55 protein-coding genes (2 of these 55 cut by a window edge) are annotated in these 54,160 nt (G+C 68.9%); 31 read left to right on the top strand and 24 right to left on the bottom strand.

Annotated features, from left to right (window positions below):
• A protein-coding gene (locus HEP74_RS21765; protein ID WP_255427967.1) for a transposase crosses the window boundary here: on the top strand, positions 1-268 show its final stretch. 308 nt of this gene lie to the left of the window's left edge; only the last 268 of its 576 coding nucleotides appear in the window; its start codon lies beyond the left edge, outside the window; the stop codon is at positions 266-268.
• A gap of 353 nt (positions 269-621) precedes the next feature.
• Here the strand turns inward: HEP74_RS21765 and HEP74_RS08865 are convergent, their stop codons facing one another.
• Both HEP74_RS08865 and HEP74_RS08870 read right to left on the bottom strand, forming a co-directional pair.
• Positions 622-1,122: a barstar family protein gene (locus tag HEP74_RS08865; RefSeq protein ID WP_185816109.1), complete on the bottom strand. Its 501-nt coding sequence runs from the start codon at positions 1,120-1,122 to the stop codon at positions 622-624.
• A complete protein-coding gene (locus HEP74_RS08870) occupies positions 1,119-1,592 on the bottom strand; it encodes a guanyl-specific ribonuclease (protein ID WP_185816110.1) in 474 nt (157 codons plus the stop codon). Before HEP74_RS08870 ends, HEP74_RS08865 begins: the two co-directional genes overlap by 4 nt.
• A 335-nt stretch (positions 1,593-1,927) precedes the next feature.
• On the opposite strand from HEP74_RS08870, the gene HEP74_RS08875 reads away from it, so the two are divergent.
• Complete coding sequence (locus tag HEP74_RS08875; RefSeq protein ID WP_179565274.1) at positions 1,928-2,539, top strand: superoxide dismutase; 612 nt, start codon at positions 1,928-1,930, stop codon at positions 2,537-2,539.
• Positions 2,540-2,599: 60 nt separating this feature from the next.
• Here HEP74_RS08875 and HEP74_RS08880 read toward each other — a convergent pair whose 3' ends face one another.
• The gene (locus HEP74_RS08880) at positions 2,600-3,091 is read right to left on the bottom strand and encodes a helix-turn-helix domain-containing protein (protein ID WP_185816111.1); all 492 of its coding nucleotides are present in this window, start codon (positions 3,089-3,091) and stop codon (positions 2,600-2,602) included.
• Between the two features lie 143 nt (positions 3,092-3,234).
• Positions 3,235-3,633, bottom strand: a complete 399-nt coding sequence (locus HEP74_RS08885) for a hypothetical protein (protein ID WP_185816112.1) — start codon at positions 3,631-3,633, stop codon at positions 3,235-3,237.
• 176 nt (positions 3,634-3,809) lie between these two features.
• Here HEP74_RS08885 and HEP74_RS08890 point away from each other — a divergent pair, with 176 nt between their 5' ends.
• Both HEP74_RS08890 and HEP74_RS08895 read left to right on the top strand, forming a co-directional pair.
• The gene (locus HEP74_RS08890) at positions 3,810-6,815 is read left to right on the top strand and encodes a sensor histidine kinase (RefSeq protein WP_185816113.1); all 3,006 of its coding nucleotides are present in this window, start codon (positions 3,810-3,812) and stop codon (positions 6,813-6,815) included.
• A 46-nt stretch (positions 6,816-6,861) separates the two neighbouring features.
• Positions 6,862-7,479 carry a response regulator gene (locus HEP74_RS08895; RefSeq protein ID WP_185816114.1) on the top strand — a complete coding sequence of 206 codons (618 nt, stop codon included), beginning with the start codon at positions 6,862-6,864 and terminating at the stop codon, positions 7,477-7,479.
• A 27-nt stretch (positions 7,480-7,506) separates the two neighbouring features.
• On the opposite strand, the gene HEP74_RS08900 is transcribed toward HEP74_RS08895, so the two are convergent.
• From HEP74_RS08900 to HEP74_RS08910, 3 genes are all read right to left on the bottom strand, one after another.
• On the bottom strand, positions 7,507-8,421 hold the full coding sequence (locus tag HEP74_RS08900) for an endonuclease/exonuclease/phosphatase family protein (RefSeq protein WP_185816115.1): 915 nt from the start codon (positions 8,419-8,421) through the stop codon (positions 7,507-7,509).
• Between the two features lie 64 nt (positions 8,422-8,485).
• Positions 8,486-11,467, bottom strand: a complete 2,982-nt coding sequence (locus HEP74_RS08905; RefSeq protein ID WP_185816116.1) for a glycoside hydrolase family 3 C-terminal domain-containing protein — start codon at positions 11,465-11,467, stop codon at positions 8,486-8,488.
• A 77-nt stretch (positions 11,468-11,544) separates the two neighbouring features.
• Positions 11,545-13,317 (bottom strand): M14 family metallopeptidase, encoded by a 1,773-nt coding sequence (locus tag HEP74_RS08910; protein ID WP_185816117.1) that lies wholly within the window; start codon positions 13,315-13,317, stop codon positions 11,545-11,547.
• A 179-nt stretch (positions 13,318-13,496) separates the two neighbouring features.
• On the opposite strand from HEP74_RS08910, the gene HEP74_RS08915 reads away from it, so the two are divergent.
• Positions 13,497-15,053, top strand: a complete 1,557-nt coding sequence (locus tag HEP74_RS08915; RefSeq protein ID WP_185816118.1) for a POT-type proton-dependent oligopeptide transporter — start codon at positions 13,497-13,499, stop codon at positions 15,051-15,053.
• A gap of 9 nt (positions 15,054-15,062) precedes the next feature.
• On the top strand, positions 15,063-15,698 hold the full coding sequence (locus HEP74_RS08920; protein ID WP_185816119.1) for a rhomboid family intramembrane serine protease: 636 nt from the start codon (positions 15,063-15,065) through the stop codon (positions 15,696-15,698).
• A gap of 163 nt (positions 15,699-15,861) precedes the next feature.
• Here HEP74_RS08920 and HEP74_RS08925 read toward each other — a convergent pair whose 3' ends face one another.
• Positions 15,862-16,062, bottom strand: coding sequence for a hypothetical protein (locus tag HEP74_RS08925; RefSeq protein ID WP_185816120.1), 201 nt, complete (start codon positions 16,060-16,062; stop codon positions 15,862-15,864).
• A gap of 300 nt (positions 16,063-16,362) precedes the next feature.
• Here HEP74_RS08925 and HEP74_RS08930 point away from each other — a divergent pair, with 300 nt between their 5' ends.
• The 4 genes from HEP74_RS08930 (at position 16,363) to HEP74_RS08945 (ending at position 19,278) form a co-directional block, all read left to right on the top strand.
• On the top strand, positions 16,363-16,650 hold the full coding sequence (locus tag HEP74_RS08930) for a GNAT family N-acetyltransferase (protein WP_185816121.1): 288 nt from the start codon (positions 16,363-16,365) through the stop codon (positions 16,648-16,650).
• A 61-nt stretch (positions 16,651-16,711) separates the two neighbouring features.
• Entirely contained in the window at positions 16,712-17,572 is an 861-nt protein-coding gene (locus HEP74_RS08935; RefSeq protein ID WP_185816122.1) for a PdaC/RsiV family protein, read from the top strand.
• Positions 17,573-17,583: 11 nt separating this feature from the next.
• Positions 17,584-18,702, top strand: coding sequence for a cyclopropane fatty acyl phospholipid synthase (gene cfa, locus HEP74_RS08940; RefSeq protein WP_185816123.1), 1,119 nt, complete (start codon positions 17,584-17,586; stop codon positions 18,700-18,702).
• Between the two features lie 78 nt (positions 18,703-18,780).
• Positions 18,781-19,278, top strand: a complete 498-nt coding sequence (locus HEP74_RS08945) for a MarR family winged helix-turn-helix transcriptional regulator (RefSeq protein ID WP_185816124.1) — start codon at positions 18,781-18,783, stop codon at positions 19,276-19,278.
• 105 nt (positions 19,279-19,383) lie between these two features.
• Here HEP74_RS08945 and HEP74_RS08950 read toward each other — a convergent pair whose 3' ends face one another.
• On the bottom strand, positions 19,384-21,585 hold the full coding sequence (locus tag HEP74_RS08950; RefSeq protein WP_185816125.1) for a M3 family metallopeptidase: 2,202 nt from the start codon (positions 21,583-21,585) through the stop codon (positions 19,384-19,386).
• Positions 21,586-21,793: 208 nt separating this feature from the next.
• Between HEP74_RS08950 and HEP74_RS08955 the strand changes: the two genes are divergently transcribed.
• The gene (locus HEP74_RS08955; RefSeq protein ID WP_185816126.1) at positions 21,794-23,836 is read left to right on the top strand and encodes an amidohydrolase family protein; all 2,043 of its coding nucleotides are present in this window, start codon (positions 21,794-21,796) and stop codon (positions 23,834-23,836) included.
• Positions 23,837-23,840: 4 nt separating this feature from the next.
• Complete coding sequence (locus HEP74_RS08960) at positions 23,841-24,332, top strand: glutathione peroxidase (RefSeq protein ID WP_185816127.1); 492 nt, start codon at positions 23,841-23,843, stop codon at positions 24,330-24,332.
• Between the two features lie 156 nt (positions 24,333-24,488).
• Here HEP74_RS08960 and HEP74_RS08965 read toward each other — a convergent pair whose 3' ends face one another.
• The 3 genes from HEP74_RS08965 to HEP74_RS08975 form a co-directional block, all read right to left on the bottom strand.
• Positions 24,489-25,268 carry a ferredoxin--NADP reductase gene (locus HEP74_RS08965; RefSeq protein WP_185816128.1) on the bottom strand — a complete coding sequence of 260 codons (780 nt, stop codon included), beginning with the start codon at positions 25,266-25,268 and terminating at the stop codon, positions 24,489-24,491.
• 97 nt (positions 25,269-25,365) lie between these two features.
• The gene (locus HEP74_RS08970; protein WP_255423730.1) at positions 25,366-25,761 is read right to left on the bottom strand and encodes a hypothetical protein; all 396 of its coding nucleotides are present in this window, start codon (positions 25,759-25,761) and stop codon (positions 25,366-25,368) included.
• Positions 25,762-25,787: 26 nt separating this feature from the next.
• Positions 25,788-27,671 (bottom strand): ABC transporter ATP-binding protein, encoded by a 1,884-nt coding sequence (locus HEP74_RS08975; RefSeq protein WP_185816129.1) that lies wholly within the window; start codon positions 27,669-27,671, stop codon positions 25,788-25,790.
• 209 nt (positions 27,672-27,880) lie between these two features.
• On the opposite strand from HEP74_RS08975, the gene HEP74_RS08980 reads away from it, so the two are divergent.
• Positions 27,881-28,108 (top strand): hypothetical protein, encoded by a 228-nt coding sequence (locus HEP74_RS08980; RefSeq protein ID WP_185816130.1) that lies wholly within the window; start codon positions 27,881-27,883, stop codon positions 28,106-28,108.
• 72 nt (positions 28,109-28,180) lie between these two features.
• On the opposite strand, the gene HEP74_RS08985 is transcribed toward HEP74_RS08980, so the two are convergent.
• From HEP74_RS08985 to HEP74_RS08995, 3 genes are all read right to left on the bottom strand, one after another.
• Complete coding sequence (locus HEP74_RS08985; protein WP_185816131.1) at positions 28,181-29,086, bottom strand: dimethylarginine dimethylaminohydrolase family protein; 906 nt, start codon at positions 29,084-29,086, stop codon at positions 28,181-28,183.
• Positions 29,087-29,234: 148 nt separating this feature from the next.
• Positions 29,235-29,675, bottom strand: coding sequence for a carboxymuconolactone decarboxylase family protein (locus HEP74_RS08990; protein WP_185816132.1), 441 nt, complete (start codon positions 29,673-29,675; stop codon positions 29,235-29,237).
• Between the two features lie 97 nt (positions 29,676-29,772).
• On the bottom strand, positions 29,773-30,654 hold the full coding sequence (locus HEP74_RS08995; RefSeq protein ID WP_185816133.1) for an RNA polymerase sigma-70 factor: 882 nt from the start codon (positions 30,652-30,654) through the stop codon (positions 29,773-29,775).
• A 101-nt stretch (positions 30,655-30,755) separates the two neighbouring features.
• Here HEP74_RS08995 and HEP74_RS09000 point away from each other — a divergent pair, with 101 nt between their 5' ends.
• Positions 30,756-32,279 (top strand): fumarate hydratase, encoded by a 1,524-nt coding sequence (locus HEP74_RS09000; RefSeq protein ID WP_185816134.1) that lies wholly within the window; start codon positions 30,756-30,758, stop codon positions 32,277-32,279.
• Positions 32,280-32,355: 76 nt separating this feature from the next.
• Positions 32,356-32,991 carry a glutathione S-transferase family protein gene (locus HEP74_RS09005; protein ID WP_185816135.1) on the top strand — a complete coding sequence of 212 codons (636 nt, stop codon included), beginning with the start codon at positions 32,356-32,358 and terminating at the stop codon, positions 32,989-32,991.
• A 73-nt stretch (positions 32,992-33,064) separates the two neighbouring features.
• On the opposite strand, the gene HEP74_RS09010 is transcribed toward HEP74_RS09005, so the two are convergent.
• Together HEP74_RS09010 and HEP74_RS09015 are read right to left on the bottom strand one after the other, a co-directional pair.
• Complete coding sequence (locus HEP74_RS09010; protein WP_185816136.1) at positions 33,065-34,216, bottom strand: phospholipase A; 1,152 nt, start codon at positions 34,214-34,216, stop codon at positions 33,065-33,067.
• 128 nt (positions 34,217-34,344) lie between these two features.
• Positions 34,345-34,830, bottom strand: a complete 486-nt coding sequence (locus tag HEP74_RS09015) for a DUF456 domain-containing protein (protein ID WP_185816137.1) — start codon at positions 34,828-34,830, stop codon at positions 34,345-34,347.
• Positions 34,831-35,064: 234 nt separating this feature from the next.
• Between HEP74_RS09015 and HEP74_RS09020 the strand changes: the two genes are divergently transcribed.
• Positions 35,065-35,280, top strand: a complete 216-nt coding sequence (locus tag HEP74_RS09020; RefSeq protein WP_046979462.1) for a cold-shock protein — start codon at positions 35,065-35,067, stop codon at positions 35,278-35,280.
• A gap of 98 nt (positions 35,281-35,378) precedes the next feature.
• On the opposite strand, the gene HEP74_RS09025 is transcribed toward HEP74_RS09020, so the two are convergent.
• Positions 35,379-35,855: a glycine zipper 2TM domain-containing protein gene (locus HEP74_RS09025; RefSeq protein ID WP_185816138.1), complete on the bottom strand. Its 477-nt coding sequence runs from the start codon at positions 35,853-35,855 to the stop codon at positions 35,379-35,381.
• A gap of 153 nt (positions 35,856-36,008) precedes the next feature.
• Positions 36,009-36,434 carry a hypothetical protein gene (locus tag HEP74_RS09030; RefSeq protein WP_185816139.1) on the bottom strand — a complete coding sequence of 142 codons (426 nt, stop codon included), beginning with the start codon at positions 36,432-36,434 and terminating at the stop codon, positions 36,009-36,011.
• Positions 36,435-36,529: 95 nt separating this feature from the next.
• Between HEP74_RS09030 and HEP74_RS09035 the strand changes: the two genes are divergently transcribed.
• The 3 genes from HEP74_RS09035 to HEP74_RS09045 all read left to right on the top strand — a co-directional run bounded on the left by HEP74_RS09035 (position 36,530) and on the right by HEP74_RS09045 (position 38,273).
• A complete protein-coding gene (locus HEP74_RS09035; protein WP_185816140.1) occupies positions 36,530-37,363 on the top strand; it encodes a tRNA threonylcarbamoyladenosine dehydratase in 834 nt (277 codons plus the stop codon).
• A 137-nt stretch (positions 37,364-37,500) separates the two neighbouring features.
• Positions 37,501-37,788, top strand: a complete 288-nt coding sequence (locus HEP74_RS09040; RefSeq protein WP_185816141.1) for a hypothetical protein — start codon at positions 37,501-37,503, stop codon at positions 37,786-37,788.
• Between the two features lie 329 nt (positions 37,789-38,117).
• The gene (locus tag HEP74_RS09045) at positions 38,118-38,273 is read left to right on the top strand and encodes a hypothetical protein (protein ID WP_255427918.1); all 156 of its coding nucleotides are present in this window, start codon (positions 38,118-38,120) and stop codon (positions 38,271-38,273) included.
• 108 nt (positions 38,274-38,381) lie between these two features.
• On the opposite strand, the gene HEP74_RS09050 is transcribed toward HEP74_RS09045, so the two are convergent.
• From HEP74_RS09050 to HEP74_RS09070, 5 genes are read right to left on the bottom strand one after another with little or no spacing between them, the layout of a single operon-like run.
• Positions 38,382-38,645: a 3-hydroxydecyl-ACP dehydratase gene (locus HEP74_RS09050; protein WP_185816142.1), complete on the bottom strand. Its 264-nt coding sequence runs from the start codon at positions 38,643-38,645 to the stop codon at positions 38,382-38,384.
• A gap of 16 nt (positions 38,646-38,661) precedes the next feature.
• Positions 38,662-39,096, bottom strand: coding sequence for a tetratricopeptide repeat protein (locus tag HEP74_RS09055; RefSeq protein WP_185816143.1), 435 nt, complete (start codon positions 39,094-39,096; stop codon positions 38,662-38,664).
• Positions 39,097-39,099: 3 nt separating this feature from the next.
• Positions 39,100-39,546 (bottom strand): hypothetical protein, encoded by a 447-nt coding sequence (locus HEP74_RS09060; protein WP_185816144.1) that lies wholly within the window; start codon positions 39,544-39,546, stop codon positions 39,100-39,102.
• Between the two features lie 50 nt (positions 39,547-39,596).
• Positions 39,597-40,379, bottom strand: a complete 783-nt coding sequence (locus HEP74_RS09065; RefSeq protein WP_185816145.1) for a TatD family hydrolase — start codon at positions 40,377-40,379, stop codon at positions 39,597-39,599.
• A 6-nt stretch (positions 40,380-40,385) separates the two neighbouring features.
• Positions 40,386-40,625, bottom strand: a complete 240-nt coding sequence (locus HEP74_RS09070) for a DUF6116 family protein (RefSeq protein ID WP_185816146.1) — start codon at positions 40,623-40,625, stop codon at positions 40,386-40,388.
• Between the two features lie 174 nt (positions 40,626-40,799).
• On the opposite strand from HEP74_RS09070, the gene HEP74_RS09075 reads away from it, so the two are divergent.
• The 12 genes from HEP74_RS09075 to HEP74_RS09130 all read left to right on the top strand — a co-directional run.
• Positions 40,800-41,612, top strand: a complete 813-nt coding sequence (locus HEP74_RS09075) for a glycine zipper 2TM domain-containing protein (protein WP_185816147.1) — start codon at positions 40,800-40,802, stop codon at positions 41,610-41,612.
• Between the two features lie 107 nt (positions 41,613-41,719).
• Complete coding sequence (locus HEP74_RS09080) at positions 41,720-42,883, top strand: acyl-CoA dehydrogenase family protein (RefSeq protein WP_185816148.1); 1,164 nt, start codon at positions 41,720-41,722, stop codon at positions 42,881-42,883.
• Between the two features lie 60 nt (positions 42,884-42,943).
• Positions 42,944-43,483, top strand: coding sequence for a GNAT family N-acetyltransferase (locus HEP74_RS09085; protein ID WP_185816149.1), 540 nt, complete (start codon positions 42,944-42,946; stop codon positions 43,481-43,483).
• A gap of 90 nt (positions 43,484-43,573) precedes the next feature.
• A complete protein-coding gene (locus HEP74_RS09090) occupies positions 43,574-44,128 on the top strand; it encodes an NADPH-dependent FMN reductase (protein WP_185816150.1) in 555 nt (184 codons plus the stop codon).
• Positions 44,129-44,345: 217 nt separating this feature from the next.
• Positions 44,346-45,764 carry a replicative DNA helicase gene (locus tag HEP74_RS09095; RefSeq protein ID WP_185816151.1) on the top strand — a complete coding sequence of 473 codons (1,419 nt, stop codon included), beginning with the start codon at positions 44,346-44,348 and terminating at the stop codon, positions 45,762-45,764.
• A 177-nt stretch (positions 45,765-45,941) separates the two neighbouring features.
• A complete protein-coding gene (locus HEP74_RS09100) occupies positions 45,942-47,051 on the top strand; it encodes an FIST N-terminal domain-containing protein (RefSeq protein WP_185816152.1) in 1,110 nt (369 codons plus the stop codon).
• 2 nt (positions 47,052-47,053) lie between these two features.
• Complete coding sequence (locus HEP74_RS09105) at positions 47,054-48,187, top strand: sensor histidine kinase (protein WP_185816153.1); 1,134 nt, start codon at positions 47,054-47,056, stop codon at positions 48,185-48,187.
• Between the two features lie 3 nt (positions 48,188-48,190).
• Positions 48,191-49,297: an HDOD domain-containing protein gene (locus tag HEP74_RS09110; protein WP_185816154.1), complete on the top strand. Its 1,107-nt coding sequence runs from the start codon at positions 48,191-48,193 to the stop codon at positions 49,295-49,297.
• The gene (locus HEP74_RS09115; protein ID WP_185816155.1) at positions 49,294-50,451 is read left to right on the top strand and encodes an HD domain-containing phosphohydrolase; all 1,158 of its coding nucleotides are present in this window, start codon (positions 49,294-49,296) and stop codon (positions 50,449-50,451) included. The genes HEP74_RS09110 and HEP74_RS09115 overlap by 4 nt, the downstream gene beginning before the upstream one ends.
• 101 nt (positions 50,452-50,552) lie before the next feature.
• Positions 50,553-51,977 (top strand): cryptochrome/photolyase family protein, encoded by a 1,425-nt coding sequence (locus tag HEP74_RS09120; RefSeq protein WP_185816156.1) that lies wholly within the window; start codon positions 50,553-50,555, stop codon positions 51,975-51,977.
• 124 nt (positions 51,978-52,101) lie between these two features.
• Entirely contained in the window at positions 52,102-53,556 is a 1,455-nt protein-coding gene (locus tag HEP74_RS09125) for a WS/DGAT/MGAT family O-acyltransferase (protein WP_185816157.1), read from the top strand.
• A gap of 106 nt (positions 53,557-53,662) precedes the next feature.
• Positions 53,663-54,160, top strand: partial view of a YiaD family glycine zipper/OmpA-like lipoprotein gene (locus HEP74_RS09130; protein WP_185816158.1) — the 5' portion only. It continues 201 nt past the right edge of the window; the window shows 498 of its 699 coding nt (coding positions 1-498); the start codon lies at positions 53,663-53,665; the stop codon falls past the right edge of the window.

Genomic DNA, 54,160 nt, shown 5'->3' on the forward strand with positions numbered 1-54,160 from the left:
TCTCACGCAACGCGGTTATCGGGCGGCCATCCAACACCAGGGCCAGGCGCGCAAGCCGCTAAGCGCGGCCGAACAGCGCCGCAACCGGCGGCTTGCCAAGGACCGGGTGTTCGGCGAACACCCGTTCGCGCGGCTGGCGCAGCAGGGCGGTAAATGCCTGCGCACCATCGGGTTGGCACGGGCCACGGTAGTGATCGGGTTGAAGGTCGCCAGTCACAACCTGATGCGGCTGGCGCGGCTGCAGCAGCGGGCCATGGCGCCCGCGTGAGCGGGTGAGGCGGCCAATCCGGCCGCTCTTCCTACATCCAGGACCCCTGCGAAGCACGTCGGCTTCCTCGAACAGACGCAGCGGCAGCGCCTTTGCAGCCCACTTCAGTGAAATGACGGGTTGTTCGAGGTGCCCTGAAGTCGCTCCCACAAGGGATCTCGGCGTGCCGGCTGGGTGCACTGTGGGAGGGACTTCAGTCCCAACGCGATCTGGTTGCGGTGACTTCGCCGCTTCGTTTGTCGCGGCTGAAGCCGCTCCTACAACGGTCTTGCGGCCAGCGTGCCGGGTGCGCTGTGGGCAGGACCCAGTAGCGAAGAGGCGCCAGCCGCGCGACTGCGCGGCCGGCACTTCGCTCAGTGCGAAGCGGCTTCTTCTTCGTCGTCGTCTTCGTCCAGGTCATCGGCCTGGCTGTCGCGCTCATCGGTCTCGGCCTCGTCGCCGGTCAGCAGGCCGACGAAGGCGACGAAGGCGATGCCGTCCTGGGCCCATTCCTTGGCCACGTCGTCGAGCAGTTCCAGCAGCACGTCGAAATCCTTCTTCGCCACCGATTGCAGTTCGGCCGCGTCTTCCAGCAGCAGCGCATAGCCGCCCTTGGCCGGCAGCCACGACAGGTCGCGCAGGCCGTCCATCAATGCATCCCAGTTGCGGCCGAAACCGATCGGGAAGTCCAGCTGCGCGGCCAGCCGCATCAGCAGCATCGGCTTGCTGCTGCAGCCCTGCAGGTCGATCCGGCACAGCCGCAGGCCGGCGTCTCGGCCGAGCGCGGCGATGCTGTCCAGGTCGCTGTTGGCGACGCGATAGACGCCGGATGCGGCCGGCTCGGCCAGGTTGAGCGAAAAATTGAAAGTGTTCATGGCGACGGCCTCCCGGAGGCGATGCTGAAACTGCGGAAACTGGCGTAGTGGTCGTCGCTGTAGTACCAGACGTCCGGCGGGTCGCCGCCGGTGACGATGCGCCGCGTCCCGCGGTGCTCCAGCCCCGGCGTGTCGACGGTGTATTCGCGATAGTAGCCGCGCGGGCGTGACGGCAGCCGGTTTTCGCGGTTGCCGAACACGCTGCCGTCCTGGCGGTGCGGGAACGGACCGCCGCGCTGGATCAGGGCGATGGTGGCGCGCGCTTCGGGCGGCAGGAACGCCGGCAGCGTGGTGTCAGTGCTCGCGGCCGGCGTGGCCGGCGGCTGCGCCGGTGCAGGCGCCGGCAGCGGCGCGGGATTGGTGAGCGCGGGTGCGAACTGCGGATGCGGCGGCTGCTGCACTGCGCGGATGCCCCACAGCCCGGCGGCGAGCAGCACGATCGCGGCGATCAGTAACACGGGCTTGCGCATCGGGGGGAAGCTCCAGCGAGAACGGCGGGCGCCGCGTTCTGGCGCAGCAGCGGCACAGTATGGGCGAGCGCGGCTGTTCGTGCTCTTAACCATGCGCCAGCAATGGGGGGCCTGGCATCGCAGCGGCGTTGCGGACGCCGCTGCAACGCGCGATTCACATTCGACTAACCGGGTGCTGGCGCATGTTAGCCGCCGATCTGCGGCGTCGGCCGGCACTGCCGCTGCGCGTTGGGACGATGTTTCCCCAACGCCAGTCTTGGTATGGTCGCCGGTCGTCCCTACCATTCATCACGCAACGTCCGTCCTTCCGGCGGGCGAAAGTCCAGGAGAACCACATGGCCTATACCCTCCCCAAGCTGCCTTACGCCTACGACGCGCTGGAACCGCATATCGATGCGCAGACGATGGAAATCCATCACACCAAGCATCACCAGACCTACATCAACAACGTCAACGCCGCGCTGGAAGGCACCGAGTACGCCGACCTGCCGGTCGAGGCGCTGGTGTCCAAGCTGAAGTCGCTGCCGGAGAACCTGCAGGGTCCGGTGCGCAACAACGGCGGTGGCCATGCCAACCATTCGCTGTTCTGGACGGTGATGGCGCCCAACGCCGGTGGCACTCCGGTCGGTGAGGTCGCCAAGGCGATCGACAGCCAGCTCGGCGGTTTCGACAAGTTCAAGGAAGCCTTCACCAAGGCCGCGCTGACCCGCTTCGGCAGCGGCTGGGCATGGCTGAGCGTGACCCCGGACAAGAAGATCGTGGTCGAAAGCACCGCCAACCAGGACAGCCCGCTGTTCGAGGGCAACACGCCGATCCTGGGCCTGGACGTGTGGGAACACGCCTACTACCTGAAGTACCAGAACCGCCGCCCGGATTACATCGGCGCGTTCTTCAACGTGGTGGACTGGAACGAAGTCGAGCGCCGCTACCACGCCGCGATCGCCTGATCGCGCCGGCAGCGCCGTCGATCGAAAGGCCGGGTTCGCCCGGCCTTTCCTTTTGTGCGCTCAGGCGGCCGGCAGGCACAGCCTGGCGGTGCCTGGCATGCGATCGGAGTCGTTGTCGGGCACTGCGCCCGGCGTGTCGGCACCGGCGATGTCGCGGTTGTGCCGCGCATACCAGCCCGGAGTCGCGCCGGTGACGCGGCGGAAGCTGTTGACGAAATGGCTCTGGTCGAAGAAGCCGAGTTCGTAGGCCACGGTGCTGACCGAGTGGCGTCCGCTCAACAGCAGTTGCCGGGCGCGTTCGATCCGCCGCTGCAGCAGGTATTGCATCGGGCTGTGGCCGGTGCTCAGGCGGAACATGCGTGCGAAGTGGTAGCGGCTGACGCAGGCGGCGTTGGCGATGTCGGCCAGGCCGATGCGTTCGGCCAGATGGTGGTCGATGTAGTGCTGGGCGCGGGCCAGTGCGCACGGGCGCAGGCCTTTGCCGGCGGCGCTGGCGGCGGGTGGATCGTCGGTGGCGGTGGAACGCGGGGCGGGAGCGTGGGGGCGGGGCATGGCGTGTCTCCTGGGAAGCGCCGGAACCGCATGCGCGCGATCTCCGCTGGCGCCTGCGGCATGCGCGTGGATGCGTTTCCGGGACCTGTCCATGCTGCTGCCGGCGCCGCCGCGCGGCCACCCCATTCCGGCAGAGCGGATGCTCACCCGTTCGGGGGATTCCGCTGCGAGGTCTTCGCCGGTTCGCGCGGCAACATCAGCAGGCGCCGGCCGAAACAGCGCGCGTCGAGCGAATAGGCGCCGGGCCCGAGCAGCGCCAGTGCCAGCGCCGGCAGCGCCGCCAGCAGCGCGCTGCCCGCCGCAGTGGTGCCATGCCACAGCGCCAGCGCCGGCACCGCGCAGGCCAGCGCGGCGGCGAGCGGGGTGAGCGCGCCGGCCGCCGCCAACAGCGCGAGCACCAGTGCCGGCCAACGCCAATGTGGCGGCAATGCCCAGGCGCCGCTGGCGCTGGACGGCCACAGGCTCAGCGCCAGGAACAGACGCAGGGCCAGCAGCCCGAGGCCGGCGCTGCCGCCGGGGAACATGGAGTAAAGTCGTTGCATGGCCCTCAGGCTAAGGCCGGCGCAGCACGCCGGCCTAGCCGTATTCGGGGCAGCGCCACATCCCTCGATCGGGGCGTTGGCGGGGTCGGCGCAGCCGCCGAAAATCCGGTTTTTTCCTTTAGCGAGCGAGAGAAAGCGCAGTGCGAAGTCTGCGAAGACGGCTTTGGGCGGGCGCCGTGCTGGTGCTCGGCCTGGCCTTCGCGGCGACGCTAGCCGCGGGCACACCGACGCCGTTGCGGCCGACGCCGCTGCACAACAGCGCCTGGCGGGTGGAGCAGGGCGCGCCGGCGGACGTGTGGGCGCTGGCGCAGTCGAGCGACGGCTATCTGTGGATGGCCACCGGGTTCGGCCTGTACCGCTTCGACGGCGAGCGCTTCGAGCGCCGCGAGCCGGCGCATGGCGCGCACCTGCTGTCGCAGAATGTGACCGCGCTGAGCGTGCTGCCGGACGGGCGCATGTGGCTGGGCTATTTCGACGGCGGCGCCAGCATGCTGCAAGGCGACCGGGTGCTGAATTACGGCGCGGCCGAGGGCTTCCCGGCCGGGCCGGTGGCGCGGCTGGAACTGGACGGGCAGGGCGCGCTGTGGGCGGCCACCTGGGCCGGGCTGGCCCGCTTCGATGGCCGCCATTGGCAGCGCATCGGCGCCGACTGGGGGTATCCGTCCGCACGCGCCGACTGGCTGCTGCGCGACCGCCGCGGCGTGCTGTGGGTGAGCAGCGGCGACAGCGTGCTGCGGCTGCGCCCGGGCGCGCGCCGCTTCGAGCCGACTGGCATCGCCACCATGCTGTACGCGGTGCTGGCCGAAAGCCCGGACGGCCGCATCTGGCTGTCGGACCGGCGTGGCGGCACCCGCGTCATCGCCGCTGCCGACGGCACCCTGCTGCCGGCGGCGGCGCAGGTCGCCGCGCCGGCGCTGCGCAGCCTGGCGGCACGGCGCATGGGCTTCGCCCGCGACGGCAGCCTGTGGCTGTCCGACTTCCAGGCGCGCGGCGCGGTGCGGGTGGTGCTGGACGATCCGCACGCGCCGCGGCTGGAGCATTTCCGCCGCAGCGACGGGCTGGCCTCCGACTACGCCGCGCCGGTGCTGGAGGACAAGGAAGGCAATGTCTGGATCGGCAGCACGCTCGGTCTCAACCGCTACCGGCAGCGCAACGTGATGGCGCTGCCCGGTCAGCCCGGCGCGCAGGCCGGCGAAGTCGAAGTGCATGCGCAGCCCGACGGCAGCGTGCTGGTCTCCGATCCGCAGGGCATGTTCCGCGCCGACCGCGCCGCGGCCGAGCGGCTGCTGCGCGGCGAACCGCTGGCGCAGGAGTACGCGCGGCTGCACGACAGCGGCTGGGTACTCGGTGCCGACGCCATCGTGCGCCTGCGCCACGGGCGCCGCGAGGCGGTCGCGCTGCCGGCCGGGTTCGCGCCGCGGCAGGCGCGCGCGTTCCTGTCCGATCGCGCCGGCGCTGCCTGGATTGCGGTCGCCGAACATGGCGTGTTCCGCTACCGCGACGGGCAATGGACGCGGCAGACCCGGCTGCCGCTGGCGACCTGCACCGCGATCGCCGAAGACGCGCAGGGCCGCTACTGGTTCGGCTACGCGTCCGGTGAAGTGCGGCAGTTGCAGGGCGAGCGGGTGCGCACGTTCGCGGCCGGCGACGGCGTGCAGGTCGGCCGGGTCAATACCATCCATGCCGGCGCCGGCGCGCTGCTGGTGGCCGGCGAACTGGGTATCGCGCAATGGCAGGGCGCGCGCTTCGCGACGCTGCCGCCGTCGCGCGCGCCGGGCCTGCGCGGCATCACCGGTATCGCGGAGAGCGAGGACGGCGAGCTGTGGCTCAACGGTGCGGTCGGCGTGTCGCGGATCGGCCGGCGCCAACTCGACGCGGCGCTGGGCACTGCCGCGGCGACGCTGCAACCAGCCTACTACGGTGCCGCCGACGGCTTGCCCGGCCTGGCGGTGCAGGCCAGCCGCAGCGGCACCGCGGCGCGCGACGGCGACGGCCTGGTGTGGCTGGCCACCAGCCAGGGCCTAGCCTGGATCGACACCCGGCGCCTGTGGCGCAACCCGTGGCCGCCGCAGGTGTTCGTGCGCGCGCTGTTCGCCAACGAGCGGCCGCTGCCGCTGGACGCGCCGCTGCTGTTGCCCAAGGGCACCACGCGTTTGCAGATCGCCTACACCGCGACCAGCCTGACCTCGCCGGAGCGGATGCGTTTCCGCTTCCGCCTGGACGGCGTGGACGAGGCCTGGCGCGACGCCGGCGCGCGCCGCGAGGCGTTCTACACCAACCTGCGTCCTGGCCAGTACCGCTTCCGGGTGATCGCCGCCAACAACGACGGGGTCTGGAACACGCACGGCGCCACGTTGCGCTTCGGCATCGCGCCGCGTTTCGTGCAGACCCCGGCGTTCTGGCTGCTGTGCGCGCTGGCGCTGCTGCTGGCGTTGTCGGCGCTGTACCTGCTGCGCATGCGCCAGCTGGCCACGCGGCTGCGGCTGCGGCTGGAAGAGCGCTACCAGGAGCGCGAACGCATCGCCCGCGAGCTGCACGACACCTTGCTGCAGGGCTACCAGGGACTGATCCTGCGCACCCATGCGGCGTTGGGCACGCTGCCGGCCGAGGCGCCGTTGCGACGCGAACTGGAGAGCACGCTGGATCGCGCCGAACAGGCGCTGGAGCAGGGCCGCGACCGGGTCGAGGGCCTGCGCGCCAGCGCCGGGAACACGCCCTCGCTGCCCACCGCCTTCGCCGACATGCTTGAGGAACTGGGCGCGGATTCGCAGGTGCAGCGGCGGGTGCTGGTCGAAGGCGCGCCGCTGCCGCTGCAGCCGCTGGTCGCCGACGAGCTGTACCAGCTCGGCCGCGAGGCGCTGCTCAACGCGTTCCGGCATGCGCAGGCGAGCAGCATCGAGGTCGAGATCGCCTACGGCCGCGATGCGCTGCGGCTGCGTTTCCGCGACGACGGCCGCGGCATCGAGCCGCAGGTGCTGGCCGCGGGCGGCCGCGCCGGGCATTGGGGGCTGACCGGCATGCAGGAGCGCGCGCGGCGCATCGAGGCGCGGCTGGATGTGTGGTCGCGGCCAGGCATGGGCACCGAACTCAATCTGCGCCTGCCGGCGCGCCGCGCCTACCGCGAACCGGCGCGAAACCGGCTATGGTGCCGCCTGCGCCGGTGGCTGCCGGGAACCGACTGAGTGAGCGACCCGAAGTGAGCGAGCCGAAGTGAACGAGGTGCCATCCATGCCGATCCGCATCCTCGTCGTCGACGACCATCCGCTGCTGCGCGAGGGCATGGCCGCGGTGCTGGCCGCACAGCCGGACCTGCACCTGGTCGGCGAGGCCGCCGATGGCCTGCAGGCGCTGCAGGCGTATCGCACGCTGCGTCCGGACCTGGTGCTGCTGGACCTGCAGTTGCCCGGCCTCGGCGGCATCGAGGTGATCGTCGCCCTGCGCAAGGAATTTCCGCAGGCGCGGATCGTGGTGGTCACCGCTTCGCGCGGCGACGTGCAGGCGGTGCGCGCGCTGGAAGCCGGCGCCAGCGGCTATCTGCTCAAGAGCGGGCTGCGCCGCGAACTGGTCGATACGGTGCGTGCGGTGCACCAGGGCCGGCGCCAGGTGCAGGCCGAAGTGGCCGCGGGCATCGCCGAACACCTGCTCGGCGACAGCCTGTCCGCGCGCGAGATCCAGGTGCTGCAGAGCGTGGCCGCGGGCAACTCCAACAAGGCCATCGCCGCGCTGCTGTCGATCGCCGAGGAGACGGTCAAGGCGCACATGAAGAACATCCTGTGCAAGCTCGGCGCGCGCGATCGCACCCACGCGGTGGCGATCGCGGTCAAGCGCGGCATCATCGAACTGTAGAAACGCGCGCCGCATCGCGCTGCGCGGTCAGGGCACCGGCAACGGCGGCGCGGCGTCTGCCGGCAGCGGATCCAGCGGCTGCAGCGCCACCAGCAGGCCGCGCGGGTCGGCGCCACGCGCGGCGCCCGGCGTGCGCGGCAGCAGCCGCGCGCTGCGCAGCGGACGGAAGCGGTCGCGTTCGAAGAACACATGGTCGGCCTGCGCGGCCAGCGCGAACAGGTGCGGATCCAGGCCGTTGCGCGGGGTGTCGTTGCCTGCGCCGCGCAGGCGCGCGTCGCTGTCGCCGAAGCGCGCGGCCAGCGGGGCAAGCTCCGGCGCGTCGGCGGCGGCATAGAAACCGCCGGCCAGCAGCGAGGGCACACCCTCGGCGGTGGCGTCGATCCACGCCATCAGGTCGTCGGCCTGTTCGCGGCGGCTGGCGCCGCCATCGCGCTCGGCATGCAGGCGGGTGAAGTACAGGTTCACCGGCTGCCCGTGCAGGTCCACGCGCACCAGGCCGGCCACGCTGTAGTCCTCGAACGGATGCAGCAGCGTCTCCGCTTCCTCCAGCACCGGCAACCGGGTCAGCAGCGCATTGCCACGGCGTTGCGGCCGGCTCGGCGGATCGGCGCTGATGAAATGGCAGTGGTAGCCGAGCTGTGCGGCCAGCCATTGCGCCTGGTTCGGCAACTCGGAGGTTTGCAGCACTTCCTGCAGCGCGATCGCATCGGGTTGCAGCCGTTGCAGCGCATCGACCAGGCGCACGCGGCGCGCGGGCCAGTCGTTGCGGTCCTGCTCCAGATTGAGACTGACCACGCTGAGCGTGGCCGCGGGCACAGGCGGTGCGGGCGGTGGCATCGGCAAGCCGGCGGGCAGCGCTTGCGCGCCCGCATGCGTCACCAGGGCCAGCAGCAGCCAGCCGAGGCGATGCCGTCGTCGTGGGGTCCCGCTCGTGCGCGTCATGCGATGGATGCTAGGACGTGCGGCTTCAGCGCCGCGTGTACACAGACACGCGGCGCTGCATTTCTTAGCGCGGCAGCACGCTTTCCTGTAGACGCAGCGGCACGCTGGCCGCGGCCTGCGTCGCCGAGCGGCCCAGCACCAGTTCGTAGTCGCCGGCGGCGATGCGCCACTGGCGCTGCGCCGGGTCGTAGTCGGCCAGGGTCTTGGGTTCGGCGACGATGCTGACGCGGCGGGTTTCGCCGGGCTTGAGGGTGAGCTTGTCCCAGCCGACCAGGCGGATCGGCGTGTGGTGGCCCTGCGGCAGACGCAGGTACAACTGCGGCACGTCGGCGCCTTCGCGTTCGCCGCTGTTGCGCACGTCGAAGCTGGCGATCACGCTGCTGCCGTCCACCTGCACGCTCAGGTTGGCGTAGTCGAAGCGGGTGTAGGACAGGCCGTGGCCGAATGCGTACAGCGGATCCAGGCCGCGCGCGGCGAACCAGCGGTAGCCGACGTTGGCGCCTTCGATGTCATAGTCGACATTGCTGCCGGCCGGTTGCGCCGGCTTGAAGCCCAGCCCCGGGATCGACGGCCGCGGCAGCTGCGCCACGTCGCGCAACCAGGTCACCGGCAGGCGCCCGGACGGATTGGCGTCGCCCAGCAACAGCCGCGCCAGCGCTTCGCCGCCGCGGATGCCCGGGTACCACGCTTCCAGCACCGCCGGCACCTGCTGCAGCCACGGCATCGCCACCGGGCCGTTGGTTTCCAGCACCACCACCGTGCGCGGATTGGCCTTGGCCATCGCCGCGATCAGCGCGTCCTGCTTGCCGGGCAGTTTGATGTCGGGCAGGTCCACCGATTCGGCCGACCACTGCGTGGCGAACACGATCACCGCTTCGGCGCCGCGCGCAAGCTTGGCCGCGGCGGCCACATCGTCGCCGCTGGCGTAGTCGATCTGCGCCTCCGGCATGGCCTTGCGCAATGCCTGCAGCGGCGAGGACGGATGGAACATCACCGGGCCCGGCCAGGTGGTCGGGGCCAGCCCCGGCACCGCGTTGGCACCGTTGACGGTGAAGCCGACCATCGACGAGCCGCCGCCGCCGATCACGCCCTTGTCGGCATGCCCGCCGATCACCGCGATGCGGCGCAGCGTGCGCGGCAACGGCAGCGTGTCGCGCTCGTTGCGCAGCAGCACCGTGCCTTCCTCGACTACCTTCTGCACCGCGTCGCCGCCGGCAACATCGTCGATCGGCTGGCGCTGCGGCGGATGGTCGAAGCTGCCGGTGGCGATGAACGCGCGCAGGATGCGCCGCACCATGTCGTCCAGGCGCGCCTGCGGCACCGTGCCGCCGGCCACCGCCAGGCGCAGCGGCTGGTCGAAGTACACCGCCTTGTCGAACACTTCGCCAGCCGACTGCTGGTCCAGGCCGGCCAGCGCCGCCTTGGAGCCACTGTGCACGCCGCCCCAGTCGGACATCACGTAGCCGGGGAACTTCCATTCCTGCTTCAGCACCTTGTTGAGCAGGTAGTCGTGCTCGCAGCCGTAGATGCCGTTGATGCGGTTGTACGAACACATCACCGAGCCGGGCTCGCCGATCTTCAGCGCCAGCTCGAACGCCAGCAGGTCCGATTCGTGCATGGCCTGCTCGCCGATGTCGGCGCTGTGGGTGTTGCGCCCGGTCTCCAGGTCGTTCATCGCGAAGTGCTTCATCGTCGACACCACGCGCTGGCTCTGCACGCCGCGGATCGACTCGCCGACCAGCACCCCGGCCAGCAGCGGATCTTCGCCGGCGTACTCGAAGTTGCGGCCGTTGCGCGGATCGCGCTGCAGGTTGACGCTGCCGGCCAGCAGCACGTTGAAGCCCTGCTGCCACGCTTCGCGGCCCATGGTGGCGCCGCCGGCGAAGGCCAGCTCGCGGTTCCAGGTGGCGGCGGTGGCCGGGCCGGACGGCAGTGCGGTAGCGTGGTCGCCGGGACGCACGTTGCCCGGATTGGTCACGCCGACGCCGGCATCGGCCAGCTGTTGCGCGGCGATGCCCAGGCGTTCGATCGCCGGCACGAAGCCGGCCGAGCCGAGCGCGCCGGGCGGCAGCGGACCGCCGTCCTTGCCCAGGCCGAAGTAGCTGTGCAGCATCTGGAACTTCTCGTCCGGGGTCATCGCCTGCACCAGCAACGCGGCGCGGCGGTCCGGCGCCAGCGCGCGATCGGTCCACGGGCGCTGCGCGTCGGCGCTGGCGCTGGGCGCCAGGCGCAAGGTGCTGACCAGGCCGAAGTGATCCGACGCCCACACCCCGTTGGCGTCGGGTTTCTGGAACAGGATTCGGCTGCTCACCGGCTCGAAGCGCTCGCGCTGGAAGAACACGTGGTCGATGCGTTTGGGCGGGTTGAACTTCGGGTTCAAGGTGCTGTCGCCGCGGCGGTCCTTGGCGCCGTGCAGGCTGCCGTAGCTGTCGCCGAAGCTGGCGCGCAGCGCGGCCAGTTCCGGCGCGTCGGCGCTGGCATTGAAGTCGCCGGCGAGCAGCGACGGCGCACCGTCGGCGGTCCTGTCGACCCAGGCCAGCAGGTCCTGCAACTGGCGTTCGCGCAGCGCGCCGCCGGCCTCGGTCCAGTGCAGGTGGGTGACGTAGAGATTGACCGCGCGGCCGTCCACGTCCAGGCGCAGGCGTCCGGCGGTGCGGCTGTCGTCGAGCGGGTTCAGGCGGATCTGCTCGCGCGCCAGGATCGGGCGCCGGGTCAGCAGTGCGTTGCCGTAGCGCTGCGCGTTGCCGGGCGGATCGACGCTGGTGAAGTACCACTCGTAGCCGAGCTGCTCGGCCAGCCATTGCGCCTGGTTCGGCAGCTTGTCGTGCTGCAGCACTTCTTCCAGCGCGATCGCGTCCGGGTGCAGTTCGCGCAGGGTCTGCACGATCTGGGTGCGCCGATTCGGCCAGTCGAGCTTGTCGTGATACAGGTTCAGCGTGACCACGCTGAGCGTCGGGGTGTCCTTGTCGGTCGCGGGCGCAGGCGCGGCGAAGGCCGGCCAGGCCAGCGCGAGCGCCAGGCAAAGGAATCCTGAAAACGTTTTCATAGCGGGGCGTGAGGCCTCTCTAGCAGCTGAAGGGATTGCGCATCGGGGGAGTTGGGGAGGGGAGAGCCGGTGAAGCGCTAGGACGGCGCTTCGTCGCTGCGCATCACCGGATACAACCGGTATTGCGCATCCCAGGAGGAATGGCGGCGGTGGAAGAACTCCAGCCGCGCATGCGGATCCTTGGCGAAGTCGGCGTCGTGCTCGAGCTTGGCCTCGAATTCGGCCTTCAGTGCCGGGTCGCTGGCCAGCATCTGCCGCGCCACGTCCTCGGCGACGTAGTCTTCCATGTATTCGGTGCGCTCGAAGGCGCTGTTGAACTCGCCCCATTGCAGCAGCGAATCCGGCGCTTGCGGCTCCAGCAGCGCCATCAGCAACCGCGCCTTGGGCTGGGCGATCGGTACGAACAGGGCGCCGGTGCCGATGGAGCGCGTTTCGGGTGTCCAGGCGCCCTGCACGGTAAGCCGCTGGTGGCCTTCGGAGGAGCGCGCGGCGAAGCTGGCGTCGTCGGCGCGGAACGTCTGCACCGGCAGCGTGGCGTCCGCGTCCACCGTGCGGAAGGCGATGCCGTGCTGGCGCAATTTGGCGGCGACCCGCGCGGCCTGCGCGGCCGGCACCAGATAGCCGGCGCGCGGCGCCACCACTTCGACGCTGGGCACGATGTGATCGCGCAGCGGTACCCGCCAGATCTGCGGGGTGCGCTCGTCGTAGCGGGTCATCAGCGCGCCGGATACCGGCGACAGCGTGCGGGTATAGGCGTAGCCGCGGAAGTCCACCAGCCGCGACTGCTCGGTGGTGCGGTAGTCCAGCGTGACCGTCTTCCCGCCCAGCTGCTGCGCGCGCGCGTCGGCGGCCAGCGCGTCGGCGCGCCAGCGGCTGCCGTTGCGCGCCACCTGCTGCAGCACCGAGACGATGGTGTTGCGGGTGATCCGCACGCGTTGCGGATAGGGCTTCCACGAATGCGTTTCCACCAGCATGCCGAAGCGGTTGCGCAGCTGGAAATAGCCGTGCGAGAAGCGCGGCGTGGCCACGCCGTCTTCGAAGCCGGACGCTGGATCGTCGTTGACCACGAACGAGGGGTAGTAGGGCAGCGGCAGCGAGCCCTGCCGCTTCAGGTCGGCGAGCACGCCGTCGCGCAGGCGCATGCCGTCGCCGCGCAGCGCGGCGTCGCCGGCATGCAGCGGTTCCACCTGCACCGACACGTCGTGCTCGAACTGCGCGCCGTCGGTGACGTGCAGGTCCACGTACAGCAGCGGATCCCACTGCTCGACCAGGCGCAGCATCGCCTGCATCTCCGGCGCGTCGGCCTTGACGTAGTCGCGGTTGAGATTGAGGTTCTGCGCGGTGGTGCGCCAGCCCATCTGCTCCGGGCCGCGCTGGTTGGGCCGGTTCCAGGCGCCGAAGCGCTCGTGGCCGTCGACGTTGAACACCGGCACGAACAGCCACACCTGCTTGTCCAGCGCGCCGCGCGCGGCCTGGCCGTCGAGCAGCTGGCGCAGCGCCAGGAAGCCGGCGTCCTTGCCGTCGATCTCGCCGGCGTGGATGCCGCCCTGGATCAGCACCACCGGCAGCTTGCGCGCCTGCGCCGTCGCGGCATCCAGCGCGCCGGAGGTGGAGACCGCCAGCGCCTTCATCGGCCGGCCTTCGGGCGTGGTGCCGAAGTCGAAGCAACGCACCGCCTGCGGATAGCGCTGCGCGAACGCGTCGCACAGCGCGATGGTCTCCGCGTAGCGTCCGGTACGCATGAAACCGCTGCGCTCGGCCTCGGTGGACAGGCCCGCATCGCTGGCCAGCAATGGCATGCTGCACAGCAGCATCGACAGCAGGAGGGGGACCAGCCAGGGTCGGATCATTGCGGCACCGTCGCGGGATAGGCCCCCATGATGCGTGCAGTGCGCCGATTGCGAAAGCACCTGCGTGCCGCCGCGGCCGCGGCGGGCGGTTCGATTCGCCCGGAACGATCGGGTAACCTTCTGAAAATTTTGCCTGGACCGGTGCCTGTGACGAGCGAACGAGCGACGAGGAAGTGCGGATGAGTGCGGCCAACGCACACGCCAGCGCGCGGATGCCGCGGCAGATCCCGTACATCATCGGCAACGAGGCCTGCGAGCGTTTCAGCTTCTACGGCATGCGCAACATCCTGGTGCAGTTCCTGATCACCTCGCTGCTGCTGCAGGAAGTGACCGCGCCCGGCCGCGAGGCCGAAGCCAAGCACATCATGCACAGCTTCATGGTCGGCGTGTATTTCTTCCCGCTGCTCGGCGGCTGGCTGGCCGACCGCTTCTTCGGCAAGTACAGCACCATCCTGTGGTTCAGCCTGATCTATTGCGCGGGCCACGCCTGCCTGGCGCTGTTCGAGAGCAGCCGCGAAGGGTTCTTCGTCGGCCTGGGGCTGATCGCGCTGGGTGCCGGCGGCATCAAGCCGCTGGTGGCCTCGTTCATGGGCGACCAGTTCGACCAGTCCAACAAGCACCTGGCCAAGGTGGTGTTCGACGCCTTCTACTGGATCATCAACTTCGGCTCGCTGTTCGCCTCGCTGCTGATCCCGCTGGCGCTGAAGAACCTGGGTCCGGCCTGGGCGTTCGGCATTCCCGGCATCCTGATGTTCGTGGCCACGCTGGTGTTCTGGGCCGGGCGCCACCGCTACGTGCGCATGCCGTTGCCGCCGAAGGATCCGCACGGCTTCGCCCGGGTGGTGCGCAGCGCGCTGCTGTCGCGCGCACCGGGGCAGGGGCGTCCCGGCCTGGCCCTGGCGTCCATCGCGGTGGTGCTGGCGCTGGCCAGCTTCGCGCTGCTGCCGACGCTGGGCATCGTGATCTGCCTGTGCCTGGCGCTGGTGCTGCTGCTCGCGGGCATCGGCGGCGGTACCTGGTGGCAGCTGGAGCGCGCCCGCGCGATGCATCCGAACGCGGCGGTGGACGGTGTGCGCGCGGTGCTGCGGGTGCTGGTGGTGTTCGCGCTGGCGACGCCGTTCTTCTCGCTGTTCGACCAGAAGGCCTCGACCTGGGTGCTGCAGGGCCAGCAGATGCAGATGCCCGACTGGTTCAGCGCCTCGCAGATGCAGGCGCTGAATCCGGCGCTGGTGATGCTGCTGATCCCGTTCAACAACCTGGTGCTGTACCCGCTGCTGCGCCGCGGCGGCTACGAGCCGACCGCACTGCGGCGGATGACCGCCGGCATCGCCTTCAGCGGCCTGGCCTGGATCGTGGTCGGCACGCTGCAGGTGGCGATGGACGGCGGCGACGCGTTGTCCATCGCCTGGCAGATCCTGCCGTACGCGCTGCTGACCTTCGGCGAGGTGCTGGTCTCGGCGACCGGCCTGGAGTTCGCCTACAGCCAGGCGCCGCAATCGATGAAGGGCGTGGTGATGAGCTTCTGGAACCTGACCACCACGGTCGGCAACCTGTGGGTGCTGCTGTCCAACGCGGCGGTGCGCAACGACACCGTCACCGCGCACATCGGCAGTACCGGGCTCAGCGAAACCGCGTTCCTGATGTTCTTCTTCGCCGCCTTCGCCTGCGTCGCCGCGCTGTTGTTCGGGCTGTACGCGCGCCGTTACCGCATGGTCGATCATTACCGTACCGCCTGAGGCCCCTGCATGCCGTCCGTCACCCCCGTCAACCTGATCCTGATCGTCCTCACCGTGCTGGTGTCGTGGGCGGCGTTCAACAACCGCAAGCTGCTCGACCGGCTGATCCTGTGGCCGCCGGCGATCGACCGGCACAAGCAGTACGACCGGCTGCTGACCCACGGCTTCATCCATGCCGATTTCCCGCATCTGCTGTTCAACATGGTCACGCTGTATTTCTTCGGTGGCCCGATCGAACGGCTGATGGAGCGGCTGACCGGCAGCCTGCTGACCTATCCGCTGTTCTACCTGGCGGCGCTGGTGGTGGCGATCCTGCCCAGCTACCTGAAGAACCAGAAGAACCCGAACTACTTCAGCCTGGGCGCGTCGGGCGCGGTGTCGGCGGTGCTGTTCGCCTACATCCTGCTGGCGCCGTGGACCGGGATCTACTTCTTCTTCATCCCGATCCCGATCCCGGCGATCCTGTACGCGCTGTTCTACGTGGGCTACAGCATCTGGATGGACCGCCGCGGCGGCGACAACATCAACCACAGCGCGCACCTGGCCGGCGCCGCGTTCGGGGTGATGTTCCTGCTGATCATGGAGCCGTCGGTGCTGCAGCACTTCCTCGACCAGCTGGCGCAGCCGCGCTTCGGCCGCGACTAGCGGTTGCGCGAACGCTGGCGGCGATGCCGCCGTTCCAAGTGGGTGTGAGGCGAGGGTGCCGCCGAAACGGAATCGGGCCGCAAGCGCGGAGTGCGCGCTGCAGCCGGTCGCTCGAAACCATCACGCAGCGGCCCGCGTCGCGGCCCGCAGCGTGACGCTCGGCTCAGGCGGCCTCTTGGCCGCGCAATTGCACGTTGGCGCTGCCGATGGCGGCGTGTGCGTAGGTTTCCTTCAGCCGGTCGTAGACTTCGCTGTTGAGCTGGTCGAATTCCCAGCCCTGGGTGTGGCCGCTGACCACCAGTTGGTACAGCCCTTCCAGCAACGACGCGTCGTGGTCGCCATGGATCTGTTCGTTGTTGCTCATGCGCATCGCCCCTGTTCGATTACACCGTGATGGATTTCGCAAGTCCCATGCCAGATTTCCACGGTGGTACGCGGTTGGTAGCGGCCGCACGTGGCAGGACTTTAGGACGCGTCTCTGATCTCGGGCGCGCTGCAGGGATCCTCGCCCGTTCGCTGAGCCGCGTCGTGGTCGAGCGCCGGCCCGGCTCAGGCCGGAAGTGACGCAGCGCGTCGGCTGCGGGTGACGCGGCGCGGCGTGCGGCTTCACATCGTCGCGGCGCGCGCGCGACCAGACTGTGTGCTCCGTCGCATGAGCCAGGCCATGAGCGCAGCGCCACTCCCACCGATCGAACACGATCCGCAGCGACAGCGCTTTACGCTGCAGCTGGACGGCCATGAGGCCGAGTTGGACTATCTGCTGCAGGACGGCCGCCTGGTCATCACCCATACCGGCGTGCCGACCGCGATCGGCGGCCGCGGCTTGGCGGCACGGCTGGTGAGCGCGGCGCTGGACCATGCGCGGGCGCAGGGATTGAAGGTGGTCCCGGCGTGTTCGTACGCGGCGGTGTTCGTGCAGCGCCATCCGGAATACGCCGATTTGCTCGGCTGAGTGCGCACGACGCGACGGCGGCGCGATAATTCGTCATCACACAGACGCAAGACACAGGGGAATGGACGTGAGGCACAGGGTACAGACGGGGCAGAACATTCCATGGCGGTGGACGGCGCTGGCGTTGGCGGCGACGTTGGTCGTGGCAGGGTGCAAGCGCGAGGCCGCGGCGCCTGCCGCCGAACCGGCTCCGGCTCCTGCGCCCGCCGCCGCGGCGGCGCCCGCGGCGCCGGCCCCGATGGAATTGAAGGACGTGATCGAGCACAACCCCAGCTACGTGGTCGGCATCACTTTCCCGCCGGCGCTCAACCGCTACCCGGGCCTGGCCGAGGCGGTGGGCCGCTACGCGCAGGCGGCGCGCGGCGAGCTGATGGACGCGGTCGGCGGCCTCGGCAACGACCGTCCCAGCGCGCCCTACGAGTTGTCGCTGCAGTTCGAGATGCTGCTGGAACGGCCCGAGCTGGTGGCGGTGGCCGCCGACGGCAGCCGCTATACCGGCGGCGCCCATGGCGAGCCGCTGGTGGCGCGCTTCGTGTGGCTGCCGCAGCAGCAGCGCCTGCTGACCGCCGAGACGCTGATTCCCGATCCCAAGGGCTGGGCGCAGGTGGCCGGCTACGTCGCCACCCAGCTGCGCCAGGCGGTGCAGGCGCGGGTGGATGCCGAGCAGTTGCCGCCGGAGGACCATGACGAGCAGGTTCGCAGCGCCGACAAGATGATTGCCGAAGGCACCGAGCCGCAAGCGGAGAACTTCAGCCAGTTCCAGCCCCTGGTCGACGCCGCCGGCAAGATCGTGGCGTTGCGCTTTGTGTTCCCGCCGTACCAGGTGGGGCCGTATTCCGATGGCACGCAGACCGTGGATGTCCCGGCCAGCGTGTTGCGCGGGTTGGTGGCGCCGGAATACGCGGAGCTGTTCGCGGCGTAGCGGGTGCGGGCATGGTCGGGCCGCTGCAGCGCCGTGTCGTCGACCTGCTCGCCAGTGCCGACGTGCGCGTCGGCGGTACGCGCGCCCACGACATCGCAGTGCACGACCCGCGTTTCTACGCGCGGGTGCTGGCGCAGGGTTCGCTGGGCCTGGGCGAAAGCTACATGGACGGTTGGTGGGAGGCGCCGGCGCTGGACCAGACCCTCGCGCGGCTGGTCGATGCCCGGCTCGAGCAGCGCGTGCACGGCATCGCCGACCTGGCCTACGCAGTGCGCGCGCGCCTGTTCAACCTGCAGCGCGGGCGCCGCAGCTACGAGGTCGGGCGCCGCCACTACGACCTGGGCAACGACCTGTACCAGGCGATGCTCGGCCGGCGCCTGGTCTACAGCTGCGGCTACTGGGCCGCCGCCGCCGATCTGGACGCGGCGCAGGAGGCCAAGCTGGACCTGGTCTGCCGCAAGCTGCAGCTGCGCCCGGGCATGCGCGTGCTGGACATCGGCTGCGGCTGGGGCGAGGCGTTGAAGTTCGCCGCCGAGCGCTACGGCGTGGCCGGCGTCGGCGTCACCGTGTCGCGGGAACAGGCCGATTACGCGCGGCAGCTGTGCCGCGGCCTGCCGATCGAGATCCGCCTGCAGGACTACCGCGAACTGGACGAGCGTTTCGACGCGATCTTCTCGATCGGCATGTTCGAGCACGTCGGCGACAAGAACTACCGCAGCTACTTCGCACGGGTGCGGCAGTGCCTGCATCCGCACGGGCTGTTCCTGCTGCACAGCATCGGCAGCAACGTGTCGCGGCACCGGACCGATCCGTGGATCGCGCGCTACATCTTTCCCAATTCGATGCTGCCCTCGGCCGCGCAGATCGCCGCGGCGCTGGAAGGCCGCTTCGTGTGCGAGGACTGGCACAACTTCGGCGCCGACTACGCGCGCACGCTGCAGGCCTGGCGCGACAACATCGAGGCGGCCTGGCCGGGGTTGGATGCGCAGCGCTACGACCTGCGTTTCCGGCGCATGTGGCGCTTCTATCTGGCCGGGTCGATGGCCACCTTCCGTTGCCGCCGCGCGCAGCTGTGGCAGCTGCTGCTGTCGCCCGAAGGTGTACGGGGAGGATACCGCGCGCCGCGTTGAGTGCTGGCGGGTGGTTGCCGTCGCACAACAGTCGGTAGCATTGGCGGCCCCGATCCCCGAGTTGCGATTGCATCCCCCATGGGAAGTTTCGATCAGACCGAGCGGCGCGTCGCCTTCACCTGCGAGCGCTACCCTGCCTTCCCACGCGAACCGGCCGTGCTGGTCAGGCTCGTCAAGCATCTGTACAAGCGCATCCACGCCAACGCCTGCGGGCTGCTCAAGGCGCACGGCATCAGTCCGCCGGAATACGAGATCCTGATGATGCTGTACGGCACGCCCGGACAGTGCATCACCCCGACCGAAGTGGCCGAGGCGGCGGGCGAGAAGCCTGCCAACATCACCCGCCTCACCGACAACCTGTGCGGCAAGGGCTTGCTGCTGCGCTCGGCCAGCCCCGAGGACCGGCGCAAGATCACCTTGACCCTGCAGCCGGCCGGGATCGCGCTGATCGAACGCATGTTGCCGGAGGTGTGCACGTTTCTGGACGCGGAGACCGCCGGCCTGGACGAGGCCGAGCAATTGCAGCTGGAGACGCTGCTCAAGAAGATGCTGGCCGGGATCGACAGCGCCGGCTGACCGCGCCGCGTCCGAGCGCGCCGCTGCACGCGATTTCTGCAAGCCACGCAAACGACAACGCCGCCCGCGATGCGGGCGGCGTTGGAGTACGCATGGCGCCGGCGGTCAGTTCTTGCCGGCCGGCGTCTGCGGCATGGCGCCGTCGCCGCCGCCCGGGGTCAGGCCGCGTTTTTCCAGCAACGGCTCGATCTTCGGCGCATGCCCGGCGAAGTCCTGGAACAGCTGCATCGCATCGACGCTGCCGCCGCGCGACAGCAGGGTCTGGCGGAAGCGGTCGCCGTTGGCGCGGCTGAGCCCGCCATGCTGCTTGAACCACTGCTGGGTGTTGGCGTCCAGCACCTCGGACCAGATGTAGGCGTAGTAGCCGGCCGCGTAGCCGCCCATGATGTGGCTGAAGTAGGGCGTGCGGTAGCGCGGCGGCACCGGCGCGTAGGCGATGCCGTCGGCGGCCAGCGCCTTGGCCTCGAAGTCCATCACCCCGGATGCCGGCGGCACCTGGCCGGCACCGAGCTGGTGCCAGCGCTGGTCGAGCATCGCCGCGCCCAGGTATTCGGTGGTGGCGAAGCCCTGGTTGAACTTGGCCGCGGCCACCACCTTGTCCAGCAAGGCCTGCGGCATCGGCGCGCCGCTCTGGTAGTGCTTGGCGTAGTGCTTGAGGATGGCCGGGTCGTCCGCCCACATTTCGTTGACCTGCGACGGGAACTCGACGAAATCGCGCGGCACGCTGGTGCCGGAGAAGTACGGGTACTTCACGTCGGAGAACATGCCGTGCAGCGCATGCCCGAACTCGTGGAACGCGGTGGTGACCTCGTCCCAGGTCAGCAGCGTGGGCTGGCCGGCGGGCGGCTTGGGAATGTTGAGGTGGTTGGCGACCACCGGCTTGTAGCCGGTCAGCGCCGACTGCGACACGTAGGAATTCATCCACGCGCCGCCGCGCTTGGATTCGCGCGCGTACATGTCGGCGATGAAGATCGCCAGTTGCTTGCCGTCGGCGTCGAACACGTCGTAGACCAGCAGGTCGTCGCGGTAGGTCGGCAGGTCGGTGCGCTGCTTGAAGGTCAGCCCGTACTCCTGGTTGGCGGCGTAGAACACGCCGTTCTCCAGCACGTTCTTCAGTTCGAAGTAGGGCTTGAGCTGGGACTCGTCGAAGTCGTACTTGGCCTGGCGCACCTTCTCGGTGTAGTAGGCCCAGTCCCAGGCGGCGAGGGTGAAGCTCGGCTTGCCTGCGGCCTTCTGTTCCTTGTCGATCATCGCCTGCAGGTCGGCGGCCTCGCGCTTGGCGTTGGCCACCGCGGCCGGGGCCAGCTTGCCGAGCATCGCGTTGACCGCTTCGGGGGTCTTGGCGGTCTGGTCTTCCAGTGAATAAGCCGCGTGGTTCGGATAGCCCAGCAGCTTGGCGCGTTCGGCGCGCAGGCTCATGATCCGCGACACCAGTGCGGTGTTGTCGTACTTGCCGCCGTGGCTGCCGCGCGACACCGAGGCTTCGTAGATCTTCTGCCGCAGCGCGCGGTCCTTGAGCTGGGTCAGCGGCGGCTGGCCGGTGGTGTTGAGCAGGGCGATCACGTACTTGCCGTCGAGCTTGCGCGCCTTGGCCGCTTCGGCCGCCGAGGCGATCTGTTCGTCGGACAGGCCGTCGAGCTGCTTGACGTCGTCCACCACCACCGCGGCCGCATTCACTTCGGCCAGCACGTTCTGGCTGAACTGGGTGCCGAGCTTGGCCAGCTCGGCGTTCATCGCCTTGAGCTTGGTCTTGTCGGCATCGCCGAGCTTGGCGCCGTCGCGCACGAAATCGCTGTAGTACTTCTCGACCAGGCGCACGCCCTGCGCGTCCAGGCCGAGCTGCGTGCGGGTGTCGTACAGCGTCTGGATGCGCGCGAACAGCTTGGGGTTGAGCGAGATCGTGTCGCGGTGCGCGGCGAACTTGCCCGAGTACTCGGCCTGCAGCTGCTTGCGCGCATCGTTGGTGTCGGCGCCGACCAGGTTGAAGAATACCGTGGTCGCGCGATCCAGCACCTGGCCGCTCTTCTCCATCGCCACGATGGTGTTGTCGAAACTCGGCTTGGCCTTCTGGTTGGCGATCGCCTCCACTTCCTTCAGCTGCTGCGCCATGCCGGCGTCGAAGGCCGGGGCGAAGTCGCTGTCCTTGATCCGGTCGAACTGCGGGTAGTGCAGCGGCAGCGGACTTTCGGCGAAGAACGGATTGGCCTGCGTGGCCGCTTGCGAAGCGGCGGGCGTGGCGGCGTTGGCGTAGGCAGGCATGGCGAGTCCGAGCGTGGCGGCGAGTGCGAGGGCGAGGCGGGTGGTCATCCAGCGGTATCCATCGATAAGGTCTGACCATGCAGGCTACCCCAGTGCGGCGCATGCGGCCCGTGACTAAAGCCATGGGCCTGTTGCGCAGCGCAGCACATGCTGCAACCGCGCTTGCCTTCGCCGCGGCGGCGGCGTCATATAGCGCCAGACCGATGCAGACCACTGCCATTGCGTGAAGACGGCCGACGGCCGCGGGGAGAAACAGATGAAAGCGATCTTCGGCTTGTGCGTGGCCGCGTGCGCGGCATGGGCGGCGCCGGCGTGGTCTGCGCAGACGCTGCGCTACGTGGTGCTGGTGGACGGCGGCAAGCAGGCCGGGCAGCAGAACGTCAGCGTCGGCGACGACGGCGTCACCCGGGTCGACTACGTGTTCAAGGACAACGGCCGCGGCCCGGAACTGAAGGAGCAGTACACGCTGGCCGCCGACGGCACCTTCAAGACCTACCAGGTGCAGGGCACCTCCACCTTCGGTGCGCCGGTGGACGAGCGCTTCAGCCGCGACGGCGAGCGCGTGCAGTGGAAGTCCACGTCCGACCAGGGCGAGCGGCGCGTGGCCGCCGGCGCCCAGTACTGGCCGCTCGGCGGCACCCCGGCGGCGACTTCGGCGGCGGTGACCGCGCTGAGCCGACGCGCCGACGGCAAGCTGCCGCTGATTCCCAGCGGCGCACTGACCCTGCGCAAGCTGCAGCAGGCGCAGGTCGGCCAGGGCAACAGCGCGCGCAAGGTGCAACTGGTGGCGCTGACCGGGGTCGGCTTCACTCCCACCTTCGCCTGGCTCACCACCGACACCACGCCGCGCCTGTTCGCGTTCATCGCGCCGGGCTGGATGCAGTTGATCGAGACCGGCTACGAAAAGGATGCTGACGCGCTGGAAGCGGCGCAGAAGCAGGCCGAAGCCACCGCCCTGGTCGAGTTGCAGCAGCGCCTGGCGCATCCCTTGCCCGGCACCACGCTGATCCGCAACGCGCGCGTGTTCGACAGCGAACACGCCACGCTCGGCGCCGCCTCCGACGTGCTGCTGCGCGACGGCAAGATCGTCTCGGTGGTCGCTACCGGCAGCGCGCCGGCGCAGGCGCAACAGGTGGTCGATGCGCAGGGACGGGTGCTGCTGCCCGGCCTGTTCGACATGCATGGGCACGTCGGCCGCTGGGACGGCGGCCTGCACCTGGCCGCCGGCGTCACCACCGTGCGCGACATGGGCAACGACAACGCCACGCTGCAGCAGGTGATGCAGGAAGAACGCGCCGGCCAGTTGCTGATGCCGAGCCTGGTCGCCTGCGGCTTCCTGGAGGGCGAGAGCCCGATGGCGGCGCGCAACGGCTTCGTGATCAGTACCCAGGCGCAGGCCAACGAAGCGGTCGACTGGTATGCCGCGCACGGCTACGTCGGCATCAAGATCTACAACTCGTTTCCGCAGGCGCTGGTGCGCGACACCGCCGCCTACGCGCACGCCAAGGGCCTGCGCGTCAGCGGGCACATTCCGGTGCACATGCTCGCGCACGAGGCAGTGGAGCAGGGCTACGACGAGATCCAGCACATCAACCAGGTGCTGCTGAACTTCTACGCTACCCACGACACCGATACGCGCACGCTGGAGCGCTTCTACCTGCCGGCCAAGCGCACCGCCGACCTGGATTTCGACTCGGCGCCGGTGCAGGCCTTCGTGCAGGAACTGGCCAAGCGGCAGATCGTCATCGATTCGACCGTGGCCACCTTCGACTTCATCCGCCAGCGCCCGGGCGAACTGTCGCAGGCCTATGCCGCGGTCGCCGGGCATCTGCCGCCGGACGTGCAGCGCGGGCTGCGCAGCGCCGAGTTCGACATTCCCGACGACGCCACCGCGGCGCTGTACGACCGTTCCTACGAGAAGATGATCGCCTTCGTCGGGCGGCTGTACCGCGCCGGCGTGCCGCTGGTGGCCGGCACCGACGCCACCCCCGGCTTCACCCTGCAGCGCGAGATCGAACTGTACGTGCAGGCCGGGCTGACCCCGGCGCAGGCGCTGCAGGTGGCGACCTGGAACGGTGCCAAGTACTCGCGCACGCTGGACAGCCGCGGCTCGATCGCGCCGGGCAAGCGCGCCGATCTGCTCCTGGTCGATGGCGACCCGACCCGCGACATCGCCGACCTGCGCAAGGTCGCGCTGGTGGTCAAGCAGGGCACGGCGTACTACCCCAGCGAGGTCTACGCGGCGCTGGGCATCGAACCGTTCGCCGCGCCCGCGCGCATCGCCACCGTCGAGGATTGAGTACATGGACACGCCGACCACCGCCTACGCCTTCACCGCCGACGACCTCGACGGCCGCCCGCAACCGCTGTCCGACTATGCGGGCAAGGTGCTGCTGATCGTCAACGTCGCCTCCAAGTGCGGCTTCACCCCGCAATACGCCGGGCTGGAAGCGCTGTGGCGGCAGTACCGCGAGCGCGGGCTGGTGGTGCTCGGCTTCCCTTGCGACCAGTTCGGCCACCAGGAACCCGGCGACGCAGACGAGATCAAGCGCTTCTGCGCGCTGACCTACGAGGTCGATTTCCCGATGTTCGCCAAGGTGCAGGTCAACGGCGACGCCGCGCATCCGCTGTGGCAATGGCTCAAGCAGCAGAAATCGGGGCTGCTCGGCATTGCCGCGATCAAGTGGAACTTCAGCAAGTTCCTGGTCGGCCGCGACGGCCGCGTGCTGGCGCGCTATTCGCCGACCGACAAGCCGGAAGCGCTGACGGCGGACATCGAGCGCGCGCTGGGTTGAGCGGAAGCGGTGCGCAAGGCGGCCGCTTTTCTGTAGGAGCGGCTTCAGCCGCGACAGGCTCTGCGGATAGCGGCTGTCGCGGCTGAAGCCGCTCCTACAGTAGTGGGTTGCGAGTGGTGCGTCGCGGTTGGCAGGCGCAGGGATCGCGGCCGCGCGTCACTTCTCGACGAAGGCGCGCTCGAACACGTAGTGGCCCGGTGTGCCGATCCGCGAGGAGGCGACGAAGCCGCGCGCGTCCAAGGTCTGGCGCAGGTCGGCCAGCATCTGCGGGCTGCCGCAGATCATCGCCCGGTCGTATTCCGGGTTCAGCGGCGGCAGGCCCAGGGTCTGCTGCATCTGCCCGCTTTCCAGCAGTTCGGTGAGGCGGCCACGGTTGCGGAAGTCCTCGCGGGTCACCGCCGGGTAGTACAGCAGTTTCTCGCGGATGGTCTCGCCGAGGAACTCGTGCTGCGGCAGCTCGTGCTCGAAGTAATCGCGGTACGCCAGGTCTTTTTCGAAACGCACGCCGTGGGTCAGGATCACCTTGTCGAAACGCTCGTAGGTTTCCGGATCCTTGATCACCGACAGCCACGGCGCCAGGCCGGTGCCGGTGCCGAGCAGGTACAGGTGCCGGCCCGGGTGCAGGTCGCTGATCAGCAGGGTGCCGGTGGGCTTCTTGCCGACCAGCACCGCATCGCCCGGCTTGATGTGCTGCAGGCGCGAGGTCAGCGGGCCGTCCGGCACCTTGATGCTGAAGAACTCCAGCCGCTCTTCCCAGTTGGCGCTGGCGATGGAGTAGGCGCGCAGCAGCGGCCGCGTCTCCGTCTCCAGGCCGATCATCACGAACTGGCCGTTGTCGAAGCGGAAGCCTTCGTTGCGGGTGGTGGTGAAGCTGAAGTAGTCGTCCGTCCAGTGGCGGACGTCGAGCACCGTTTCGGGGCCAAAAGCAGAGGACATGCCGTTGATCGTGATGGGGAAGGAGCGGGCGCTATTCTACCCCATGTCGGCTCAAATGAGAGAGAATCTCATTTGGGACGGTTCATCCCGACGGGCTTCACTTCTCGAACGACAGTTCGTAGGACAGGTACAGCGGCGCCTTCGGCGGGACCAGCAACGGGCGCTGGCGCAGGAAGCGCTCCAGGCACAGCGCCAGCGGCGTGGTGCCGTTGCGCCAGCTCGCGCCGACGTTGCCGTCGTCCTGCAGCTGGACCACGACGACGAACGGCGAGGTGTCCGGGCGCGGCGTGGCGCAACTGGCCACGCCCTCGTCCAGCGCCGCGCGTTGCAACGCCTGCAGGCGCTCGGCCAGCGCGCCGGGCAGCGCGGCCTCGTCGCGGTCGGCCAGGGCCTTGGCGGCGGCGTAGTCGGACGGGCCGGGAACCGGGTCGGCCGCGGCAGCGGGGAACGCCACGGCGGCGGCAAGCAGGCAGGGCAGGAGGCGTCGCAGCATGGCGGATCCCAAAGGACAGACGAAGCTCAACGATACCCAGCGGCCTGCAATTCGAACAGCTCCGCGTAGCGGCCGCCCTGCGCCATCAGTTCGGCATGGGTGCCGCTGGCCTCGATCTGGCCGCCGGCCAGGACCAGGATGCGGTCGGCCATGCGCACGCTGGAGAAGCGGTGCGAGATCAGCACCGCGGTGCGGTTGTCGGACAGTTCCTTGAAGCGCTGGAACACCTCGAACTCGCTGCGCGCGTCCAGCGCCGCGGTCGGCTCGTCGAGGATCATCACCTGCGCATCGCGCATGTAGGCGCGCGCGATCGCGATCTTCTGCCACTGCCCGCCGGACAGGTCCACCCCGGTCTTGAAGCGGCGTCCGATCAGTTGGTCGTAGCCGTGCGGCAGGCCTTCGATCAGCTCGCTGGCCATCGCCCGCTGCGCGGCGGCGCGGATCCGCGCCGCGTCGTCCATGGAATCGACGCGGCCGACGCCGATGTTCTCGCCGGCAGTGAGGTGGTAGCGCACGAAGTCCTGGAAGATCACCCCCAGGTTGGCGCGCAGGTCGTCCAGGTCGTAGTCGCGCAGGTCGCGGCCGTCGAGCAGGATGCGGCCTTCGTCCGGGTCGTACAGCCGCGCCAGCAGCTTGACCAGGGTGGTCTTGCCGGCGCCGTTCTCGCCGACCAGCGCCAGCACCTCGCCGGCGCGCAGCTCGAAGTCCAGGTGCCGCACCGCCCACTGTTCGGCGTCCGGATAGCGGAAGCCGACGTTCTCGAACACGAAGCCGCGCACGATCGGCCGCGGCACCGGCACCGCGCCGGGGCGGGTGCGGATCTCCGGCACGATGCGGAAGAACGAATACAGGTCGTCCAGGTACAGCGCCTGGCCGGCCACCTGCGAAAACCCGATCAACAGCCCTTCCAGCAGCTGGCGCAGGCGCAGGAAACTGCCGGCCAGGAAGGTCAGGTCGCCGATGCTGAAATCGCCGCGTACCGTGCGCCAGGCGATGTAGCCATAGGCGGCGTAGTAGCCCAGCGTGCCCAATGCCGCCAGCAGCGTGCCCCACAGCATGCGCTTGCGCGCCAGCGCGCGGTTGGCCTGGAAGAAGCGGTCGGCCAGCGCGCGGTAGCGCTCGATCAGGAAGCTGTGCAGATTGAAGATCTTCACTTCCTTGGCGGTCTCGACGCTGGCGCCGACCTGGCGCAGGTAGTCGAGCTGGCGCCGCTCGGCGGTCCACTGGAAGTTCAGCGAATAGCCCAGCGCGTTGAAATGCGCCTCGCCGACGAAGGCCGGGATCAGCGCGACGGCCAGCAGCAACATCAGCCACGGCGCATACACCACCAGGCCGATCGCGAAGCTGACCACGGTGATCGCGTCCTGCACCTGGCCGAACAGCTGGCTCATCAGGTTCATCCGGCCCATGGTCTGGCGCCGCGCGCGGTCGAGCTTGTCCTGCTGCTCCGGGTCCTCGAAATCCTCCAGGTCCAGCTGCGCGGCATGCTCCATCAACTGCACGCTGGTGACGTTGTTGAACAGCTCCGACAGCAGCGTGTCGGCATAGCTGACCAGCCGCCCGAGCAGGTCCGAACCGATCGCCAGCGCCAGTTCCAGCGCCAGCAGTTCCAGCAGCCGTTCCAGTCGCCCACTGGCCAGCGCCTCGCCGAACGAGGTGAAGCCGGGCGACTGCCCGACTAGATAGATCGCCTCGTCGATGATCAGCTTGCCGATGTACAGCGAGGCCACCGGAATCAGCGCGCGTAGCACGCGCAGGCCGATGCTGGTCAGGGTCAGCCAGGGGCTGGTCTGCCAGATCTGGCGCAGGAACGGCGGCAGGTTGCGCATCGCGTCGAAGCGTTCGCGCAGGCTGGGGCCGGTGCGGGGAGACGGGCGCGGCGCGCCATGGACAGGAGAAGGGGAAGCCATCCGCGCATTGTGCCGGGGGCGGGTGTGCGCGGGGAGTGTTTGGGCCTCAGGCGAGACTGGCGGGCCGCTGTGGGATGGCGCACCCGCGGCGGCGGCCCGCTGTCGCGAAGATGATGTTCCCGCTATCTTCGCAGTCCGGACCAGGGACCGATCTCCATGCAGGACGAACTGCCGCTTGCCACGATCGGTTGCTTTCGAGGATATGCGCGATGACGACGGGCTTCGCCATCCGCTACGTCGTCTACTGTCTGGCCATCATCGGTTGCGTGTTCTGGATCAACTCCTTTCTGCCGCCGGTTGTTCCCATCGTTGCCGCGCTGGTGTTCTTCGTGTTTGCGGTCGTCTACACCGTGTTCCGCCTGCTTGGCGGGCGCGGCCGCCTCGGGGTCGGCAGACTCTGGAAGGAGTTCCTGGATTTTCTTTACGGTCTGGGATAGGTGGCGCGCGGTGCTGCAGGTATAGCCCATGCCGCTGCCAAGCGCTGGCAGGCCGCCGATCGCTTCAGCGCCTCACTCGTCCAGGCGCAGGGTCAGACACTTGGCCGCGCCGCCAGCCTTGAGGAATTCGTCCAGCGGGGTCTGCACCACGCGGTAGCCGATCCGCGCCAGGGCGGCGCACAGCGCGGGCGAGGCGCGGTTGAGCAGCAGGCGCTGGTCCAGGTCAACCGCGTTGCAGGCGAAGGCGAGGGCATCGGCCTCGCTCACCGCGATGCGCTGCGCCGGCGGAATGCGGCGGGCGATCGCCTGCTGGGCGTAATCGTCGAAGGCGGCCGGGTAGTACAGCAGGTAGCCGTCGCGCAGCGGGCAGAAGCAGGTGTCCAGGTGGTAGAAGCGCGGATCGACCAGGCGCAGCGGCATCACCTCGATGTCGAGCAGGTCGGCCAGCTCGTGCGCGGCGACCAGGTCGCTGCGATGGCCGTGGCCCATCCACAGCCGGCGTGCGCCGCGCTCCAGCAGCGCGTCGCCGGCGCCCTCGAAACGCACGTCCTCGGGCAGCGCGCGGATGCGGAAGCCGGCGCGGCGGCACCAGTCGGCGAACACCGCTTCCTCGCCACGGCGCTCGGCGTGGCGGAAGCGGCTGGGCACGAAGCTGTCGCCGAGCACCAGGCCGGCGTTGGCGCTGAAGACCATGTCCGGCAGACCGGCGGCCGGCGCGATCCGCTCGACCCGGGCGCCGGCCGCCTCGGCTGCGGCGACCAGCGCGTTCCACTGCGCCTGCGCGCGCTCGCGGCTGGCGGCGTGGACGTTGCCTTCCATCCAGGGGTTGATCACGTAGTCCACGGCGAAGTGCTGCGGCGCGCACATCAGCAGGCGGTGGCCAGCGTGCACTGTGCTGGGCGCCTGCGTTTCCGGCTCGGCCAATGCCAGGTCCGTGTCGTCCGTGGCCGCGCCACCTGCCAGGAATTTCTCGCTCATGCCCGCCTCGCTGTGCGTTGGTGATGCGCAAACGCTAGCGGTGTCGTGTTGCGGTTTGCGGTCATGAAAGCCGGGATTGGGGATTCGAGATTGGGGATTGAGGCGGTCGGCGTACCGGCGTGCGCCGGTACGCCGCTGCGCGCTGCGCTTACGGCATTGCCGGTTGCAGGCCTACGCCGAGCCGGTTCCAGGCATTGATGATGGCGATGGCCATGGTCAGCGCGCTGATGCCGTGTTCGTCGAAGTGCGCCGACAGGGCGTCGTAGGCGTCCTGCGGCGGCGCGCCGGACGGCAGCGTGGTGAGCGCCTCGGCCCAGGCCAGCGCCAGCCGTTCGCGCGGATCGAAGAAGCGGCTCTCGCGCCAGCCGGCGACGGTGTCGAGCTTGCGCGGTTCGATGCCGGCCTTGCGCAGCGCGGTGGCGTGCATGTCGATGCAATAGGCGCAGCCGTTGAGCTGGGACACGCGCAGGAACACCAGTTCGGCCAGTTCGTGGCCGAGCACGCCCTCGTGCACCTGCTGGCTGGCGGTCAACAGGGCGCGGAAGGCGGCGGGTTCGTGGCGGGTGTAGTCGACGCGATGGAAGTGCATGGGTCTTGCTCCATGACGGCCGCAATGGCCGTCTTCGCAGCAAGGACGCGGCAGCGCGCGGCGGCGTGACAGCGCCGCCACAAATCCGGCGTTCGCGTCAGCCGCTCGCGGCAGTGTTCGCGCCGGCAAGTGGCGGCAGCTTGTCCGGATTCATCAGGGTCAGCACCTCGACGATGCGCTCGCCGTCGATCACTACCAGCACCGCCGAATGCAGCCGCGTGCCGATGAAGCGCAGGATCGCCGGCTCGCCGTTGACCGTGCCGATCCGCGCCTGCAGGCCCAGGCCACGCCGCGCCACCGCCCAATACAGCATGGCGATGCGCTCGGCGCCGAGCAGCGGGCGCAGCGTGGCGGTGACCTTGCCGCCGCCGTCGGAGAACATCCGCGCGTTGGCGTCGAGCAGGGCCACGATCGCGCCGCGGTCGCCCTGCTGCGAGGCGTGCATGAAGCGCTCCAGCAGGTGCCGGTGGCGTTCCGGCGCCACCGCGAAGCGCGGCCGGCCGGCCTTGAGCCGTTCGCGCGCGCGATGCACCAACTGCCGGCAGTTGGCTTCGGCATGCCCGAGCAACTGGCCGATCTGCGCATAGTCGTAGTCGAACGCCTCCTTCAGCAGGAACGCGGCACGCTCCTCCGGACCCAGCCGTTCCAGCAGCGCCAGGAACGCCACCGACACCTGCTCGGCGCGCGCGTGGCGCTCGGCCGGGTCGGTGTCCTCGGCGATCTCCAGCGGCTCGGGCAGCCACGGACCGGTGTAGTGGACGCGGGCGCTGCGCGCGGCGCGCAGCCGGTCCAGCCCGAGCCGGGTGGTGGCGGTCACCAGCCAGGCCTCGGGGTCGCGGATCGCGGCGCGGTCGCTGGCCTGCCAGCGCAGCCAGGCGTCCTGCAGCACGTCCTCGGCGTCGCTGCGGCTGCCGAGCAGGCGATAGGCCAGGCCGAACAGCCGGGGACGTTGGGATTCGAAGGTGGGATCGGGGCTCATGGCGACCAGGACGGAACAGCGCGTGCCGGCGTGACAGCGGGCGAGGCGGTCACTTTGCCCTAAAATGGCCGGGTTTCCCCCCGCCAGCCGTAGAGCCAGCCGTGACCTCGATCAAGCAGGAAGACCTCATCCAGTCCGTCGCCGACGCGCTGCAGTACATCAGCTACTACCACCCGGTCGATTACATCAAGAATCTGGCCGCCGCCTACGAGCGCGAACAGTCGCCCGCGGCCAAGGACGCGATCGCGCAGATCCTGATCAACTCGCGCATGTGCGCCGAGGGCCACCGCCCGATCTGCCAGGACACCGGCATCGTCACCGTGTTCCTGGAAATCGGCATGAACGTGCGCTGGGACGACGCCACGATGGGCGTGGAGGACATGGTCAACGAGGGCGTGCGCCGCGCCTACAACCATCCGGACAACAAGCTGCGCGCCAGCGTGCTGGCCGATCCGGCCGGCAAGCGCGCCAACACCAAGGACAACACCCCGGCGGTGGTCAACACCAAGATCGTGCCGGGCGAGCACGTCGAGGTGATCGTGGCGGCCAAGGGCGGCGGTTCGGAGGCCAAGAGCAAGTTCGCGATGCTCAACCCGTCCGACTCCATCGTCGACTGGGTGCTCAAGACCGTGCCGACCATGGGCGCCGGCTGGTGCCCGCCGGGCATGCTCGGCATCGGCATCGGCGGCACTGCCGAGAAGGCCATGCTGCTGGCCAAGGAAGCGCTGATGGAGCCGATCGACATCGTCGACCTGCAGGCGCGCGGCGCCTCCAACCGGGCCGAGGAACTGCGCCTGGAACTGTACGAGAAGGTCAACGCGCTCGGTATCGGCGCTCAGGGCCTGGGCGGCCTGACCACGGTGCTGGACATCAAGGTCAAGGACTACCCGACCCATGCCGCCAACCTGCCGGTGGCGCTGATCCCGAACTGCGCGGCCACCCGCCACGCGCACTTCACCCTGGACGGCAGCGGCCCGGTGATGCTGGAACCGCCGTCGCTGGAGGACTGGCCCAAGCTCACCTACAACCCGAGCAACGCGCGCCGGGTGAACCTGGACACCATCACCCGCGAGGAAGTCGCCAGCTTCAAGCCGGGCGAAGTGGTGTTGCTCAACGGCAAGCTGCTGACCGGCCGTGATGCCGCGCACAAGCGCATGATCGACATGCTCAACCGCGGCGAGACGCTGCCGGTGGATTTCACCAACCGCTTCATCTACTACGTCGGTCCGGTCGATCCGGTGCGCGACGAAGTGGTGGGTCCGGCCGGTCCGACCACCGCCACGCGCATGGACAAGTTCACCCGGCAGATGCTGGAACAGACTGGCCTGCTCGGCATGGTCGGCAAGTCCGAGCGCGGCGACGCGGCGATCGAGGCCATCCGCGACAACAAGGCGGTGTACCTGATGGCGGTCGGCGGTTCGGCCTACCTGGTGTCCAAGGCGATCAAGGCCTCGCGCGTGCTGGCGTTCGAAGACCTGGGCATGGAGGCGATCTACGAGTTCGAGGTCAAGGACATGCCGGTCACGGTGGCGGTGGATTCCAGCGGCGAGTCGGTGCACAAGACCGGCCCGCGCGAATGGCAATCGCGCATCGGCAAGATCCCGGTGGTGGTCGAGCCGGCCTGAGCCGCCGGCACCGCGCGACATGCGAGACTGCCGCGGCCGTGGTCATCCGGCTGCGGCGACTTACTCAGGAGATTGCATGAGCGCCACCCTGTACTACTCGCCCAGCACCGCCGCCCTGGTGGTGCACTGGCTGCTGATCGAGCTGGACGTGCCGCATACGCTGCACGCCCTGGACTTCGAACGGCGCGAACACAAGGCGCCGGAGTATCTGCAGCTCAATCCGGCCGGCGTGGTTCCTACTCTGGTGCTGGACGGGCAGGTGCTGACAGAGGCGGCGGCGATCGTGCTGCACTTGGCCGACCTGCATCCGCAGGCCGGGCTGGCGCCGCCGCCCGGCAGCCCGGCGCGCGCCGACTACTACCGCTGGATGTTCTTTTGCGCCAACACGCTGCAACCGGCCTACCGCGCCTGGTTCTATCCGCACGAGCCGGCCGGTGCCGACAACGTCGAGGCCAGCAAGGCACACGCGCAGCGGAAGCTGGAGGCCGCCTGGGAACAGGTTGCGCAACATCTGCAGGCGAACGGCCCGTACCTGCTCGGCGAGCAGCTGTCGGCCGCCGATTTCATGTTGACGATGATGATGCGCTGGTCGCGCAACATGCCTAGGCCCAGCGACAGCTGGCCGGCGCTGCAGGCGCATGCACAGCGGATGAAGGCGCGTCCTGCGTTCCAGGAAACCTACCGCCGCGAAGGCCTGACCGACTGGACCTGAGTCCGGCGGCGGCGATGTGGCGCGGCGGCCGCTGACGGCCGCCGCGCGATTGCGTTGCGAGGCCGTTCGGGCCTCAGTACCACTCCAGCAGCGACACGCCCAGGCCCACGTAGGTGGCGCGGTGGTTGTAGTCGATCATGCTCTCGCCGTAGCCGTCGAACACCTGCACATGGCCGCGCAGCAGGTTGCTGATCGGGAAGCCCCAGTCCAGCTGCACCGCGCCGTGGGAGCGGTCGCCGCTGCGCAGCGAATGCCGCGCCATCAGCGAGATCTCGTGGCCGCCGCGGTTGTAGGTCAGGGTGGCGTCGCCACGGCCCATGTAGTCCTCGATGTCCGGGTTGTTGTCCTGGCGGTCGCTCTCCGGGATCCGGTACCACGGGCGCAGCACCAGCGCCCAGTTCTCGCGGTCCAGGCCGACGTTGAGGATCGCCCGGTTCCAGCTGCGCGAGAACGGATCGCTGCGGCCGTTGGACTGGTGGTTGAGCTGGATCCCGGTCATCCGCCCCTTCCAGCCGAACAGGCTGTAGTTGTTGCGGAACACCAGCGCCAGTTCCGGCTCGTAGTTGGTCTCGCGGAACGGCCGCGACTGCTCGCTGTTGTAGACCTGCCAGCGCGAACTCTGGGTATAGGCGCCCCACAGGTCGCCGTTGTCGCCGAAGATGTTCTCCACGATCTTGGTCTTGAAGCTGAGCTGGAACTTGGCCTCGATGCTGTCCAGCGGCTCGGCCGTGGTCACCGTGTTGTTCGGGTTCGGCGAGGACGGCGTTTCGTTCTTCTTGCTGGTCCAGAACGCCGGCAGCAGGTACACCGGCTTGTAGGCGCGCAGCTGGAAGTTGCCCAGCTTGGAATCCTTGGCCAGCTCCCAGCGGCTGTCCAGCAACGAGCCCTTGCCGGCGTTGGCGATGGTGGCGTCGTAGCGGTCGTCCTTGAACAGCGAGGCGGTGCGCTGGCGGGTGCGCTGGGCCAGGCCGGCGTCCTGCGGAATCGACGCATCCAGCTGCTGCTTCTGGGTCTCGCTGGCCATCTTCGCCGCCGCATCGGCGGCCTGCGGATCGGCGACCCGGCGCGACAGCGCCTGGTCGTAGCAGGACAGGCGCGCGGCATCGCTGGAAATCGCGACGCAGGCTTCGGGCGAGGCAGGAGTGGGCATCACTTCCTGGGCGTGGGCCAGCGGCATCGCCGCGAAGGACAGCAGCAACAGGGGACGGGCCGGGCGATGGATCATGCAGGTTCTCTCGAAAACGGGCGGCGCGGGCGGTGGTGCGCTGCCGAGGTGAATAGCCGGTTGCGAAAATACAGCAGCTGGCACAACAGGGTCATCACGCGTTCATCTCGCGACACCGATGCCATGCCTTACAACAGCCAGGCGGCCGCGAACAGGCCGACCATCGCCAGCGCCAGGGCCAGCTTGGCGGCGGTGCCCAGCACGATGCCCAGCCAGGTGCCGAGGCCGACCTTGGTCGCCTGCTGCAACTGCCGGCCATGCCAGTACTCGCCGGCCAGCGCGCCGACGAAGGGGCCGACGAACAGGCCGATCGGCATGAAGAACAGGCCCGCCACGCTGCCCAGCACCGACCCCCACAGCGCCTTGCGGCTGGCGCCCACGCGCTTGGCGCCGAACACGGTGGCCAGGAAGTCGACCAGGAACGACAGCAGGGTCAGCACGCCGAGCACCGTCAGCATCACCCAGCCCACGCGCTGGAAACCGTCGGCCCAGGCCGCCAGCACCAGCCCGGCGAACAGCAGCGGCATCCCCGGCAGGGCCGGCAGCACCACCCCGGCCAGGCCCAGTACCACCAGCAGGCCGGCGAGGAGGTAGTAGATGAACGTAGGATCCACGCGGTGTGCTCCGGGGCGATTTTGGGGTTGACAGAAAGGGTATTTTTGCTGATTGCATTTTCATTTTCGCCGCGGTAACTTTCAGCCGCTGCGTTTGCAAAGGTCACCGTGAATCGTGGCCCGATGCGGTAGATCCAGACGATCCGCTACAGCGTTATACCTCGCTTCCTCCTTGCAACCAGCCGCCGAACCCACGGCGTACCCACCCCTGAGACTGTTTCAAGGAGTAAGTCCATGACTGACGGCAATCGCGAAAACGGCACCGTGAAGTGGTTCAACGATGCCAAGGGCTTCGGTTTCATCAGCCGCGAGAACGGCGAAGACGTGTTCGTGCACTTCCGCGCGATCCAGACTCAAGGCTTCAAGAGCCTGAAGGAAGGGCAGAAGGTCAGCTTCACCGTGGTGCAGGGCCAGAAGGGCCTGCAGGCCGACGCGGTGCAGCCGGTCTGAGCCGGGCGCGCCCGGCCCAGCGCCGAGCCCACGCCCAGCAAAAAGGCCCGCAGTGCGGGCCTTTTTGCATTGCGGCAAACGCCTGGCAGCGGCTGCGCTTAGCGCGGCACCACGCGGCCGTTGACCACGCGTACGTAGGTGTTCTCGCGGATCCCGGCCAGATCGCGCTGGTTGACCACGATCACCCGGCCATCGTCCATCTGCACGTGCACGTCGTAGCTGTCGCTGGTGACGTTGTTCTGGATCTGGTTGCCGGCCAGGGCGCCGGCGGCGGCACCGGCCACGGCCGATACGTTCTGGTTGCCCTTGCTGCCGCCGGTGTGGTCGGAGATCTCATGGCCGGCGATCGCGCCGACGATGCCGCCCAGGACCGCGCCGGTGCCGGTCGGCGCGGTGCGGCCGGAGCCCACCGTGTCGATGCGGGTGACGATGCCGCAGTCCGCGCAGCGGTTGTCCGAATAGCCGCGCGACGGTTGGCTGTAGCCGCCGCCACCGCCACCGTAGCCGGGCGACGTGGCGCAGCCGGCCAATGCCAGAACGGCGACGGCGCCAGTGGCCAGTAGATGAATCTTCATGTGTGCTCTCCTCGACAGACGGTGGACCGCGGCAGCCCCGCGTTTGCACGCATCCTGTTCGCCAGCGTGTGAATGCAACGCCAATCGCCGCCCGCGTGGGTTGCCGACGCGCTGCAGCGTCATGGGGAATTCATCGACAAGCGCGATGGCGGGTCAGCGGAAATCGCGATGGCAGGCGTCGCAGCCGTCGTCGATCCGATGGGTGAGCTGGTCGAGCGCGGCGCAGGTGGTCGGCAGCGGGGCCTGCGCCGCATCCAGGGTGGCGCGCAGCGCACCGGCATGCTGCTGGAAGCGGCTGTCGTCGCTGAGTCCGGGAAACGCCGTTTCCAGGTCGTTGCCGAGCAGGCGCAGCGTGTGCACGCGCGCCTGCAGGTCGGCGGCGCTGCATCGGTTCTGCGCATGGCTGCGTTGCAGCAGGGCCAGTTGCTTGTCCATCACCTGCATCAGGCTGCGCGGGAACGGATCCTGCCGCGCCTGCAACGCGCGCATCGACATCACCGTCGCGACCAGGCCGATCAGGATGCCGGCGAGCAGCACGAACAGGTAGCGGGAGGCAGTGGAGGCGGGCGGGCTGGCCATGGGGCGGGCTGGCGGGAGGAAAGCGCGATAGTACGCCGGCCGCCGAGCTGCGTGGCGTCGCGGTCGCATCGCCGCCGATGAAATAAACTGCGCGCATGAACGAACAACTGCGTGAGCGCTTCGCCGGCATCGACCGGCTGTACGGGCGCGGGACCATCGAGCGCCTGGCGCAATGCCGCGTGGCGGTGGTGGGCATGGGCGGCGTCGGCTCGTGGGTGGTGGAGGCGCTGGCGCGGTCGGCGGTCGGCCATCTCACCCTGATCGATGCCGACGACATCTGCGTGTCCAACACCAACCGTCAGTTGCCGGCGCTGGAAGGGCAGTACGGGCGCAACAAGGCACGGGCCATGGCCGAGCGCTGCGTGGCGATCAACCCGGCGATCGAAGCGACCGCGGTCGAGGCCTTCCTGACCCCGTCCAACATCGCCGAGCTGCTCGGCACCGGTTTCGACCTGGTCATCGATGCCTGCGACAGCTTCCGGGTCAAGGTCGAGACCATTGCTTGGTGCCGCCGGCGCAAGCTGCCGCTGCTGACCGTGGGCTCGGCCGGCGGGCGCACCGATCCGACCCTGGTGCGCATCCGCGACGTATCGCGCACCGAGCACGACGCGATGCTGGCGCTGATCCGCAAGAAGCTGCGCAGCGAGTTTAACTTCCCCAAGAACCCGCAGCGCTACTTCGGCGTGCCGGCGGTGTATTCGCTGGAGAACGTGCGCTATCCGCAGGCCGACGGCAGCGTCTGCGGGCTGCGCCCGCAGCTGGGGCCGGACGCGGCGCTGAACCTGGACTGCGGCGCTGGGCTGGGTGCGGCCACGCATATCACCGGCGCGTTCGCCTTCGCCGCGGCGGGCAAGGCGCTGGAGATGCTGCTCAAGCCCAAGCGGGCGCAGGCCGCCGCGGTGCCGGAGTCGGCACTGGCGGCCGAGTAACCGGCGGTGCTGCGCAGGAGATGCTGTCCGTATGGTGAGCGGCCCATGTCGGCCGAAGCGCAACGACGAGGTCGCATGCTCGAGGCATGGGCCGGGTACGCCGCTGCGGACCGTCATCCCCGCGATGAGGCCGATCGGTGAACGGATTGGAGGAGGCGCTCGACGCAGGAAAACGGCGCGGCTACGAAGAGTTCCGCCGGATCGATGGAATTTCGTTCCTGTTCCAGTACGCCATAAAGCGGCAGGGCGGCGTCTATTGCACGTATTGCTTCTCGGTCGCCGAGTCTTCAATGGACATATTCGAAGATGGCGAGGACGAGGAGGTCAGGGAATTTTCGAGCCTTGACGACGCAATGGAGCACTTGAGAGCCAAGGGGGCGGCGATGGAGAAATTCGCGCCAATCAAAAGGACTCTTCCGTTCTAGTCAACGGTATGCGTATCGGGCCAGGCGCCGGGCACTGTCGCACGTGATCACTGCAAGTCGATTGCAGAGCGCTCAGGCAGTGGCTCAATCCTATACTTTAATGAAATTTGGCTTCTTGCTAGTGCGCAAGGAATGGATGCAGTTGCACGCGAGAGTGAGTCGGGGGGTATTTTAATTTCCAAAGCATTGGCCGACGCCATGATCGAACGAAAATTCAAAAGCTATAAAGGATTAGGCTTCTATACCGCTAAGCGCTTTTTCACGCCGTATAAAAAACAAGCGTGATTGGGCGCGGGTGAGAACGGCATTTAGCCCGCCAGTAAGCCCGCGTGATCTGCTGGCTGGGGCCGGACGCGCCTCTTAACCTGGCTGCGGCGCCGGGTTCGGCCGCTTTCGCCGCGGCCGGCAAGGCGCTGGAGATGCTGTTGAAGCCCAGGCGGGAGCAGGCGGCAACGGCGACGGCGTCGGAACTGGAAGCGCAGTAACGGTCAAAGCCGTTGCATGCCCTCATGAGCCCGGCAACCGGTTCGCTGTTACCAGCCTGACGGCACGCCGTCGTCGTCGACGATGGAGAGGTCGGTGCGTACCCTGATTCAGGCGAAGAGAGCGGAAAGATCGGCTTCGATGCTGGGCGGATGGGCGGTGATTTCCAGGAGGATGTGGTCCTTTTCCAGGAACAGTCGCACGTCGTGGCTCCAGTTTTCCGAATGTCTGGGTTCCGTACCAACCAATCGAAACTGGATGTCTTCGCGGCACTCGGAAAACGTCTCCAGGCCGGTGATCTGTTGCCGTATTGCGTTCAGGTTGGCGGCGCGCCAGTTGTCGTCTTTGAAAAGCAGCATGAACTCTGATGACATGGAGTGGCCCGCCTTTTTAGGATTGGTTTTCCAAGTAGAAGGCGAGGTACTTCCTTGGCCTTTCCTTGAAGGCTCTTGCCTTGCCGAGGCGGTGGGCTTGGTCGAAATAGCGATAGGCCTCGGCATATTCTTCCAGCTCGAAGTGCGCCATTCCCAGGTCGATCAAGGGGCCGGTGTCGATATCCGATTCGCGGGCCTGTAGCGACTTCTGCGCCCATTGTTTGGCGGCGGCGAAGTCGGCGCTGTCGAAATGCAGATTGTAGAAAGAGCCGGTGATCCACGCCGACAATGGTGGCCATTCCAGTTTTGGCTCGGGCAGCAAGTCCCAGGCGCGCTGGTATGCCGACCGGGCGGCGTCTTTGTCGCCGCGCTCGTCCAGCGCATTGCCGGACTCCATGATGCCCATGATGTCTTTGGCCAGCTCGGGGTTTGCGTTTGCCAGGTCTTCCATGCGTCACGGCTCCTTGTCGATGCGTTCTTCGTAGTCCGCCGATTCTGCGTCCAGCGCAGCGGGCAGCCATTTGCCTGCGATTCTCTTGTAGCTGTCTGCACGATAAGGGTAGCGAGCGACGATGTCCGAAATTCGCTTCTGGAAATCGCGCTCCTCATGCCAGACGCTGCCGCACTCGCCGCAGCCCCAGAACGGCGGCGACTCGGCATCGATCCAATCGACCCATCCCGCGCATCGTGGAAGCGGGCAGCGATAGGGTGCCTCGTGGTCCTGCGGCTTGGTGACGGAGGCCATCGCGACGTACTGCGTGGACGCGCCGCAGCACCGGCACTCGATCATGATGAAACGCTGGCCCTTTGCCAGCAGCGGCATGACGAACACACGCTGTTGCGTGTCCAGAGCGAAGCGCTCCTTGCAGAGTTGGCACTGTGCGTTCGTTATGGATTCCATGTCTGTTTCCCTGCAGTGTGCCGGCCGCAGGCCGCTCCATTTCCGAGCCGTCACGCTGGCTCGGCACTCGCACCCAGACCGAACAACTGCTGCGCATTGCGCGTGGTCTGTTCGGCGATCTCGGCGGCGGGTTGGCCGCGCAGCGCAGCGATCGTGTCCAGCACCGTGCGCAGCCGCGCCGGTTCGTTGCGCTGGCCGCGGATGGAGGCGTCGGGCTGGTCCGGGGCGTCGGTTTCCAGCAGCAACTGCTGCAGCGGCAGTTCGGCCGCCAAGCGCCGCAGCCGCTGTGCGCGTTCGTAGGTGACCGGGCCGCCGAGGCCGATCAGGAAATCCAGCGACTGCAGTTGCCGCGCCTGTTCCGGGCTGCCGGCGAAGCTGTGCACCACGCCGCGCAGGCGGCCGACCTTGCGGATCGCCAGGATCACCGCGTCCACCGCGCGCCGCGCGTGCACGATCACCGGCAGGTCGAACTCGCGCGCCAGCTGCAGCTGGCCGGCGAAATACCGCTGCTGCTCGGCTTCGTCCAACCCGTCGACGAAGAAGTCCAACCCGCATTCGCCAATGGCGCAGGGTCGCTCGCGCGCGATCCACTCGCCGAGCATCGGCAGGTGCTCAGGGCGGTGCTGGTCCAGGAACAGCGGATGCAGGCCGTAGGCCGGGTGCAGGCCGTCGGCCATCGTGCAGACCTCGCGCAGCTTCGGCCAGGACGCCGCCGTCACCGCCGGCAGCACCTGCGCGGCGATGCCGGCCGCCTGCGCGCGCGCGATCACCGCGGCGCGGTCGCCGTCGAACTCGGCGGCGTCGAGATGGCAGTGGCTGTCGATCAGGCGCATCGGCGGTCAGCGGCGCATGCGTCGCGCGGTGGACGCGATGGGTTCCGGTTCGACGGGCGCAGGCGTGCGGGTCTTCCAGTTGGCCAGCAACAAGGTGCCCAGGCCGAACACGATCTCGTCGATGAAGGGCAGCGGGTCGGGCAGCAGCACGCTCAGCACGAACAGGCCGGCGGTCAGTTTGAACAGCGTGGGGTAGCGCAATTTGCCGGCCCAGCGCAGCAATGGCAGCACGATCGGGTTAGGCATGGACGATCCTCCGGCAGGGTGATGAAAACGCTAACACGCTTGATATGGCGCCTTTCCAGGCATCGCACCAGACCGCGCTGCGGATTTTTGCTGAATAGGGAGCGGATCGGTTCAGCTTCGGCATGGTAATCACAGCACCGTAGACAACGCGGCCAGACCGCAGGAGAGAACACGATGAAGAGCAATACGACAACCATTCTGGTCGCGGCTGGCGCATTGCTGGTCGGCGGCGTGGCCACTGCGGCCTTCATGAACAACCGCGACAAGCAGGAGTTCGCCGGCAGCGGCGACGTGCGCCCGGCCGCCGACAGCGTGTCTGGCGACGCGGTTGCCAGCAACGGCGTCGCCGGCAAGCTGGAATACGCCGACGTGGTGCGGGTCGATCCGATCACGCAGAAGGAACAGCGCTACGCCGAGGTGATCGGCACCGAGCCGCTGCGCGAGACCTCGACCACCACCACCCCGCGCCAGGTCTGCAACGACGTGGTGGTGCAGGAGCGCCTGCCCGAGCGCGACGGCAACGTCGGCGGCACCGTGGTCGGCGCGGTGGTCGGTGGGTTGCTCGGCAACCAGGTCGGCCATGGCAACGGCCGCAAGGCGGCGACCGCGGCCGGCGCCGTGGCCGGCGGCTTCATCGGCAACCAGGTCGACCGCAACCACGTCGGCGGCCGCGTGGTCGATCGCACCGAGCGCCAGTGCCACACCGAGAACAGCACCGCCGAGTCCTCGCGCGTCACCGGCTACAACGTGACCTACCGCAACGACGACGGCAGCACCGGCACCATGCGCACCGACAGCAAGCCGGGCAGCCGCATCGCCCTGGGCAAGGACGATGTGGTCAAGGGCTACGAGGTCACCTACCGCTACGACGGCCAGGAAAAGACCGTGCGCATGGACGACAAGCCCAGCAGCGATCGCCTGCCGGTGCTGGACGGGCGCCTGGTCACCCAGACCGCCTCGGCCGGCGACGTGATCAGCCAACGCTGAGCCGCGCGCGGCAGCAGCGAGGAAAGGCCGGCCAAGTGCCGGCCTTTCCTTTTTCCGGAGCGTGGGCGCGCCGATACAATGCGGCTTTCGCCTGCCGAGTACCCGCCATGCCGTTGCCTTGCGACGATCTGTTCGATGTGGCCTCGCTGCTGAGCGAGGAAGAGCGCGCGATCCAGCAGGCGGTGGCGCGCTTCGTCGATGCCAGGGTGCTGCCGATCATCGGCGATGCGTTCGACCAGGCGCGGTTTCCCGCCGAACTGGTGCCGGAGCTGGTGCAGTTGGGCCTGCTCGGCGCCACGCTGCCGCCCGCCGACGGCGGCGCCGGACTCAATGCGGTCTGCTACGGCCTGATCTGCCAGGAACTGGAACGCGGCGACAGCGGTCTGCGCAGTTTCGTCAGCGTGCAGTCCTCGCTGTGCATGTATCCGATCCACGCCTACGGCAGCCAGGCGCAGCGCCAGCGCTGGTTGCCGGCGATGGCCGCTGGCACCGCGATCGGCTGCTTCGGCCTGACCGAGGCGCAGGGCGGTTCCGACCCGGCCGCGATGCAGACCCGCGCGGTGCGCGACGGCGACGGCTGGCGCCTGAGCGGCAGCAAGATGTGGATCACCAACGGCAGCCTGGCCGACGTGGCGATCGTGTGGGCGCAGACCGAGGACGGCGTGCAGGGGTTCCTGGTCGAAGCCGACACGCCCGGCTTCGCGACCCAGGACATCGCGCACAAGATGAGCCTGCGCGCCTCGGTGACCTCGGCGCTGTTCCTGGACGAGGTGCGCCTGGCGGACACGCAGCGGCTGCCGGGCGTGCGCGGATTGAAGGGCCCGCTGGGCTGCCTGACCCAGGCCCGCTACGGCATCAGCTGGGGCGCGATCGGCGCGGCGATCGCTTGCCTGCGCGAGGCGCTGGCCTATGCCGGCGAGCGCATCCTGTTCGGGCGCCCGCTGGCGGCCACGCAGAGCGCGCAGATCAAGCTGGCCGACATGGCCCGGCGCATCGCCGGCGCGCAGCTGTTGGCGCTGCAGTTGGGCCGGCTCAAGGACGCCGGCGCGCTGCAGCCGGCGCAGGTGTCGCTGGCGAAGTGGAACAACGTGCGCATGGCGCTGGACATCGCCCGCGAGTGCCGCGACCTGCTCGGCGGCGCCGGCATCACCACCGAGTACGGCGCCATCCGCCACGCCTTGAACCTGGAATCGGTGATCACCTACGAAGGCACCGAGACCGTGCACCAACTGGTGGTCGGCCGCGAGCTGACCGGCATCAATGCGTTCTGAACCGCTGCGCGCCTCTGGCGTGGCGCCCGGGGCGATAGACAGGCACGAGGAGGCGAGAGCATGAGCATTTTCGATCTGCGACTGGAAACCGAGCGGCTGCTGCTGCGCCCGCCGAGCGCGGCGGATTTCGCGGACTTCTGCCGTTTCACCGCCGATGCGGAAGCGATGCGCCATCTGGGCGGCGTGCAATCGCCGCCGGTGGCCTGGCGCGCGCTGGCGGCGCTGGTCGGCAGCTGGCAGCTGCAAGGGTTTTCGATGTTCTCGGTGATCGAGAAGCGCAGCGGGCAGTGGATCGGCCGGATCGGGCCGTGGCAGCCGCATGGCTGGCCGGGGACCGAGGTCGGCTGGGGAATCGCGCGCGCGTACTGGGGCCAGGGCTATGCGCCGGAAGCGGCGCGCGCGTCGATCGACTGGGCGTTCGCGCAACTGGGCTGGACCGAGGTGATCCACACCATCGCCGCCGACAACGTCAATTCCAAGGCGGTGCCGGCCAAGCTGGGCGCGCGCTACCTGCGCCAGGATCGCCTGCCCGAGCCGATGCAGGCGCACGAGGTGGAGGTGTGGGGGCAGTCGCGCGCGGACTGGCAGGCGCGGCGCTGAGCGGCCCGGCGGCGTCGCCTCGGCCGTATTCACCTGGCCGCGCCGCGCCGGCGGCTAGGCTGCAAGCCCCAAATCGGTCAGGAGTACGCCATGAGCCAGTACCGCATCGCCGTCTTCGTCGGCAGCCTGCGCAAGGAGTCGTTCAACCGGCGCCTGGCGCTGGCGCTGGAGAAGCTGGTCGGCGACCGTGCCCGCTTCGAGTACGTGGAGATCGGCGACCTGCCGCTGTACGACCAGGACCAGGACCACGACTACCCGGAGCAGGGCAAGCGGCTGAAGGCGCAGGTGAGCAACGCCGACGCGGTGCTGTTCGTCACCCCCGAGTACAACCGCTCGATCCCCGGCGTGCTCAAGAACGCGATCGACCTGGGCTCGCGGCCCTATGGCGACAGCGCCTTCGCCGGCAAGCCGGCGGCGGTGTGCGGGGTTTCGCCCGGCGCGCTCGGCACCGCGCTGGCGCAGCAGCACCTGCGCAACGTGCTGGCCTACCTGGACATGCCGGTGCTGGGCCAGCCGGAGGTGTTCTTGCAGTTCACGGACGGCTTGATCGAGGCCGACGGCAGCATCGGCAACGCCGACACGCGCAAGTTCCTGCAGGGCTTCGTCGACAAGTTCATCGCCTGGGTCGACGAACTGCAGGCCTGAGCCGGCACGAACGCGCGATCGCAGCCGCTGCGACCGATGGCGGCAATGCTGGCGCTGCGGCGATCGCCTTGCGTGGCGCGGCCTGGGCGCAGTTCTCAACGGGTTGTCCACAGACTTGTCCCTAGCCGCGCCGCACGCCGCTGACTAAGATGGCCGGCCGGGTCGCGCCATCGGCGCCGCCCGCCGACCGCGTCCCCCCAGAGAGAAGATCCAGCCCATGTCCGCCCGTCCCGGCTACCGCGGCGACCGCAAAAGCGAGCGTGGCGAACGCAGCGAGCCGCGTATCGATCAGTTGCGCGTGCCGCCGCATTCGATCGAGGCCGAGCAGGCCGTGCTCGGCGGCCTGATGCTGGCGCCCGACGCCTACGACCGGGTCAACGACCAGCTCACCGACAACGATTTCTACCGGCGCGACCACCAGCTGATCTACCGCGCGATCCGCGAGCTGGCCGAGAAGGGCCGCCCATTCGATGCGGTGACCCTGGGCGAGTGGTTCGAGTCGCAGGGCAAGCTGGAGATGGTCGGCGACGGCGCCTACCTGATCGAACTGGCCAGCACCACGCCGTCGGCGGCCAACATCGCCGCTTACGCCGAGATCGTGCGCGACAAGGCGGTGCTGCGGCAGCTGATCGAGGTCGGCACCAGCATCGTCAACGACGGCTTCCAGCCGGAGGGGCGCGAGAGCGCGGAGCTGCTGGCCAGCGCCGAGAAGGCGGTGTTCAAGATCGCCGAGGCCGGCGCGCGCGGGCGCAGCGATTTCGTGGCCATGCCCGGCGCGTTGAAGGACGCGTTCGAGGAATTGCGCAGCCGCTTCGAGAACGGCGGCAACATCACCGGCCTGCCCACCGGCTACAGCGACTTCGACGCGATGACCGCCGGCCTGCAGCCGACCGACCTGATCATCCTGGCCGCGCGTCCGGCGATGGGCAAGACCACGCTGGCGCTGAACATCGCCGAGTACGCCGCGATCAAGTCGAAGAAGGCGGTGGCGGTGTTTTCGATGGAAATGTCGGCCTCGCAGCTGGCGATGCGCCTGATCTCCTCCAACGGCCGCATCAACGCCCAGCGCCTGCGTACCGGCCAGCTCGAGGACGAGGACTGGGCGCGGGTCACCGGCGCGATCAAGATGCTGAAGGAAACCAAGATCTTCATCGATGACACGCCCGGCGTGTCGCCGGAGATCCTGCGCTCCAAGGCGCGCCGGCTCAAGCGCGAGCACGACCTTGGGCTGATCGTCATCGACTACCTGCAGCTGATGTCGGTGCCGGGCAACAGCGAGAACCGCGCCACCGAGATCTCCGAGATCTCGCGCTCGCTCAAGGGCCTGGCCAAGGAACTGGGCGTGCCCGTGATCGCGCTGTCGCAGCTCAACCGCTCGCTGGAAACGCGCACTGACAAACGCCCGGTGATGGCCGACCTGCGCGAATCCGGCGCGATCGAGCAGGACGCGGACATGATCGTGTTCATCTACCGCGACGATTACTACAACAAGGAAAATTCGCCGGACAAGGGCCTGGCCGAGATCATCATCGGCAAGCATCGTGGCGGCCCGACCGGCTCGTGCAAGCTCAAGTTCTTCGGCGAATACACCCGCTTCGACAATCTGTCGCACGATTCGGTGGGCGCGTTCGAGTAGGCACCGTGCGCGACCGCGATGCCGGTCGCGCGATTGCTGCGTTGCGGTAGATGTGGCCGGCGGCGCGCGTATTCATCCGGGCACAGCGATACGGCTGTCACAGACTGCTGTGACAGCGCTCAACCTCAATGCGTGATGGTCGATACCCGGAAAGCACCCCTTCCCGGATTCCCGCCCATGCCGCTGACCGTCACCCATGCGGAAACCGCCGACCGCGATGCGGTCGCCGCGGTCGCCGCGTTACGTGCGCAACTGGGCGCCGCGCCGCTGGACGCGCTGCTGCTGTTCTGCGATGCCGAATACGATCTGGACGCGCTGGGACCGGCGATCAAGGCCGGCTTCGACTGCCCGGTGATCGGCTGCACCGCCGCCGGCCAGATCGGCGAGCAGGGCTTCCAGAGCAACGGCATCCTGGTCGCCGGCCTGCGCGGTGGCGTGCTGCAGGCGCAGCCGCTGCTGATCGCGCCGCTGAGCGACCTGCAGGCGCAGGTCGCGGTGGTGGCCGAGACGGTGCAGGCGGCGACGGCCGACAAGGCCGGGCAATGCTTCTCGCTGCTGCTGGTCGACGGGCTGTCCACCTGCGAGGAATACCTGGCGGCGGCGCTGTACCGGATGATCGGCGACGTGCCGCTGCTCGGCGGCTCGGCCGGCGACAACCTGCGTTTCGAGCGCACCCTGGTCTACTACGACGGCCGCTTCCTGGCCGATGCGGCGGTGTTGACCCTGTTCCATTCGCGGCATCCGTTCGTGGTGTTCAAGCTGCAGCACTTCGTCGCCAGCGAGATCGAGCTGGTGGTCACCGATGCCGATCCGGAGCGGCGCCTGATCCGCGAGATCAACGGCGAGCCGGCCGCGCTGGCCTATGCGCAGGCGATCGGTGTGCCGCTGGAAGCGCTGGAACCGAAGGTGTTCTCGACCTATCCGCTGCTGCTGACCTTGAGCGGCGAGCCTTACGTGCGTTCGATCCTGCGCGTCAACGAGGACTTGTCGATGACCTGCTACTGCGCGGTGGAAGAGGGCATGGTGGTGTCGGTCGGGCAGGCGGTGGACGTGATGGAAACGCTGCAGCAGGCCTTTGCCGAGGTGCACGAGACGATCCCCGACCCGGCGCTGGTGATCGGTTGCGATTGCATCCTGCGCCGGCTGGAGTTCGGCCAGTCGCAGATGCAGCAGCAGGTCGGCGCGTTCATGGCGCGGCAAAGCGTGTTCGGGTTTTCCACCTACGGCGAGCAGTTCAACGGCTTGCACGTCAATCAGACCTTTACCGGCGTGGCGATCGGGAGATGAGCATGTCCGCAGATGCAGCGACGGTACCGTTCCTGGCGCATGCCGCCGCCGCGCCGCCGGAGAGCGGCGAGACGGCGTTGATCGCTGAATTGCGCCGGCAACTGGCCGCGCGCGACAAGGTGATCGCGGTGCTGAAGAAACGGGTCACTGCGCGCGACGATGCGGTGGCCTCGCCGCTGGCCACGCTGCAGCAGAACATCGCGCTGGGCAAGGTGGTCGCGCTGAAGACCCAGGAACTGAACCGCGAGCGGCAGGAACTGGAGCATGCCCTGGACGACCTCGGCAAGGCCCAGGTCGCGCTGCTGCAGGCGCAGAAGATGGAATCGATCGGCCAGCTCGCCGCCGGCATCGCCCACGAGATCAACACGCCGGCGCAGTACGTGCGCGACAACGTCGCGTTCGTGTGCAAGGCCAAGCAGATCCTCGACCACGTGTTCGACATGACCTTCGCCATCGTCGATGCGGCGCGCGCGCAGGGCGTGGCGCCGGAGCTGGTAGCCGCGCTCGACGCGCAGGTGAGCTCGTCCAAGTTCCAGTACCTGCGCAAGCAGACCCCCGAGGCCTTGCAGCAGTCGCTGGAAGGGCTTGACCGCATCACCAAGATCGTCAGCGCGATGAAGACCTTCTCGCATCCTTCGGCCGGCGAGAAGGAGCCGGTGGACCTGCGCGAACTGGTCGCTACCACCATCACCGTCGCCCGCAACGAATGGAAATACGTGGCCGAGATCGAGACCGATTTCGCCGCCGACGTGCCGCTGGTGCCATGCCTGCGCGACGAGATCGGCCAGGTGCTGCTGAACCTGGTTGTCAACGCGGCGCATGCGATCGGCGACACGCTGGTGCCGGGCGAACGCGAGCAGGGCCGGATCCGCATCATCCTGCGCCGGGCCGGCGACAGCCATGTTGACCTGTGCGTCAGCGACGACGGTCCGGGCATTCCCGAGGCGATCCGGACCAAGGTGTTCGATCCGTTCTTCACCACCAAAGCGGTCGGCAAGGGCACCGGCCAGGGCCTGGCGATCGCCTATTCGGCGGTGGTGGAAAAACACCAGGGACGGATCTTCTTCGAACCATCGGCGGACCAGCGCGGCACCACCTTCGTGGTGCGGCTGCCGTTGCACGTCGCGGCGGGCTAAACGATGCGCGTGCTGTTCGTCGACGACGAGAAGCAGGTGCTGGCCGGCCTCGAGCGCACCATGTTCATGGCCGATCGCGATTGGGACGTGGCGTTCGCCGGCAGCGGCGCCGAGGCGCTGGTCACGCTGCAGGCGCAGCCGGCCGACGTGGTGGTCTCGGACATGCGCATGCCGATGATGGACGGCGCCGAACTGCTGCGCCAGGTGCGCGACAGTTGCCCGCGCACCATCCGCATCATCCTGTCCGGGCATACCGAACAGGAAGCGGCGCTGCGTTCGCTGGACGTGGCGCATCAGTTCCTGGCCAAGCCCTGCGAGGGCGATGCGCTGATCGAAGCGATCGATCGCGCGGTGGCGTTGCAGGTGCTGCTGGACGATCCGGCGGTGCAGGCGGTGGCCGGACGCATCGGCGGGCTGCCGTCGGCGCCGCGCATGTTCGCGCGGCTCAACCGCCTGCTCGGCGATCCCGCTGCCGGCGTCGCGCAGGTGGCCGCGGTGGTGGAAGGCGACCCGGCGCTGGCGGCCAAGGTGCTGCAGCTGGCCAATTGCGCGTTCTTCGGCAACGGCCATCGCGTGGCCGAGGTCAAGGACGCGGTCAACCGCATCGGCATCGGCCTGCTGCGCACGCTGGTGCTGGCCAGCGAGGTGTTCCACAGCGACGCCGGCGACTCGGCCGACACGATCCGCGCCGACGCGGTGCGCGCGTCGCGGCTGGCGGCGGCGGTCGGCAAGGGCCATGCCGCCGAGGACGTGGTCACGACCGCGGCGCTGCTGGCCAACGTCGGCGCGTTGCTGCCGGACATCGCGCGGCTGTGCCGCGATGCCGATCCGCACGGCCGCGGCTTCCCGTCGCATGCGGAGATCGGCGCCTACCTGCTCGGCGTGTGGGGCCTGCCCGGGGCGATCGTCGAGGCGGTCGCGCATCATCGTACGCCGCGCCGGGTCGAGCATCGCCAGTTCGACGCGATCGGCGTGGTGCATGTGGCGGTGGCGCTGGCTCAGGGCCTGGCGCCGGACCTGGAATACCTGCAGGCGATGGGCGTAGCCGCGCAGCTGCCGCAGTGGCAGGCGGCGTGCGCGCAGATTCGCGAAGCGGAGGACGCGTCATGAGCGAGCCGGAACTGCCGCGCATCCTGTGCGTGGACGACGAACCCAATCTGCTGGCGGCGCTGGAGCGCAACCTGTTCGGCCAGTTCGACGTGGTCACCGCCAACGGCGGCGAGGCCGGGCTGGCCGCGATCGCCGCCGGCCCGCCGTTCGCGGCAATCGTGTCGGACATGCGCATGCCGGGCATGGACGGCGCCGCGTTCCTGGCCGCGGCGCGCGCGCGCGCGCCGGACAGCGTGCGCCTGCTGCTGACCGGGCAGGCCGATGCGACCTCGGCGATCGCCGCGATCAACCAGGGCGCGATCTTCCGCTTCCTGTGCAAGCCGTGCCCGACCGAGGAACTGGTCGCCGCGCTGGAGCAGGCGGTGGCGCTGCATCGCGCCACGCTGCTGGAACGCGAGCTGCTGGAAACCACGCTGGCCGGCACCACGCGCATGCTCACCGAGGTGCTGTCGATGGTCGCGCCGTGGGCGTTCCAGCGCTCGGCGCAACTGCAGGCCTGCGTCAGCCACGTCACCGCCAAGCTGCCGTGGCCCAACCGCTGGATGGTGGAAGTGGCCGCGGCGCTGAGCCATATCGGCTGCGTCAGCGTGCCGGGCGACATCGTGCAGCGCGAGATCGCCGGCGATGAACTGTCCGAGGAAGAGCAGAAGCTGATCGATGGGCATCCGCTGGTCGCGTACCGGTTGCTGACGGCGATCCCGCGCATGCAGCCGGTGGCTGAGATCGTGCGCTACCAGGCGCTGCCGCCGCCGGCCGACGCCGCGCCGGACGTGGTCCGCGGCGCACACCTGCTGCGCGCCTCGCTGCTGCTGGTGCGCGGGCTGGCGCGCAAGCTGCCGCTGGCGCATGCGGTGCAGGAACTGCGCAAGGTCGAGCCGCCGCTGCCGCGCGGCCTGATCGACGCGCTCGCCGACCTGCAGCTCAATACCCGCAGCGGTATCCGCAAGGCCAAGGTCTGCGATCTGGTGCCGGGCTGGCGCCTGGAGCAGGACGTGGTATCCAAGCGCGGCATGATGCTGCTGGCGCACGGCACCGAACTGAGCCTCACCTCGATCCTGGCCTTGCGCAATCTGCAGGCGGCCGGCGCCATCGTCGAGCCGCTGCTGGTCAGCTACGGCAACCAGGAACAGTCCGGCGCGCCGGTCGCCGCCTAATCGGCGCGCCAGCCGGCACCCGAGCCGGCGCCGTGCGCGCTCACGCCGGCTGCGCGCCGGCGCCGCGTATCCTTGCGCGTCCTTTCCGGCCCATCCCGCGCATGAGCTACGCCATCGTCTGGTTCCGGCGCGATCTGCGCCTGCACGATCAACCCGCGTTGTACGCGGCGCTGGCCGCCGGGCATACGCCGGTGCCGGTGTATGTGCACAGTCCCGGCGACGAAGGCGCCTGGGCGGCCGGCGCGGCCTCGCTGAGCTGGCTGCAGCGCTCGCTGGCCGCGCTCGATGCGCAACTGCGCACGCTGGGCTCGCGGCTGATCCTGCGCCAGGGCCCGGCCGAGACCGTGCTGCGCGAGCTGATCGAAGAATGCGGCGCGATCGCGGTGTACTGGAACCGCCGCTACGAACCGGCCACGCAGCCGCGCGACGCCCGGCTCAAGCGCGAACTGCGCGAGCAGGGCCTGGAGGTGCACAGCTACAACGGTGCGCTGCTGTTCGAGCCGTGGCAACTGGCGACCCAGCAGGGCGGGCCGTACAAGGTGTTCACGCCGTTCTGGCGCAGCGCGCTGAGCCATTGGCAGGTGCCGGCGCTATCGCCCGCGCCAAAGACGCTGCCGCCACCGCCGCCGGCACTGCACAGCCTGCCGCTGCAGCAGCTCGGACTGGCGCCGGCGCTGGGCTGGGACCGCGGTTTCTGGGAGGTATGGCAACCGGGCGAAGCGGGCGCGCACGAAGCGCTGGAGGTGTTCGTCGACGGCGCCCTGCGCGGCTATGTCGAGGGCCGCGACCGCCCCGACCAGGTCGGCACCTCGCGCCTGTCGCCGCACCTGCATTTCGGCGAGATCGCGCCGTGGCGGATCGTCGCCGAACTGGAAAAGCACCGCAGCGCCGCCAGCGGCGCGGCGATCGACGGCTACATCCGCCAGCTCGGCTGGCGCGACTTCGCCCATCACCTGCTGCACCATTTCCCGGCCACGCCCGAGCACAACCTCAATCCGCGCTTCGCCCGGTTCCGCTGGGCCGCGCCGGATCCGGCGCAACTGCAGGCCTGGCAGCGCGGCCGCACCGGCGTGCCGATCGTCGATGCGGGCCTGCGCGAGCTGTGGCACACCGGCTGGATGCACAACCGGGTGCGGATGATCGTCGCCAGCTACCTGTGCAAGCACCTGCGCGTGCATTGGTCCGAAGGCGCGCGCTGGTTCTGGGACACGCTGGTCGATGCCGACCTGGCCAACAACACCCTCGGCTGGCAGTGGGTGGCGGGCACCGGTGCCGACGCCGCGCCGTATTTCCGCGTGTTCAATCCGGTGACACAGGCGCAGAAGTTCGATCCGCAGGGCCGCTACATCGCGCGCTGGGTGCCGGAACTGGCGGCGCTGCCGGTGGCCGAGCGCTTCGCGCCGTGGCTGTCGCCGCAGCGCCTGGCCGCCAGCGCGCCGCACTATCCGCGGCAGCCGATCGTGGACCTGGCTGCAGGACGCGACGCCGCGCTGGCCGCCTACCGCGAGACAAGCGGCGGCGGCTGACGCGGGCCAACGCAGTGCGCGCCTGCTGCGCCGCGGCGTGAACCGCGGCAGCGCAGGGCAGGGGGCCGCGATTGACGCCCTTCGCCGCGCCATGATTCACTCCGGCCACGCACAGGGAGCATGCATGGCCACCAGCACAGCCCGCCGCAAGCCGCGGCGCGAACCGATGTCGCGTGTGGATACCGCCTGGTTGCGGATGGAGCGGCCGACCAATCCGATGATGATTACCGGCGTGCTGATGCTCGACGAGGCGCTGTCGCTGTCGCAGTTCAAGCAATTGGTGCGCAAGCGTTTCCTGTCGTTTCCGCGCTTCCAGCAAAAGCCGGTGGACACCGCCACCGGCGCCTACTGGCAACACGACGACGACTTCGACCTGGACTGGCACGTGCGCCTGTCGGCCCTGCCCGGGCGCGGCGGCAAGAAGGCGCTGGAGCGCTTCGCCGGGCAGATGGCGTCCACGCCCTTGGACAAGACCAAGCCGCTGTGGCAGTTCCATCTGATCGAACGCTACGAAGGCGGCTCGGCGCTGGTCGCGCGCATCCACCACAGCTACGCCGACGGCATCGCTCTGGTGCAGGTGCTGCTGTCGCTGACCGACATGCAGCGCGTGCCGGAGCCCGCGGCGCAGCTCGGCCGCGCCTGGCTGAAGGACGACGGCAAGGAGGTGGTGCGCCGGGTCGGCGCCATCGACCGCTACCTGAAACTGGGCGGGCGCATGCTCGACAAGGGCCGCGAGATGTACCAGGACCCGAACCTGGCGCAGATGCTGGCCAAGGAAGGCGGCCTGATCGGCCGCGAACTGGCCAATGCGCTGCTGCTGTCCGACGATCCGCCGACGCTGCTGCGCGGGCGCCTGGGGGTCAGCAAGCGGGTGGCCTGGGCCGCACCGCTGGACCTGGACGAAGTGAAGGCGGTCGGCCGCGCCTGCGACTGCACGGTCAACGACGTGCTGATGGCGACCATGGCCGGCGCCCTGCGCGACTACATGCTCGAGCGCGGCGAACAGCTGGACGGGGTGACCCTGCGCGCTACGGTGCCGGTCAACCTGCGCCCTTTGGAACACGCGCGCAAGCTCGGCAACCATTTCGGGCTGGTGTTCCTGGACCTGCCGGTCGGCGAGGCCAATCCGGTGCGGCGCGTGCAGCGCGTGGCCGAATCGATGCAGCAGCTCAAGCAGTCGCGACAGGCAATGGTGGTGTTCGGGCTGCTGGCCGCGGTGGGCATGGCGCCGGCGGCGCTGCAGTCGCTGGCGCTGGACCTGTTCAGCCGCAAGGCGACCACCGTGGCGACCAACGTACCAGGACCGCAGCAGCCGCTGTATCTGGCCGGCAGCCGCGTGCGCGAGATGATGTTCTGGGTGCCGCAGACCGGCTCGATCGGCGTCGGCGTGTCGATCATGAGCTACAACCACCGTGTGCACTTCGGCCTGATCGGCGATGCGCGGCTGATCCCCGACCCGGATGCGGTGATGCGCCGGATCGGCGCCGAATTCGAGAAGCTGCTGTACCTGGCGCTGATGGGCGACTGGGAGCATCCGCTGCGCGCAGCGGATGCGGACGCGCTGCTGCCGGCTTCCTGAACGGGGCGCATTGGCGCGCAGCGCGACCCGCGCGGCGTTCATGCCCGTCTCGCAGGCGCTTGTTTATGCTTGCTGCCACTTCAATCCAGATGTGGGAGAGAGCGCGATGAAACGCACCGTGATCCAAGGCATGTCCGTGGCGCTGGCCAGCGCGCTGCTGTTGTCCGCCTGCGCCACCGGCGGTTCCTACGTGCAGCGCGACCAATACGGCAATCCGACCGAACAGCAGAACAACCGCACCGGCCGCGGCGCGCTGATCGGCACCGCGGTCGGCGTCGCCGCCGGCCTGCTCAGCGGCAGCAGCGCCACCGAGCGCCGCCAACACGCGATGATCGGCGCCGGCATCGGCGCGCTCAGCGGCGCGGCGATCGGCAACTACCAGGATCGCCAGGAACGCGCGCTGCGCGAGCGCACCGCCAACACCGGCATCGACGTGCGCCGCGACGGCGACAACATCACCTTGAACCTGCCCGACGGCATCACCTTCGACTTCAACCAGTCCACGCTGAAGCCGCAGTTCTATTCGGCGCTCAACGGCGTGGCCTCGACCCTGGGCGAATACAACCAGACCATGATCGAAGTGGTCGGGCACACCGACAGCATC

Origin of the sequence: Xanthomonas sp. SS (assembly GCF_014236835.1) — a bacterium.
Taxonomy (GTDB): Bacteria; Pseudomonadota; Gammaproteobacteria; order Xanthomonadales; family Xanthomonadaceae; genus Xanthomonas_A.

Bases quoted from the DNA above. Each gene is read 5' to 3' on its own strand.
- HEP74_RS08865 (WP_185816109.1), bottom strand. From the start codon at position 1,122: ATGAACACTTTCAATTTTTCGCTCAACCTGGCCGAGCCGGCCGCATCC.
- HEP74_RS08870 (WP_185816110.1), bottom strand. From the start codon at position 1,592: ATGCGCAAGCCCGTGTTACTGATCGCCGCGATCGTGCTGCTCGCCGCC.
- HEP74_RS08875 (WP_179565274.1), top strand. From the start codon at position 1,928: ATGGCCTATACCCTCCCCAAGCTGCCTTACGCCTACGACGCGCTGGAA.
- HEP74_RS08880 (WP_185816111.1), bottom strand. From the start codon at position 3,091: ATGCCCCGCCCCCACGCTCCCGCCCCGCGTTCCACCGCCACCGACGAT.
- HEP74_RS08885 (WP_185816112.1), bottom strand. From the start codon at position 3,633: ATGCAACGACTTTACTCCATGTTCCCCGGCGGCAGCGCCGGCCTCGGG.
- HEP74_RS08895 (WP_185816114.1), top strand. From the start codon at position 6,862: ATGCCGATCCGCATCCTCGTCGTCGACGACCATCCGCTGCTGCGCGAG.
- HEP74_RS08900 (WP_185816115.1), bottom strand. From the start codon at position 8,421: ATGACGCGCACGAGCGGGACCCCACGACGACGGCATCGCCTCGGCTGG.
- HEP74_RS08905 (WP_185816116.1), bottom strand. From the start codon at position 11,467: ATGAAAACGTTTTCAGGATTCCTTTGCCTGGCGCTCGCGCTGGCCTGG.
- HEP74_RS08910 (WP_185816117.1), bottom strand. From the start codon at position 13,317: ATGATCCGACCCTGGCTGGTCCCCCTCCTGCTGTCGATGCTGCTGTGC.
- HEP74_RS08915 (WP_185816118.1), top strand. From the start codon at position 13,497: ATGAGTGCGGCCAACGCACACGCCAGCGCGCGGATGCCGCGGCAGATC.
- HEP74_RS08920 (WP_185816119.1), top strand. From the start codon at position 15,063: ATGCCGTCCGTCACCCCCGTCAACCTGATCCTGATCGTCCTCACCGTG.
- HEP74_RS08925 (WP_185816120.1), bottom strand. From the start codon at position 16,062: ATGAGCAACAACGAACAGATCCATGGCGACCACGACGCGTCGTTGCTG.
- HEP74_RS08930 (WP_185816121.1), top strand. From the start codon at position 16,363: ATGAGCGCAGCGCCACTCCCACCGATCGAACACGATCCGCAGCGACAG.
- HEP74_RS08935 (WP_185816122.1), top strand. From the start codon at position 16,712: ATGGACGTGAGGCACAGGGTACAGACGGGGCAGAACATTCCATGGCGG.
- cfa (WP_185816123.1), top strand. From the start codon at position 17,584: ATGGTCGGGCCGCTGCAGCGCCGTGTCGTCGACCTGCTCGCCAGTGCC.
- HEP74_RS08945 (WP_185816124.1), top strand. From the start codon at position 18,781: ATGGGAAGTTTCGATCAGACCGAGCGGCGCGTCGCCTTCACCTGCGAG.
- HEP74_RS08950 (WP_185816125.1), bottom strand. From the start codon at position 21,585: ATGACCACCCGCCTCGCCCTCGCACTCGCCGCCACGCTCGGACTCGCC.
- HEP74_RS08955 (WP_185816126.1), top strand. From the start codon at position 21,794: ATGAAAGCGATCTTCGGCTTGTGCGTGGCCGCGTGCGCGGCATGGGCG.
- HEP74_RS08960 (WP_185816127.1), top strand. From the start codon at position 23,841: ATGGACACGCCGACCACCGCCTACGCCTTCACCGCCGACGACCTCGAC.
- HEP74_RS08965 (WP_185816128.1), bottom strand. From the start codon at position 25,268: ATGTCCTCTGCTTTTGGCCCCGAAACGGTGCTCGACGTCCGCCACTGG.
- HEP74_RS08970 (WP_255423730.1), bottom strand. From the start codon at position 25,761: ATGCTGCGACGCCTCCTGCCCTGCCTGCTTGCCGCCGCCGTGGCGTTC.
- HEP74_RS08975 (WP_185816129.1), bottom strand. From the start codon at position 27,671: ATGGCTTCCCCTTCTCCTGTCCATGGCGCGCCGCGCCCGTCTCCCCGC.
- HEP74_RS08980 (WP_185816130.1), top strand. From the start codon at position 27,881: ATGACGACGGGCTTCGCCATCCGCTACGTCGTCTACTGTCTGGCCATC.
- HEP74_RS08985 (WP_185816131.1), bottom strand. From the start codon at position 29,086: ATGAGCGAGAAATTCCTGGCAGGTGGCGCGGCCACGGACGACACGGAC.
- HEP74_RS08990 (WP_185816132.1), bottom strand. From the start codon at position 29,675: ATGCACTTCCATCGCGTCGACTACACCCGCCACGAACCCGCCGCCTTC.
- HEP74_RS08995 (WP_185816133.1), bottom strand. From the start codon at position 30,654: ATGAGCCCCGATCCCACCTTCGAATCCCAACGTCCCCGGCTGTTCGGC.
- HEP74_RS09005 (WP_185816135.1), top strand. From the start codon at position 32,356: ATGAGCGCCACCCTGTACTACTCGCCCAGCACCGCCGCCCTGGTGGTG.
- HEP74_RS09010 (WP_185816136.1), bottom strand. From the start codon at position 34,216: ATGATCCATCGCCCGGCCCGTCCCCTGTTGCTGCTGTCCTTCGCGGCG.
- HEP74_RS09020 (WP_046979462.1), top strand. From the start codon at position 35,065: ATGACTGACGGCAATCGCGAAAACGGCACCGTGAAGTGGTTCAACGAT.
- HEP74_RS09025 (WP_185816138.1), bottom strand. From the start codon at position 35,855: ATGAAGATTCATCTACTGGCCACTGGCGCCGTCGCCGTTCTGGCATTG.
- HEP74_RS09030 (WP_185816139.1), bottom strand. From the start codon at position 36,434: ATGGCCAGCCCGCCCGCCTCCACTGCCTCCCGCTACCTGTTCGTGCTG.
- HEP74_RS09035 (WP_185816140.1), top strand. From the start codon at position 36,530: ATGAACGAACAACTGCGTGAGCGCTTCGCCGGCATCGACCGGCTGTAC.
- HEP74_RS09050 (WP_185816142.1), bottom strand. From the start codon at position 38,645: ATGTCATCAGAGTTCATGCTGCTTTTCAAAGACGACAACTGGCGCGCC.
- HEP74_RS09055 (WP_185816143.1), bottom strand. From the start codon at position 39,096: ATGGAAGACCTGGCAAACGCAAACCCCGAGCTGGCCAAAGACATCATG.
- HEP74_RS09060 (WP_185816144.1), bottom strand. From the start codon at position 39,546: ATGGAATCCATAACGAACGCACAGTGCCAACTCTGCAAGGAGCGCTTC.
- HEP74_RS09065 (WP_185816145.1), bottom strand. From the start codon at position 40,379: ATGCGCCTGATCGACAGCCACTGCCATCTCGACGCCGCCGAGTTCGAC.
- HEP74_RS09070 (WP_185816146.1), bottom strand. From the start codon at position 40,625: ATGCCTAACCCGATCGTGCTGCCATTGCTGCGCTGGGCCGGCAAATTG.
- HEP74_RS09075 (WP_185816147.1), top strand. From the start codon at position 40,800: ATGAAGAGCAATACGACAACCATTCTGGTCGCGGCTGGCGCATTGCTG.
- HEP74_RS09080 (WP_185816148.1), top strand. From the start codon at position 41,720: ATGCCGTTGCCTTGCGACGATCTGTTCGATGTGGCCTCGCTGCTGAGC.
- HEP74_RS09085 (WP_185816149.1), top strand. From the start codon at position 42,944: ATGAGCATTTTCGATCTGCGACTGGAAACCGAGCGGCTGCTGCTGCGC.
- HEP74_RS09090 (WP_185816150.1), top strand. From the start codon at position 43,574: ATGAGCCAGTACCGCATCGCCGTCTTCGTCGGCAGCCTGCGCAAGGAG.
- HEP74_RS09095 (WP_185816151.1), top strand. From the start codon at position 44,346: ATGTCCGCCCGTCCCGGCTACCGCGGCGACCGCAAAAGCGAGCGTGGC.
- HEP74_RS09100 (WP_185816152.1), top strand. From the start codon at position 45,942: ATGCCGCTGACCGTCACCCATGCGGAAACCGCCGACCGCGATGCGGTC.
- HEP74_RS09105 (WP_185816153.1), top strand. From the start codon at position 47,054: ATGTCCGCAGATGCAGCGACGGTACCGTTCCTGGCGCATGCCGCCGCC.
- HEP74_RS09110 (WP_185816154.1), top strand. From the start codon at position 48,191: ATGCGCGTGCTGTTCGTCGACGACGAGAAGCAGGTGCTGGCCGGCCTC.
- HEP74_RS09115 (WP_185816155.1), top strand. From the start codon at position 49,294: ATGAGCGAGCCGGAACTGCCGCGCATCCTGTGCGTGGACGACGAACCC.
- HEP74_RS09120 (WP_185816156.1), top strand. From the start codon at position 50,553: ATGAGCTACGCCATCGTCTGGTTCCGGCGCGATCTGCGCCTGCACGAT.
- HEP74_RS09125 (WP_185816157.1), top strand. From the start codon at position 52,102: ATGGCCACCAGCACAGCCCGCCGCAAGCCGCGGCGCGAACCGATGTCG.